Genomic DNA, 57,671 nt, shown 5'->3' with positions numbered 1-57,671 from the left:
TGTTGAAATAAACTATAGAGGGGAGCTGCAATTTTATTGGCTAATAAGCAGATAATTGAAGATGGCTTTTCTGTTGTTATAAATCTTTTTATGCAGCTAGTGATACGATTGACTTATAAACTATGTGAGTGAATATTTCTTGTGCAAGAAAGTAAAATGGGCTCTAAGAGCCCATTATGTGATTAAGCGGTAACTGTTTGATAAGCCCAAGTTAACCAAGGTGTTAATGCTTCAAGGTCACTTTTTTCAACCGTACTGCCACACCAAATGCGTAATCCACTTGGTGCATCTTTATAAGCGCCAATATCAAATGCCACTTGTTTATTTGCTAATAATTTAATGAATTGCTTTAACTGTTCACTATTTAAATCAACTGATAAACAGACACTGGTATTGGAACGGATTGAGGCGTTCTCTGCTAGGAAGTTTATCCAATCATTTTGCGCAACAAAATCTGTTAATACAGAAAGATTTGCTTGTGATTTTTCAATGCTTGCTTTTACGCCGCCAATTGATTTAACCCAATTGAGTGCATCTTGATAATCTGCAACACATAACATTGAAGGTGTGTTAATAGTTGCGCCGCTAAAGATACCTTCAATTAATTTACCACCTGCTGTTAAACGGAAAATTTTTGGAAGAGGCCAGCTTGGAGTGTAACTTTCTAAACGCTCAACAGCTCGAGGGCTTAGGATAATCACTCCGTGACCACCTTCACCACCTAATACTTTTTGCCAACTGAATGTGGTGACATCTAATTTTCCCCAAGGCATGTCCATGGCAAAAACTGCTGATGTTGCATCACAAATAGTCAAACCTTCACGTTGTTCACTAATAAAGTCTGCATTATCAACTTTAACGCCAGACGTTGTTCCATTCCAAGTAAAGATACAATCATTGGCAGGATTCACTTTTGATAAATCAGGTAATTCTCCATAATCTGCTTTAATTTCATTCACATTTTCAAGTTTTAACTGCTTAGTGATATCGGCATACCAACCTTGACCAAATGATTCCCAATAACAGATATCTACATCACGAGGTCCTAACATTGACCACATGATCATTTCCATCGCACCTGTATCAGAAGCTGGAACGATACCCACGCGATAACCTGCTGGTAGATTTAATAATTCAGCGGTATCTGAGATTACTTTTTGTAACGCTTCTTTACCAATATTAGAGCGATGCGAACGTCCTAATGTTGTTAAGTTTAATTGCTGAATATCATAGCCGGGACGTTTTGCACATGGACCAGAAGAGAAGTTAGGGCAGGCTGGTTTGATCAAAGGTAAAGCGGGATTCATTAGGTAGATCCTTCTGAAAAAAGAATAGGTTTGATGATATGGATGAAAATACACCAGACGAGTATTGTTATCAAACAAATATATGCTTTGCATAGGAGAATAATTTACTTCAGCTGTTTATCGATTGGGGATTGTTAAATAATGAGTATTTTTTATTTTTGAATTTTTGTCGGTAATTAGTTGCGCAAGTTGGCATTTTTAAGCAAATAGCTGTTATTTTGGTGTATTTATAATCAATCAAACCATTTTTTAAGAAAAGAGACTTTACATTAAATCTAGCTTAGGTATTATCCGCAACGTCTGCAGGGGTGTAGTTCCAACGGCAGAACGACGGATTCCAAATCCGTATGTTGGGAGTTCGAATCTCTCCACCCCTGCCACATTCAGATGAAGCCCTAACGAGAAATCGTTGGGGCTTTGTTGTTTCTAGGGTATTGATAATATTTTTTTAGCATTGAGTTACATTTCGCTTCGCGAAAATCCGTATGTTGTCTAGGTTTAAAGTCAGCGAATCTCTCCATCCCTGCCACATTTTGATGAAGCCTCGGCTTATGTTGGGTTTTTTTCGTTTTTTTAAGCAATGAAATTTCACTTCTCCAGGGCTGTCACCAAGGCAACTACAAAAGTTAATGATTGATCTCATTTATTTTTAAGCTTACTTATTTTCTCCATTATTCTTGCTTATTCTTTTCTTATAGTTTGTTCATAGTAATCATGTGGTTATAAATACAAGTGAGGTCATTATGAAAAAAATTCTAGCGGGGCTATTTATATTAAGCGCTATATTTGTTGGTTCAGCCAATGCAGAAAAACTGCTTACTGCAACGATTGTAGGTTCTGGCTCTCCTCTTTTTAATGAAAATAGAGCAAGTGCGAGTGTGCTAATTAGTGCTGGTGATACACAAATTTTGGTTGATATGGGGAATGGTACTCAAGCGAATTTAAATAAGTTAGGGGTTAAAGCTCGTCATTTATCTGCTTTATTATTTACCCATCATCATCTTGATCATAATGAAGAGTTTGTTCCTATTTTTATCGGCTCTCTTATGGGGCAAAAGAAATTTACTATTGTTGGTCCACCTAATACGGTTAAGTTAACAGAGGTAAGTTTAGATCTTTATAAAGAAGATATTGAATACCGTTTAAGCAAAACTCAGAGAACATTAGCTGAACGCCAGAAAAATTTTACTGTAAAAGATATTAAAGGCGGTGAAACATTGGAGATTGGTGATATTCATATTTCTACAATCGAAGTGCCACATACTATTCATACTGTTGCTTATCGTTTTGATTACCATGGTCAATCTGTTGTGATCACTGGTGATCTTACTTACTCAGATAAGTTACCAACTCTTGCTCACAATGCTGATTTTATGATCATGGATTCAGGTGGCATGATAATGAAAGATGGTCGCAATCGCAATAATGCTAAAAAAATGTCAGGTAAAGAGCCTAAAAATGGACGTGTTCGTGCTCATCTTGATTTAGCTGATTCTAGTTTGATGGCAAAAAAAGCAAATGTTAAAAATTTAGTTTATACACACTTTAATTCAAGTGTTGTAGATACAGAAGCTAGCTTGCAAGAGATCCAAAAAAATTACACTGGACATGTTATTTTTTCAGAAGATTTAATGGTGCTGAATAAAGCGCATAATAATGCTTCGAATATGTCTAAAAAACTTAATCATAGTTATGAAATTGTAGATACAGGGCAAAAGAAATTTTATAGCAACAATGCAACGATTGCGTTACCAAAAGAAGGTGAAGCTTTCTTTGGTCAAGATGCAACTTATACCATTAACGATCCTTCGTACACTGACAATAATGATGGCACTATTAGTGATAATGTTACAGGTCTCATGTGGCAGAAAAGTTTAGGTGAAAAACTCACTTATGAAAATGCCTTACAAAAAGTAAAAAGCATTAAATTAGCGGGATATAACGATTGGCGTATCGCTAATGTGAAAGAGCTTTATTCTTTAATTCAATTCTCTGGCACAGTAAAAGGTGAAAGCGCATTAACTCCTTTTATTGATACAAAATACTTTGAACAACCTCTAGGTGATACAAGCAAAGGAGAGCGAGAAATTGACGCTCAAGTTTGGGCAAGTACTGAATATGTTGGTAAAACGATGAATAAAGATGACACTGTTTTTGGTGTTAACTTTGTGGATGGGCGCATTAAAGGTTATCCAAAATATAACCCTCGTACGCAAGAGCCTAATAAAATGTATTTTAGGTTAGTAAGAGGTAATACAGACTATGGTCAAAATAAATTTGTGGATAATGGTGATGGCACTATTACCGACACTGCAACAGGTTTGATGTGGCAGAAAGCAGATAATAAAGCAGGTATCACTTGGCAAGATGCATTAACCTATGCTGAAAACCTGACTTTGGGTGGATATGATGATTGGCGACTACCTAATGCAAAAGAGTTACAAAGTATTGTTGATTATACTCGTTCTCCTGAAACATCTGATTCAGCTGCGATTGACCCCATCTTCCAAACATCTTCTATTAAAAATGAAGCGGGTAAAAATGACTACCCGTATTACTGGACTTCAACAACACATCTTGATGGCAAAGTACCAGAAGGAAATGCCATTTATGTTGCTTTTGGTGAAGCATTAGGAAAAATGCGCGGTAACATTATGGATGTACATGGTGCTGGGTCTCAACGCAGTGATCCTAAAACAGGTGAGGCGATGTCGAGAGGACCGCAAGGAGATATGATCAGAGTAAAAAATTATGTTCGTAGTGTGAGAGGGGGAGAGGTTGTAATAGCAACTCGTATTGAAGCTGAGAAAATGAGTCAATATTCAGTATCACCAAGTGTGGGTAATAATGCGAAGAAAGCATCACCTTCATCAGTGAATAATAGATTTATCAATCGCTTGGATAAAAATGGTGATAGTAAGGTTTCAAGTGCTGAATTCAACGGTCCAGTAAACCATTTTAAACAGTTTGATAAAAATAATGATGGGTTTATTACTGCCGATGAAGCACCAACGGGACCACCTAAACCACGCAATTAATTAACGATAATAAAAAGCTTAGTGAGTCATGTTATTTACAAGCACGAATACTAGGCTTTTTTATTTTTATTAAAATAGGGTGGAAGTTGTTTTAGTCGCAATGATAATTAACGCTGCTTATATAAAAACCATCTCAATAAAGTAATACCGCACACAGTAAATAGCGGATCTTTTTTACTGTTTAAAACACCCCATTTCTTTGTTATAAATTTCGTAAAGGGGATACCATTTACGAAATTTACGCCTTGAATTGAATTATTTTTACTGCACAAAATTTAGATCAGGTACTTAATGTAGTGGATATAATTTGTGATGGTTTTTATAAAGGTTATTTATTTTTTAAGATTAATGGTGATGTAACTTATTGCACCTATAGAGTAAACAACTGCAATGATCCATTGCCATAATAAGACTGGGTCGCCAATAACTTTGCTATGAATAATGCTTCCCCATAATGCAAGCATGATAATGAGTGGTACTAAACCTATTCCAGACATAGATTATCCTTTAAATGTGATTGAATTTTGTATTTTAAGAAAATAATTAATGTGTAGATATTACACTGAGAGAGCCTTGATACAACTGAATCAGGTCAAAATTATGATTTGCCGCCCCATAATAGTAATCACAGTAAATAGCTGAGCTATTTTTACGGTTCAAGCAAGTAAAGATGTTGATGGAGCAAATCTAGATCGTAAGTTAGATAAACAAGGTAAATTAGCTACGGTAGGTAATACCGTGGATTTAAAAACGGCTAAATATGAAAATAGTATTGGTGCAACGAGTTTAATGGGCTGTTGGACTGATATACAGTTTAACCCAGAGCAACATGCATTTTATTACCCCTGAGTTCTAGAAATTCCAACACCTAAATGGACAACTTATGATGCGGTGCGTAATAATTTACCTTTATTAAAAGATGTACAAGCAACAATTAAAAAGCGTGCTTGGACTTCTCCTATCTGGTTTAAACCAGATAGTTAAGATATTTTTATTAACTTGAAGGTAATGGTGGCAACACATCATTACCTTTTTTAATTATTAAGGTTTTAATTTGAACGCGCTACGGAAAGTACTGAAAGACCCTTTTAGCCATTTTATTATTATTGGAGCATTGTTATTTGCTTTATATCCATTGGTTTCTTCGGAAGATGAAACACCTGAACAGGAAATAGTTATCAGTGCTACGGATGTTGTGCAAATGATTAACAATTGGAACAAACGCTGGAACTCCGCTCCTTCAGAAGTAGAGCTAACTAACCTTATTGAACAACAAATCAGAGAAGAAATATTCTACCGTGAAGCATTAGCACTTAATTTAGATAAGGGTGATGCGGTTATTCGTCGCCGTTTGGCGGATAAAATGAGTTACTTAGTCAACGATGTTGTTGTACCGCCTGAAGCAACAGAACTGCAATTACAGCAATTCATGGAGCAAAATCCAGATAAATTTATGTCTCCTATCCGTTTCACTTTTGATCACTATTATTTTAATCCTGATCTTTATGATGAACAGCAAATGCAAACAAAAGTAGCTGCAGCACAAGAAGCGATTCTCAAAGGTGTTGCTGTCAATGATGATGATTTTTTAGGAGAAAAACATTTTCAGAGCTTTCCTGCTCATCAAATAGCTCGATTATTTGGTCGTCATTTCCCGAATGAATTAGAGGAGTTAACGCTTAACGAATGGTCAACACCTTTAGTTTCTGGTTATGGAGTGCATTTAGTAAAAGTGACTCAACGTGAACAAGAGGAACTGGCAAAATTAGCTGATATTCGCCCTTATGTATTAAGAGAATGGCAAGCAAGGCAACAGGTTTTATCTAATATCAGTGTCTATGAAAAATTACGTGCAGGTTATGATATTGAAATCATCATGCCAGAAGCTATGACTAGTAATGGTAATTAAGGGAATGCGTTATTTATCTATTTTACTCTTTTTAATATCGACTCATTGTGTTGTGGCAGATGAAATTCGACCGAGATATTTGCAACTTATTGCTGATGACGCTAATACTTTTTCCGTCCTTTGGAAGTTACCAAGTCAATATAGTAGCAGCACTATTACACCTGTATTTCCAATAAGTTGTGAAAGTACACAAGCTGAAAAAATACACCAAAGTAATAATACTCAAGTGATGCAGTGGCAGATATTTTGTCCTAATGGATTGATCTCCGAAACCTTAACCATTGATGGTTTAAAAGAAAGTAACCTCGATGTATTAATGCGAGTGCAGCAAATTAATGGCTCCACTCAAATACAACGATTAACTGCGACGGATTTATATTTCACTGTTGAGCCGGAAGTAAGTAAGTGGCGAGTGGTGAAGGTTTATACCATTTTAGGCATTGAACATATCCTGTTAGGTTTTGATCACCTGTTATTTGTATTTGCTTTGTTATTAATTATTAAAAGTAAACGGCGCTTATTAGGGGCAATCACGGCATTTACTGTGGCACATAGTGTGACATTAGCGTTAGCGTCACTGAATCTCGTATTATTACCCTTACCACCTGTTGAAGCAGTTATTGCCCTCAGTATTGTTTTTCTCTCGGTTGAAATTGTGCATGCGCAAAAAGGCAACCCCGGAATCGCTGAAAACTCACCTTGGCTGGTGGCATTTTCTTTTGGTTTATTGCACGGTTTTGGTTTTGCAGGAGCGTTAGCTGAAATTGGTTTACCAGAAAACGCGATCCCACTTTCATTACTTTTCTTTAACGTTGGGGTGGAGATAGGGCAGCTTGCGTTTATTGCTTTTGTCTTGTTGATTAGTCGCCTTTTTGCTGGTTATGTTAGCCGTCGACAAAAACATGTTTTATTGCTGTCTTGCGCATATATGATTGGTGGTTTAGCAAGTTTTTGGGTTATTGAAAGAACGGTGAGTTTTTTTGTTTAAACAAATTGTTGGCAATCAAATGGTGGCAGTTTAGTTTTATAATTTACTTTCTCTTATTTAATAAATAAGAGAAAGTAATATTTATTAGATAGAGGTTAGGAACTCCACACCAACTCAATGGCTTCTCTACGTGCGAATGCGATGGTTAATAATTGCTTTTTTTTCTTTAAGTTATCTATGCTGCTTGCCTTACATTTTATGTAAAACTGACTTTCGTTATTACACACTTTCAAGCTTGATATTATTGTTATCACATTAGCTATTACATTGATTATAAAAATATTTATGTATAGAGTGTCACATTATTAGCAATATTTTATCTGCTACAAGGATGAGTGAATATGATCGATTATATTGGCGTTTTTATTTTCCTCTTTGCGGTAATAGACCCCATTGGCACAATTCCTGTTTTTATCGCAATGACGAGTCGATTTACTAAAAAAGAAAAAAGAAAAATCGCACTTAAAGCCACATTTTATTCAGCAGTTATCTTGTTATTTTTCTTAACAGCAGGCGAGATCATTCTCAAAGCTGTGGAAGCTCCTTTATCGGCATTCCAAATTGCGGGTGGTATTATCCTGTTTCTTTTTGCGCTTTCGATGATTTTTGGAGAAAGCAAACCTGATACTGAACTTAAAATTGCAGGCAAAGGTAGCGAAGTTGCTATTTTTCCTTTAGCAACCCCTTCAATAGCAAGCCCAGGTGCGATGTTAGCGGTTGTATTGTTAACTGAAAATGCTGACCATACGTTATGGGAACAAACGCAAACCTCACTTGTGGTTTTAGTTGTTCTTTTAATCACGCTTATTTTTATGTTGTTATCAACCCAGATACATAAAGTGATTGGTAATGCTGGAGCAGGCATTATTAGTCGTATAATGGGAATGATTTTAGCTTCTGTTGCGGTTACAAATGTACTAGGTGGAATAACCGAATATTTTCAACTATCAAGTAACGTATAACTGAGAGATATTAGGTCTAATTTATTATACCAACCACAGTAAATAGCAGCTCTCTTTTACTGCTTAAAACAACTATCTTGTTTGTGATAAATTTCGTAAATGGAGCAATCATTTATATCAATTTACGTCTCGAATTGAATTGTTTTTTTGCGTGAAATTTAGGTCTCGTACTTAACGCAATTGGTATTAGACCTAATCTGATGAGTATTGGGTGATTGTTATTGTAAACAGTAAGCTTTTAAATCAGCGATGCTTAATGGTTTAGAGAAGAAATATCCTTGGAATAAATCACACCCTGCAGTCAGTAAAATATCTGCTTGCTTTCTATCTTCAACGCCTTCAGCTAAAACCGTCAAGCCTAGTTTTTTCCCCATACTAATAATGCTTTCTACCATGGCTTTATCGGTTGCATCTGTACAGATATGGTCAACAAAACTTTTGTCTATTTTTAATTCATCAATAGGAATATGACGTAATAAACTTAATGATGAATAACCTGTCCCAAAATCATCTAATGACAAAGTAATATGATGTTGTTTGAGTTGCTGAAATAAAGGTAATAATGAATCTAAATTCTCTATAAATAAGCTTTCAGTTATTTCTATGGTGATAGCGAGACGTTGATCTATTTTAGTTAATTCATTTAATGAATTAAGCACTTTTTCCATAAAGTTAATTTGCACAAACTGACGTACAGAGACGTTTATCGATAAAGTAAAGGTTTGTTCAATCTCTCGTTGTAATTGGGCTATTTCCTGCATTGCTCTATGCATGATATAGGAACCAAGTTTTGGCATTAATCCCACTTCTTCAGCAATAGGTATAAATAGGTCGGGGCCAATAAAACCCATTTTTTGATTATTCCAGCGTACCAATGCTTCTACACCAATTAGGGTATTATCAGCATTAACTTGAGGTTGATAAACGATACTGATTTCTTCTTTATCAATCGCATTATGCAAAGCTTGTTCAATATCAACACGTTGTATTAACTGACGATGCGCTGATTTGGAGAAGAATAAATATTGGTTATTAGTTTGCTTGGCAATAGTCATACTATTGTCTGCATAACTAAGTAAAGATTCGATATCTTTTGCATCTTCCGGATAACAAGCAATACCAATAGAAGACGTTATTTTAAATACATTTTGTTCAACTAAATAAGGTTGGTTGACGTTTTTTTGTATATCTTCAATACAGTGTTGTAATAGTTCTTTATCACTGCTGTTAACTAATAATACAAACTCGTCACCGCTATAACGTATTGCAAGGCCATCATATTTTTTGATTGTATCTTTAATACGTTGTGCAACTTGAATTAAAATTTTATCGCCATAACTATGTCCAAAAGTATCATTGATATTTTTAAATTTATTGAGGTTTAGATACAGTAACGCAAAAGCTCTGTTATTTTTTTCAGCTTTGTTTCCGTAAGCTGTTAAAGCATTGCCATTAGGTAATTGGGTTAGTGCATCATGTTCCGCTTCATAGGTAAGTGCGATAATTTGTGACTCTTCAATACGGATGATCCATTTAATAAAGGCCCATACAATAATAATTAATAACAGATAAAAAGCGCTGTAAAAAAAGGAATGATAAATAACTCGCTCTTTAATTAATGTATATGGGATATCAGTAGAGACCCAAAATTGATAGCGGCTATCGTAGGTAACAGTAAAGATAAATTCAGCATTATTTATTTTAGCTTGATGAGTATAAATTTCAGTAGGGGAATCAAGTCCTTCTAAATAGGTTTTTAAATCAATGCTTTCTGCTGTTTTTGGGCCTGTTAATGGTGAATAATATTGTGCGTAACTGTCTACAGGCAAGTTTGCTCTAAAGATAGGAACTAAGTCATCTCCTAATGTTGCTTGAATATTATTACTGTGAATATCTTCCTTCCATTGCTGGTTAAGTATTTGAATATCTAAAGTACTAATGAAAACGCCTACAACAGAGCCTGCGGAATTTTGGATACTTTTATACAGAGGAATTAACCATTTATTAGATCGTTGATCAAACATCACCTCACCAAGCACTATTGACTGACTATCTAATGCCTTACGGAACCATTTATTAACCGTGTAATAATCTGTTTTTTGATTACTTTTTTCGATTAATTGTCCATCCACTGAAAAAATTGCAATATTGTATAAAAGTGGATTTTGATTAACGACAGAATTTAAAAGGCTTGGGCTAAAGTTAGGTTGTAAATATTGATCTGCAACTAAATTATGGATGATGTCATATTGTGAGAATAGAGAGTGGAGATAGTTGTGTAAAGATTTAGTGACATAGACTTGTTCAGTTTCAACTTCCTCCATTAAATCTGTATATTTAGCGTAAACAGCTGTAAATAATAAAACGCTGCCCAACACGACAATAGTATAAAAAAGTAACCAAATCTTTTTATTCAAATCAAATTCTACCTTGTCGTTTAGATTTAAATAAACATAGAGAACTACTGCTACCTAGTACTCTATGATTACTTTATCGTGATGTTTGGTGCATTTAATTTTTACATGTTATCTTTTAATGTTAATGTTTTTAAGTATTTAATTTATTATTTTTCAATTGTTTGCAGAAGGTCTCTAGTTCTGCTTGTGTTAAAGGGTGTGAAAAGTAATATCCTTGAAACAAATCACATTCCGATTCTTTAAGTATGTTTACATGCTCAACCGTTTCTACCCCTTCAGCGAGTACACGCATGTTTAAGTTTTTCCCCATGCTAATAATACTTTTTACCATCGCTTTATCTGTTTCGTTTGTTGTAATGTGATCAACAAAACTTTTGTCTATTTTTAGTTCATCGATTGGAATTTCTCGTAGCATGCTTAATGAAGAATAACCGGTACCAAAATCATCTAAGGCTAATGAAATATTGTTTTCTTTCATTTTTTTAAATATCGGTTTTAATATATCTAAACTTTCAATGAATAGGCTTTCTGTTATTTCAATGGTGATAGGTAGTTTTTTGTAACCGTGATCATTAATACTTGCCATTAATAGTTCAAAAAAGTTCACTTGAACAAACTGCCTAACGGAAACATTAATGGATAAAGCAAAGTTTATATTGAGTTGTTTTTGTAAGCTTGTTATTTCTGAGATAGCTGTATTCATTATGTATTGCCCAAGCTTAGGCATTAAGCCTGTTTCTTCTGCAATAGGGATAAATACACTCGGTGCAATAAAACCTAATTCATCGCTATTCCAACGTACCAAAGCCTCAACACCATATAAGTTTTGTTGCTGATCTAATTGAGGTTGATAAACAATACTAATTTGATTGTTATCGATAGCGTGGTGCAATGCTTGCTCTATTTTTATTTTATGTAGTAGGTGCTGATGAATTTCTTGTGAAAAGAAAACATACTGATTTTTTATTTTTTTAGCCATTAACATACTATTTTCAGCATAACTTGTTAATGTATCTAAGTTTCTAGCGTCGTCAGGATAACGGCTAATACCGATAGAGCTTGTAATAGAAAATGAGTTGTTTTGAATAGAATAGAATTGAGCGAGTTCACTCAGTAAGGTGGTGGTAAATTTTTGTATAACTTCCGTATCGTTATTTTTTAATAGGAGAATAAATTCATCACCATTGTAACGAATTACATGGCCTGGTAATCGAGTCAAGCTTTGTTGTAAACGCTGACTTACTTCTTTTAATAAAATATCACCATAACGATAACCAAATGATTCGTTGATATTTTTAAAGTCATCAAGGTCAATATACAACAATGAAAAGTGTTTGTTTGTTTTTGCTAAATTAGCCGCTAAACGCGCTAATACACTACGGTTATAACAACCGGTTAAATTATCATGCTCGCTGTAATAGGTTAGTTCGTCTAATTTACTGTTTTCTGTTTTTATGATCCATCTAAATAAGAAGAAGGTAATGACGGCAAATATGAAATATAAGATAGAGTAATACAATGCAGAGTGTATAACTGGGGTCGTAATATCGCTGAATGGGCGACTAGTATGAGTCCAAATACGATACTGTTTATCATAGCTCATACTATGCAGGACCTTTTTTCCTCTAACCGTTATAATTAAATTTACAACATCCCCTGATTTTCTAAGCATATCCCGAGTTAAATTTTGTTTTTTAAGTAGCTTATCAGCATTTTCAATTTGTTTTGTTGGTAGGGGGTTTGTATAAAAATCGGCATATCGTTCTTTTGGCAAGCTAGTATGCAATAACTGATTAAAGTTGTAGTCAAGTGATAGGATGATGGTATTTTCAAAAGTCTGAGAGGCGCTCCATCTTTGTTTTAGTTTATCGAGGTGTATGGCCGATGACATGTAACCGATTGCTTTTTCATTTTTATCTAATAATAATTTTCGGATTGGGATGAGCCACTTTTGAGTTGTTGGAGATAAAATAGGTCTACTGACCATTAGGTAATCTTTTTCTCCACTGTTATCAAATCCACTGTGAAAGTTTTGTTCGGACTCTTTGCTACGAATTCTATCAGGTAAATTATTACTTTTTTCGCGTAATGTGCCATCGAGATTATATATAGCAAAGCCTATTAAAAAATCTGAACGCTCTAAAATATTTTTTAGGAAAGATTGGTTTAGTTGATTCTCTTTATTAAAATCTTCACTAACCAAGTCAATCATGGTTTCAAATTTTAATAACATTCTATTGATATCTGAAGCAACTATTTGTGTCAGGTAGCGTTGTTGGTATTTGTCTTTAGATAAGACTTCTTCATATTTACTACTTATATTTGCAAGTAATAAAAGACCTCCTAGGGCAAGGAGGGCGTAATATATTACCCAAGCATTTCTATTTAAGATTCTCATGTCCGTTTTAAGGCTCTCAATTTTTTATTTTTTTAATAAATATAAGTACTTATCTCAGTGTCGCTGTATATGCTAGTGTAAAATAAACATATTTGTATTACTTTTTATCAGTGCTAATCACATTATCAACAACAAATAAAAAAATCAGCTTATTATTGATTGTTTTTCTACTCATTTCTATAAAAGAATGAGACAAATGATACAAATCAAATCACTGTAAGTCGTTAAAAAGGTAAATTACGGGACATTGTGATCGATGTAGCAAAAGCTTTGGTCTATAATGCGCTCTGAAATAACGTGCAATTAGATAATATTACACACCAGGCAACGTGGATACGGGGTCTGTTATAAGCAGATAAGAATTCTATAGTTTTCAAATTAAATGAGAGGACACAACATGTCAGTAAAAAAAATGGTTGATTTAGATTTAGCCGGCAAACGCGTATTTATCCGTCAAGATCTTAATGTGCCAGTTAAAGATGGCAAAGTTACATCAGATGCTCGTATTCGTGCTTCTATCCCAACAATCAAATTAGCATTAGAAAAAGGTGCTAAATTGATGATCACTTCTCACTTAGGCCGTCCTACAGAAGGTGCATCAGCTGAAGAAAATGCTGCATTCTCTTTACAACCTGTAGTTGATTACTTAAATGAAGCATTAGATGTCCCTGTTCGTTTAGCAACTGATTACCTAAACGGTTTAGAGTTAAATGCTGGTGAAGTTGTTGTACTTGAAAACGTTCGCTTTAATAAAGGCGAAAAGAAAAATGATGAAACATTATCAAAACAACTTGCAGCTCTATGTGATGTTTACGTAATGGATGCATTTGGTACCGCTCATCGTGCTCAATCTTCTACAAATGGTGCTGGTGTATATGCTCCTGTTGCATGTGCTGGTCCTTTATTAGCTGCTGAACTAGAAGCATTAGGTAAAGCAATGGATAACCCTGCTCGCCCATTAGTGGCGATTGTTGGTGGTTCTAAAGTATCAACTAAATTAACAGTTTTAGAGTCTTTATCTAAAGTTGCTGATCAACTAGTGGTTGGTGGTGGTATCGCTAATACATTTATCGCTGCACAAGGCCACAATGTAGGTAAATCATTATACGAAGCTGATTTAGTTGAAACAGCTAAAAAATTAATGGTTAGCTGTGCAATTCCTGTTGCGACTGATGTTGCTTGTGCAAAAGAGTTTGATGAAAATGCTGTTGCAGAAATCAAAAATGTTGCTGATGTACAAGATGACGATATGATTTTTGACTTAGGTCCTGACTCCACCGCTGCATTAGCTGCGATTTTAAAAGAAGCAAAAACAATTCTTTGGAATGGTCCTGTTGGTGTATTTGAGTTTAAAAACTTTGAAGCGGGTACAGCTGGTATTGCTAAAGCAATTGCTGATTCATCTGCATTTTCAGTTGCTGGTGGCGGTGACACATTGGCTGCAATTGATAAATTTGATATTGCTGCAGATGTTTCTTACATCTCAACTGGTGGTGGCGCATTCCTTGAATTCGTTGAAGGAAAAGAACTACCTGCAGTAGCAATGTTAGAAGCTCGTGCTAACGATTAATCTAATATTCAAACATTAAATGTTCAAAGCGAGATTTTTATCTCGCTTTTTTATGCGTAACACATATGTTTTGTGACATAATTATGCTGAAGCCTGATCGAAATTAAACATACTTTAATTTAAATAATAGATAGGATATATCTCATGACTAAGATTTTAGACGTTGTAAAACCTGGTGTTGTCACTGGTGATGATGTACAAAAAATATTTGCCGTTGCAAAAGAACATAAATTTGCACTTCCTGCTGTAAACGTTGTTGGTTCTGATTCAATCAATGCAGTACTTGAAGCAGCAGCTAAAGTAAAAGCGCCTGTTATTATCCAGTTCTCAAATGGTGGCGCTATATTTAATGCAGGTAAAGGTCTTAAACTTGAAGGGCATGAAGCCGGTATTCTTGGTGCTATTTCTGGTGCTAAACATGTTCACGCAATGGCTGCGGCTTACGGTGTTCCTGTTATTTTGCATACAGACCATGCAGCTAAAAAATTGCTACCTTGGATCGATGGACTGCTTGACGCTTCTGAAGCGCACTTTGCAGAAACAGGTAAACCATTATTCTCTTCTCACATGATTGACCTTTCTGAAGAACCTTTAGAAGAAAATATTGAAATCTGTGGTAAGTATTTAGCACGTATGGCTAAAATGGGTATGACCTTAGAGATTGAATTGGGTTGTACTGGCGGAGAAGAAGACGGTGTGGATAATTCAGGAATGGATGATTCATTACTTTATACTCAACCTGCTGATGTTGATTATGCTTATATCGAGCTATCTAAAATCAGTCATCGTTTCACTATCGCTGCTTCATTTGGTAACGTTCACGGTGTTTACAAGCCTGGTAATGTTAAATTAACGCCTACAATCCTACGCGATTCACAAGCCTTTGTTTCTGAAAAACATGGTTTAGCACCAGATGCGTTAAACTTCGTCTTCCACGGTGGTTCAGGTTCTTCTGAGTCTGAAATTCAAGAAGCGATTGGTTATGGTGTAATCAAAATGAATATCGATACCGATACTCAGTGGGCGACTTGGGATGGTGTACGTGCTTACGTGGCTGAGAAACATGATTACTTACAAGGTCAAATTGGTAACCCAACGGGTGAAGATGCACCAAACAAGAAACATTATGATCCGCGCATGTGGTTACGTGCCGGTCAAAGCTCAATGGTTGCTCGTTTAGAGAAAGCATTCTCTGATTTAAATGCGATTGATGTATTATAATCTAGCGATTCCATGAGTTACTAAGCCAGCTTAATTGCTGGCTTTTTTTTATATTGAATAAAGGAGTGAAACTTATCAAATAATCATAGGTCGAATTGTTTTGTCTTTAATTTACTGAAAGGGAACTCAAGAATGAAAATGGTTAAATTGATCTTATTAAGCTGTTTGTTAACAGCAACCTCATGGGTAAGTGCTGATGCATTACCGGATCATCCTTATATAGCCGTTTCTGGCTCTGCAAAAATACAGGTCAAACCTGACACTGCAAAAATCGAGTTTCAATCAACAACCGTTGAAAATGATGCAGAAAGTGCCAAACAAGTTGTTGATAAACAAGTTCAGCAAATTTTAGTGCAATTAGAAAAAAATGGGTTTGCTCAAAAGTTATTAACCCGCGCAGATATTCAATTAACTCCTGAATATGAATATATTGAAAAAAAGCGTACACAAGTTGGTATTAAAGCAATACGTAATTTAAGTTACCAATTAGGCGATGTAACAAAACTGAATGAGCTATTAAAAATATTGGTTGAAGCTGATATAGCTAATATTGGGAGAATTAATTATGCACTTAAAGATCCCGTTAAATGGCAATCAAAGGCGCGTGATTTGGCAGTTAAGGATTCAATTACTAAAGCGAAAGGTTTAGCTGAAAGTTATCAGGCTTCATTAGGTAAAATTTATTCAATTAACTACCAAGACAAACGATCGCAACCGATTTTAATGCGCTCAATAGCGAGTGATCAAAGTGTTCCTAGCTATCAAAATAACCAGATTGTCATTGATCAACAAGTTGATGCAGTGTTTCTATTAAAACCTTAATAAGCTGTGATATTTAATTCTTGTTGATTCACTTGGAAGTGCATCTTTTTAATATGTTCAGGTAAAAAAAGATGCTCTAAATGGTAAACAAACTCAGCACATTGAATCTCTGAAAAGCTTGTTTCGATGCTTAGATAAGTACTTAATTTCTCAGGTGTTAGATGAATGGTTATATAGTCTTCGCCAGAAATTGCATTGAGTGAATATCCCTTCGGGTTAAAACTAAAATGATCAATTGATAACTCATGAAAGTATGTTTCTAACTTTAAGCTCTCTAAAATGACTTCTTTGTTTGGTGAGAGCACCTGCAACTGTTTAGCTAACTCTCCAGATAGGTTGTGTAGCATGTAAATATTTTGAGTTGTAACGCTATTTGACGTTATCTCTCCAAACACAAACAAATCTCCTTGATAACTGTCCCTCCAATGCCATTTCTTGCCATTAAACTGCTTCTCTAACAGCAAAGCATCTTGTTGGAAACTTGAGCTTTGTAATTCCGGTTTAAGCGCTTGGTGGCGTTGGAAAATAAGTGTTTTTATTTGCTGTTTACTTAAATGCTGTTGAATAAATAATGCTGCTTTAACTAATTGTGTGTTTCCACAGGTAATAAGTAATAACTTATCCTGCCAAACAAATAGACTCGATTCAGAAAGTAAATATGCTTTTAACTTTGGGTTACTGATTGTTGATAATATTTCAGCTCCCGAATGCACTACTAACTCTTGCCAAAAAGATTCATCCAGAGAAAATAAATTCAGTGTGTTAGTGCAAATTAACAGGCGTTTTTCAGTCCCTTCATAAAACATCTAATTAAGCCTTACTTTTATTGTTTAATGCAGCGCCAACTAAACTAGAAACAACAATTGCCATATAAAAAACGCCAATAACAGCTTCAATATAAACAAGGAAACGCGCAATAGGAGAGAGTGGTAACACATCTCCAAAGCCTAATGTAGTGAGTGTGACAAAGCTAAAGTAAACTAAGTCGGGGAAGTTATCTGTCCAATTAGTCCCCTTTAAACCTGAGAATGAGTTAGGGATAAATTCTGCAACCATTAGAAATGAAATGGTCCAAATCAAACCAAGTAATAAAAATATACAGATAGATCCAATAATATTATTTTTAGTAATGTTACCCGAAAACAAAGCCTGTTCAGCTGCAATTTTTAAGGTGGTAACAAAAAATACCAACATGAATAATAGATGGAAAAATTCTAATTGAGCGAAATTAAAGAAGTTCACTAATCCAGAGATGATCATAGTCGCCAGCACAAGTCCCAAACTGCCTTTAAAGGCTAACTTGCTTGATTGTATGCTCCAAACGCCAATAGACATTGAAATGATGGTTAATATTAAAACCAGTGTTTGGCCTAGGGTTGTTCTGGCAAAAAACTGTTCTACGCAAGCACTTGAGAATAATAAGAAAATAAGTGCGACTAGCAGATATGAAAAATTATCTTCTTTTGTTACATGTTTGCGTGAAAATCGTTTAACCATTATTAATCCTTAATGCTAATAGTATCTGCGCAGTTTAACGCATTCTTAATACATTGTTATCTTGTTCGAATAAATAAAGTCTATTTTTAAAACGTATAGAAGGAAATGGGATAAATAATATAGCTTTGTATTTCTAGGAGTAATTAACTTAGTCTGCTGGTGTTGAATAAAAAGCTAACCAAGGACACTTTCCGTTCGTATACAAAAAAACCACAACTAAATAAATAGTTGTAGCTTGAATTTTGATGCCTCGTCTCGCTGAATATAATAAAGAGTTAAACCAAGGACACTTTCCGTTCAGATACAAAAAGCCACAACTGAATGAAGAGTTGTAGCTTGAATTTTGATGCCTCGTCTCGCTGAATATAATAAAGAGTTAAACCAAGGGCACTTTTCGTTCGGATACAAAAAAGCCACAACTGAATGAAGAGTTGTAGCTTGAATTTTGATGCCTCGTCTCGCTGAATATAATAAAGAGTTAAACCAAGGGCACTTTTCGTTCGGATACAAAAAAGCCACAACTAAATAAATAGTTGTGGCTTAAATAATGGTGCTTCGTCTCGGAATTGAACCAAGGACACGAGGATTTTCAATCCTCTGCTCTACCGACTGAGCTAACGAAGCAAAACTTTTAACTCTGCCTATATGACTGAGTTTTTATCATCTTATGATGATTTGTAAATGGTGCCGACTACCGGAGTCGAACTGGTGACCTACTGATTACAAGTCAGTTGCTCTACCTACTGAGCTAAGTCGGCACATAAACCGTTTGAGGTATTAACCTCGTTTTACTAATCAGAATTAACTTTCTCAGTAAAACTAAATAATGGTGCTTCGTCTCGGAATTGAACCAAGGACACGAGGATTTTCAATCCTCTGCTCTACCGACTGAGCTAACGAAGCGGAACGAGGCGTATTAAATAGATTTTAGAGTGTATCGTCAACCTATTTTTACGCATTTATTAAGATTTTAATGTGTTTGCTTGTACTTTGAGCGTTATGCGCTTCAAATGTAAGCATTAGGACTTAAATCTATTTTTTATCTTCTGGTGTGTAACCTTCAATCGCGACATCTTTATTTTCAAATAAATAACCGATCATTTGTTCTTGAATAAAAGCACGATCTTCTGGTTTCATTAAATTTAATTTTTTTTCATTAATTAACATGGTTTGCTTTTGTTGCCATTCAGACCAAGCTTCTTGACAAATGTTATCAAAAATACGCTTACCAATTTCACCTGGGATAATTTGAAAGGCTAAACCGGGCGCTTCTTTTTTTAAATAAGTACAAAATACTGTGCGAGACATCATTTATTCCTTGAGGATTATTTTATTAACGCTGTTTAATATTTTTTTTGTCGCAGCCGCTAATCCAATTTTTTGTGGTTGTTGTAAGTTATACCAAAGCTGACCATTTTGTTCCATAACTTGTTCTGTATCTTGTTGTGTGAACTCCACTAAAATAGGTGAAATATCAAAATGGTAATGGCTGAAAGTATGTCGGAAACCTGGTAGTTCAGTTGCTTTATAATCTTTGATACCTAGCATGGTCAAACTATTTAACGCACTTTCATTATCGGTAAATTCAGGGAAGCACCATAATCCACCCCAAATGCCAACAGGTGGGCGTTGTATTAGCTGTATTGCTTGTTGTTTATTTTTAAGTACCAGCATTACTGCTGTTTTTACTGGAATTTTTTTCTTTGCTTTAGGTGTTGGGTAATCAGTCATACAATTATCCGCTAAAGCAAGGCAATCTGTGGAAACAGGGCATTCTCCACACTTAGGTTTACTACGAGTACAAATCATTGCCCCCATATCCATCATCGCTTGATTGAATACATTGGTCTGTTTTTTAGGTGTTAATTTATCTGCTAATGTCCAAAGTTGAGTTTCTACTTTCTTCTCACCTGTCCAGCCTTCAATTTTTTGGTGGCGTGTTAAAACTCGTTTTACATTGCCATCTAATATTGGAAAATGTTTATTCAAGGTTAGTGATAATACCGCCCCTGCTGTGGAACGCCCAATACCGGGTAAAGCAATCACGTCATCAAATTGCTCAGGAAACTTACCATTAAATTGATCTCGAATGATCTGTGCTGCTTTGTGTAGGTTACGAGCACGGGCGTAATAGCCTAATCCTGTCCAATGATGTAAAACTTCATCAATAGGTGCATTTGCGAGATATGAGATAGACGGAAATGAACGCATGAACTTATTAAAATAAGGGATCACAGTCGCTACTTGAGTTTGTTGTAGCATGACTTCACTAACCCAAGTTTTATATAAACTTTTATCTAATTGCCAAGGTAAAGTTTGACGGCCATGTTGTTGGTGCCAATTATTAATTCTTTGGCTAAAATGCAACTCACTCACTAGAAACTCTTCATTAATATAAAAAGCGCAGTCTAGCAGAGTTGCACAATTAATATAACATTGCATAATGCATGGCTAATTAGCCCAAGAACAATTTAAAGGTAAGAAAATGACAGAGCACGATCAGTCTGCTACAGATAATCAAAATGAAGAAGTAGAAAGCCATAAAGAAAAGTATATTCGTAAAATTCGTTCTTTTGTTAAGCGTGAAGGGCGTATGACTAAACGTCAACAAACTGCGATTGATGATTTATGGGCAACAATGGGAGTTGATTACCAAGAAAAAGCATTAGATTTCACTGAGCTTTTTGGTAACAGCAATCCTGTTGTATTAGAAATTGGTTTTGGTATGGGCAAGTCATTAATTGAAATGGCAAAAAATGCACCAGAAAAGAATTTTTTAGGTATTGAAGTACATGGCCCAGGTGTTGGTGCTTGTTTAGCTGATGCTGGCGAAGCGGGTGTGACAAACTTACGTGTAATGAATCATGATGCGGTTGAAGTATTAGAGTTTATGATCCCTGATCAAAGCTTATCTACTTTCCAATTATACTTTCCAGATCCGTGGCATAAAGCGCGTCATCATAAGCGCCGCATTGTACAACCGGCATTTATCGAAAATATGCGTCCTAAACTAGCTATTGGTGGTGTTATTCACATGGCAACAGACTGGGAAAATTACGCAGAGCATATGTTAGAAGTATTACAAGCGGCGACTGATTTTAAAAACATTAGTACAGAAGGTGATTATGCCCCTCGTCCAGATTGGCGTCCGCTCACTAAGTTTGAATCTCGAGGTCATCGTTTAGGCCATGGTGTGTGGGATTTATTATTTGAGCGTGTGAGTTAATAATTAAATAAGACGAAAGTGCATTTTTAAAAGCGAGTATCATGATAAATGGTACTCGCTTTTTTGTTGTTTATTAATAGCAATCACAATAAATAGTTTATCCATTTTATTTGTTAAAACAGCCTACTTTCCCGTTGTAAATTTCATAAAGTGACAGACATTTAGGTCGTTTATACTTTGAATTGGAATATTTTTTCAGCACAAAATTTAGATAAGCTATTTAATGTCATCGCTATAACGAGATAGAAAGTTTGATCTAAATCATCAAACATTATAAAACAACTGTTGTTTATAATTTAAGCTGATATTTGGCTTATTATTCTTATGTAACGTACTAATATTATAAAGGATGCATTAACAATACCAATTACAGCAAATCGTTGAGCTACTTTTTCTACGCTAAATTTAGATCACATCATTAATGTAGTTGGAATAAGGAGAAAACTAATGAGTTATAATAATATTTTAGTTGCTGTTGATTTCGACAACGGCACATTAGATGTTCTTAATAGAGCGGTTGGTTTAGCTAAAGCAACGAATGCTAAAGTTTCATTGGTACATGTTGTTAGCCGAATCAGTGACGGTACGATATTTAGTGGTTTAATTGATACTGAACTTGTGGGAGTTGAGGCAACTCATCCAATGACCATTGAGTTAAATCAGAAGTTAGATGATTTAGTGGAGAAAATTGATTATCCCATTACACATCGATACGTTATCAATGGAAATCTTACTTATGACCTACGAGATCTTGTCAAAGAAATTGATGTAGACCTGATTGTATTTGGTCATCATAATAACTTCTGGAGCCGCCTAACTCCATCTGTTGGAGGGTTAATTAACACTTCACCTGTTGACTTGTTGGTTGTCTCTTTAGAAGATTAATAAACTATATAAAACCATCAATTGCACTGGTAGTTGATGGTTTTTATTGAGTTTCTTTTAATTCAATAATTCCTCTTTGTCAGAATCTTGCACTTACCCAAGTAATGAATAATGCTAAATTTTAATATTCAACTTTGAATATTTTTGCAGGACTCTCTTACTACTAAAGAGCAAGGAACGATAATTTTTTTTATTTCAGAGGGCGTTATTTTATCTGTCAAAATACTCAGTAATAATTTTGCAGATTCCGTTCCTAGGTTGTAAGAATTTTGTTGAATAACAGTGATAGGAACTTTGAACATTTCAACCATCGGAATTTCATCAAATCCAACAATAGAAACATCATTAGGAATATTAAATTGATGCTGATTGAGTTGTTTAAGTAAATCCGTCGTTATGGCTAGATGTTGAGTAAAAAATGCTGTTGGCGCATTCGTTGTTTGTAATAAAGAAATAGGGGATTGGATAAAACTTGAGTCTCGTTTCCAGTATTGAATAAAGCTTTCTTCAAATTCAATATCATGTGCTTTAAGAGCATCCATATAACCTTGATAACGTTCAGTTCTTGATAAGTTACCAGCAAATTCTTGTGTTAAAAAACAAATGCGTTTATGGCCAAGTTTGATCAGATGTTCCGTTGCTTTTTGTGCCGCTTGTCGATAATCCGATAATACGATATTAGTATGGCAATCTTGATATTCAAGTTGAAATTGAACCAGAGGAAAACCACTTTTTACATAGTCATTAATGAGATCATTATTTTTACCTGTAGAAGTAATAATAATCCCATCTACACACATCTGCTTGAGGGTGATAAGTGATCGTCTTTCGATTTCCTCATTAAAATCAGTGTTATAAATCAGAACGTTATAATCATTTTCTTTACAGAAATCATCAATTCCACGCAGTACTCGACTGATATTGAATCCTGCAATATCGCGCACAATCACACCAATTGTTTTGGTTTTATCACTTTTTAAGCTACGCGCAATGGGGTTAGGAACGTAATTAAGTTCTTCAACTGCCAAACGGATTTTTTCTTTTGTGGTTGCCGACATATGACCAAAACGACCATTTAAATATTGGGATACCGTGCTTTTTGACACACTTGCTCGTGTGGCTACATCAATGATTCTTATTTTGGTCATTTTATTTTTATGATCTACTTACGATACTAAGATTGGAGTGTTGACATTCTAATCACATCAACTAATATAATCAAGTAAACCGATTTACTAAATCGATTTTCATGTAATGGAAAATATTTTAATAAAGCTAAAAATAGTTTAAGAAATTAAATTTATTTCTATGAAATAAGCATGTATTCCAAAAATTAAAAGGCATCGTAATGACAGATAAAAAGAAAGTTCTAGTTTATGGTACTGGGTTTGCTGGACAAGGACACGCTCAAGCATTTCGTGACGCTGGTGCACAAGTAGTTGGTATTGTTGGTCGTAATGCGAATGTGGTTAAGGATGTTGCACAACAATTAAGTATTCCCTATTTTGCTACTGATTGGGCATTAGCATTAGAAGAATGTAAGCCTGATATTGTTTCTATTGCAACGCCCGGTGGTGCTCATGTTGAACCCATCACTCAAGCGATTAATGCTGGCTGTCATGTATTTTGTGATAAACCGCTATCAGAAAGTGGTGAATCGGCAAGCAAATTATATAAATTAGCACTTGAAAAGAATGTTAAAACTGCTTTTGCATCAAGCTTTTGTTATATGCCTCACATCATTCAAGCAAAAGAGATGGTTGCTCAAGGCCTGATTGGAGAGCCACTTGAAGTCGAATGCATTTCTCATTTTAATCTAGATAAAAATATTCCTTTTGGTTGGTCACACCGAATAGAAAGTGGTGGTGGACGTTTAAATAATAATTTTACTCACCTTGTTTCTATTGTTACTTCTGTTATTGGTGAAAATATTTTATCTGTACACGGTGAAGTGCGTAACGATATGCCAAAAGCTCCTGTGGTAGATGGCGTACATAACTTTACACAACGTCGTAATTTCATTCCTAAAGATCTTAATGATCCAAGTTTAGAATGGAAAGATTGCAACGTTGAATGGTCTTATACTGTTTTGATGCAATTAGAGAGCAGAGTTCCTGCTAAACAGCCCGTCTCTGTATTATTTAAACATGGTGGTTTAGTGCCTCGCTTTAATGAAGATCACCTTGTTTTTCATGGAAGCAAAGGGTCTATTTATATTAAGGGCCATTATGGCAATGGCCCTCTGTACTTTTGGGATAAAAATACAGATAAAGAATGGCAAGAAGTTCCACTACCAACTGCTATTAGTGAACTTTTACCTGATATTAAAGATGACACGCAAAGAAGTTGGACGCACCTTGCGACTCAACTTGTAAAAGATGTGAATGGCGAAGTGGTTGCGCCTTATCAAACATTTAAAGAAGGCTCTGAATACCAACAAATTATCGATACCATTAGAAAAGGAAGTAAATAATATGAAGATAACTAGCGCAGAAGTATTTATTGGTGGACCTGGCAAAAACTATGTGACTCTTAAAATAATGACAGATCAAGGTATTTATGGTCTTGGAGATGCAACCTTAAATACGCGTGAAACCTTACCTGCTCATTATTTAAAAGAATATTTAATCCCTTGTCTAATTGGTATGGATCCACGTAAGAGTGAAGATATTTGGCAGTTCTTTTATCGTGGAGCTTACTTCCGCCGAGGTCCAATCGCTATGGCTGCCATTGGAGCAATTGATATGGCGCTTTGGGACATCAAAGGCAAAATTGCAGGTTTGCCACTTTACGATCTTTTTGGTGGAAAAAGCCGAGAAGGTGCAATGGTTTACGCACATGCATCAGGTAATGATTTAGAAGATTTGATGGATTCCATTACTCAATACCGCGAAGAAGGTTATCAAGCGGTACGCGTTCAATGTGGTATTCCTGGCATGCCAAAAGGTGGCGGTTATGCGGTAGCGGATAAAGGTAATACTAAAAATTATATTACTAATTTTGTTGGTGATGGCCCTAAAATTGAAACTTGGAATACTGATAAATACATGCGTTATATGCCCGATGCATTAGGTGAAATCAGAGATAAATTTGGTTTTGATATGCGATTATTACACGACGTACATCATCGTTTATTACCAAGAGAAGCTGCGCAATTTGCCAAAGAAGTAGAACAACATCGTTTATATTGGTTAGAAGATCCAACACCAGCGGAAGATCAATCCGCTCTAGAAATTATTAGACAACATTCAACAACACCGATTGCAATAGGGGAAGTTTTTAATTCAATTTACGATTGTAATAAGCTGATCCAAAGTAACTTGATTGATTTTATCAGAATATCAGCAACTTACGGTGGTGGTATTACATCACTGAAACGAATTGTAGATTTAGCGGCTTTACATAATGTGCAAACAGGTTTCCATGGTGCGCCGAGTCACTCACCAATTTCGATGGCAGCGCAAGGGCATTTAAATGCTTGGGCGCCTAACTTTGGAGTACAAGAGTACTTAGTATTAGGCACGCCTGAATGTGATGCACTATTCCCATCAGAGCATAAGATGGAAAAAGGCTTCTTCTACGTCAGTGATGCACCGGGTTTAGGTGTTGATTTTGATGAGAAAGAAGCTGAACGTTATGAATTTAAACGAGGTTATCACCCTGTAACTCGTTTAGAAGATGGCACTGTGTGGAATTATTAATAAACTAAAAATATCACTTATACACTAATGTTTATTTTCCATTAGCGTTGTTATTTACCATCGAGCTGAGCCTTTGATCAAGTCTGATAGCTCGATGGACTTATCTTCAATATACAACTGCCAGTAATTGCCTCTACACTATCAGCAGACAAAACCATTATCTTTTTTATTCCAATACGCGCTTGCGTATAACTTTGATTTATCATATTCACAATATTGATTCAGGTGCTCTTTTAGTTGTCTCACCACACCGGCCTCAGTGGCAATAAAAATAGCAGTAGAACTTAAATCATTGCCTTGTGATTTAAGTCCTTTTAAAAATAAAGGTGTGAATTTATCCCTTGTGACAATCCAATGCACATTGATAGCACTTGGTTTTATTAAATTTTGGATATCTTGTTGATCTGGGACCTGAATATAAGCATCGCCAATTGACGCGTTAGGTAAATTTTCTAACGTAGCAGCAATCGCAGGTAATGCGGTTATGTCACCAAAAAAAAGGTGTTGGGAAGCTGATAGATCAGTATGTTTTACTTCACTGGGACCCGCGATACCTAAAAAATCGCCTACTTGTGCTCTAAGAGCCCAACTACTTGCTAACCCTTCATGGTCGTTCACTGCAAAGTCGATGGTTAGTGTTAAATGCGTTAGATCAAAGGCTCTAATTGTATAAGAGCGCATCCATTTTTTAAAACCTGTGTAGATGCCTAATTTGGGTTTATTATCGTCAGAATTTGGATCTGGGAAAATAGCTTTAACATGAGCACTTTCTTTATTTTCAGGGAAGTCTGAAAGGGACTCTCCAGTTAAAAAAATTCTTCTCATATGTGGAGATAAATCTTCAATAGATAATACCTGTGTCATACGCATTTTAGGTGCAGAAACTGCTGTTTTTACTTCCATCATATTTCCTCGCAAATGATTAAGCCGCTGTATTAAATAGATGTTTTTCAAGTTTTGGTTTTATTAGTAAAGTCATCAATAGAGATAGACTAAGCCCTACCGGCAAGGCATAGAGTAAGCTATTGAAAAACAATGTAGAAAACTGATTAATCGACTCGTAAGAGTGGCCACTTAATACCGTTATAACCGCCATAAAAGATTCCATTATTAACGCCATTAATGCACCTTGTAATAAATTTTTGTGTAATGTCGACCATGATGGAAGGGCTCGATTAATTAACTTGTTGAGCGTAATAAAAATGCCTGCACCAAGAGGTAACAAAATCAAAAATGCAAAGATAAAAGAGTGTATCCAAGCACCGATAAAATGTTGTGAAGCAGAGAGGTTTGCGAAGGTCATGATAGCGGTAATTGAAGCGATCAGGATAAACATGATTGAAAGCATGATCGCTATTTTTTTTAAATTAGATTGCATTATAAAACCTTTTTAAATATAGTTGATAAAGTCTACTATGTTTAATTTGGTTGATGTTGTCAACCAATTTTTGTTTTGGAGTTTTTATGGAATTAAGTGAAGCACTTTTTACCTTGGTTCACGCAGTGCGCAATAATATGAAGTATGAAATAAAACAACTAGCATTAGATTTATCCCCAATGCACTTCAAATCTTTAAAAGCAATTTCTCGAATTGATAACTGTACGGGTCAAAAACTAACTGAACTTATGGGACGAGATAAAGCCCAAATAAACCGATTAATCAAAGAGTTAGTTAGCCAAGAGTTGATTAACAAAATAGAAAATAAAGTAGATAAACGTAGTCAGATATTAGCCTTGTCAGAAAAAGGGCTAGAAGTAATGAATACTTTTAAAAAAGTAGAAAAAAAAGTGTTCAATAAAATGACTCACGATATTCCAGCAGAGCAATTAAAAGCTTTTGTAGAGACGACAGAAAAACTAAAAAATAACCTGTAATTGTAGTTTTATCTGCGCTCTTCGAGGCAATTTGAGTTTTACTCTAATGTGGATCATTGGGGGGCATGATTCATCCTGCCGTCATTGTTTTTCAAGTTAAATGACAAAGACGACTAACTATTTTTAGTCACATTTACTTGATTTATTATGTTTTTAACCACGATTGATAAATAGGGTTTGATTCTTTCATATCCAAATATAACCAAACCATGCGATCCACGAACCATGCTTTGGATACCATTATCCAAAAATTACCAAGTATCAAAATCCAAAGATTTAAACTATAAAGCCCATATATAAAAAACGGTAACCCCATTGCAGATAATAACTGAAGGATGCGGCAAGCTTTGATGTGATGGTTCGGTATAATTTCATTATGACGATTTATGTATATACGCTCTCCAAACGTCCCCATCGAAGCCCAGTTATTTGTATTGCTAGGAGCGCTAAATAAGCGAGGGTTCAACCAAACCCACAAAAATGAAATAGCAATTAATGCAATAGAATAAATATCAATCCATTCTCTTGACCAAAAGGTAAAAGAGATAAGAGGCAAGGTTGTAAATCGAGTATATACACTCCAAGGATTAGAATGCCTATGCCATGTTTCATCATCCATCGACATTATCTTTTCAGCATACTTAACGATATCCACTAAACCTCCCTCGATATGTAAACACCTTATTTCAAGATAATAAAATCACTGGTTTAAATCAATGAGGCAGGACACAAATAGCTGTTTTTTTGTCCTATTGAAATTACTTGTATGTTTTTTATTTGTAGAGGTATTTTATAAAAAAGAGTTTATAGCTACCCGTGACTGAATACTCATATGTATAGACTGTTTTACTATTAAGCCTTAAGATATTCGGGATTAGATCCATAAATATAATAATTATATTCATATTCAACTGAGGAAATGGCAACGAATGATGGAACATCCAACTTGGGAACTCCCAATTAACAATAATGCGGCGCTAATATTAACACCTTGTCCTGGTACAAAAGGGGCTTCACTCATTGAAAGTGTTGCACAACTAAAGAGTCAAGGTGCTACGGTCGTTGTCACGGCTTTAAGCACTGAAGAGATGATTGAAAGTGGCGTGGGCGCTTTGCCTGAAGAAATAGCGAATGCAGGTTTGCAGTGGTTTCATACTCCAATCAAAGATGACTCAATACCTAACATCGCATTCCATTCGCGTTGGCAAGGCATTGCATCATCATTGCGTAAGGCTTTAGATAATGGCGACAAGGTTGCGATACATTGTATGGGCGGTTCAGGTCGTACTGGTTTACTTGCCGCTCATATTTTATTAGAGCAAGGCTGGGAGTTGGAAGATATTATTACTCAAGTTCAGTCCCTAAGACCGGGCGCGTTTACTAAAGATGCGCAAGTTAAATATATTCATGAGTTTGCGAAGAAGTAAGACTATTTAGCTTTGCTTCGTCTGCGTCCATTGATACGGTTTGTTGTTGCTGATACTTGTTTATCGTTCAGGAAAGTTCTGTGGTAGGAGAGTTGTAGCTACAATGTGGATCATTGGGGCGCAGGATTCATCCTGCCAACATTTATACTAATCTCTATGTACGCTTGGTTCGTCTGTGCTCATCGAGGCAGTTTAATTTTTATTGGCAGTGTTTTCACCCTGTCGGCGACATCCTTTCTTTTACCAGAAAAGAAAGGATACAAAGAAACTGGCCACAGAATCGCTTTCTTATCCAATCAATCAATTCATTTTAAACGTACCATTTCGGACGTGCATCCATGCACTAGCCTCAACTAACCTAAACATCCAGTTTGGTTTTACTAAAATGAAAAAATTGCTTGGGAAAGCGCAACGGTGGGAGAGTTGTAGCCGTATTGAGTGTCGGCTATATCGTGGCTTTTGATGAAAATGTATTAAAAGTCAAAAAACAAGACCCCATTGTCACATGACAGTTAATACTGAGTTACAGATAAACAACGGTCTTATAAATAATTAATGAATACTTATTTAGGTGACTTGAAAGCCACATGTACTTCAACATTGCACCAAAAAAACAAAACCGCTGAATTCTTGCACCATTAATGCTCATTAATATAGCGCATCAAGTATTTTATTTGGTTAGCTCTTTTGTTTTTTCATATTTTCCCATCAGACAATAAAATTATTTTAAATATAAAACTTTGAATAAAAATGACTTATTTAACAGGTCCCAGAATGCGGGATTCCTAGTTTTATATATTGGCACAACCTATGCTTTTGTTTAATAAACATATTTAATTTTTTAAGGTTCGTTAGTCATGAATGAAAGCATTTCATCACAAGAAAAAAATTTATTTCTGCTAAAGATATTAGCAGAGTATAACGAACCATTAACGGCAAATGACTTTATGCAAATTTCAGGTTTTTCAAAAAGTACACTTTATCGACAGTTAGGATATTTAAAACGTTGGGGGTTAATGTGCGAAATAGAAGGAAGATATTATGCCGGCGTCACCGCCCTTCAATTAAGCAAAAAAAATAATTATATCCATTTATTAAAATCATGCTCACAAAGTGCTTTGCAATACTTGAATCAAGTAACTGGTGAAACTGTAGCAATTAATATCGTATATGAAGATTTCGTATTCTGCGTACAAATGATCGAAGGTTCTAGTGCTCTTCGATGTTCCATAGAGAAGAATAGCTCAATTAAATTGAATCGAGGCGCCACTGCAAAATGTTTACTCGCACAATTTAATAAAGACAAACAGATAAGTGCGATTAAAAAGTTAGAAAAAAGCCACATTAAGCAAGCTGAATTATTCAAGGAATTGTTACAAATAAATAAGCAAGGCTATGCCACGAGTGAAAGTGAATTAGACAATGGAATATGGGGAGTCAGTGCACCTATTTCATTATTTCCAGATAACGCAATCTATAGCTGTATTTCATTAATGGCGCCTATTTCAAGAGCAGAAGCAAACAAAAATCAATTCATTCAAAAGACACAAATAGCAGCACAAATGGTTACAAAAAAGTAAATTTAATTAATCAATGAGAAAGGAAATCACCATGAAAAAAATAATCACATCAATTATTTCAGCATTATTACTGTCTATATCGCTAGTTGGAATTAGCAATGCAACGTCACTGACTGTCGTGACAGATGCGACCTTCCCTCCGCTTGAATTTAAGCAAGATGGCAAACTAACCGGCTTTGATATCGAACTATTTAATGAAGTGGGTAAACGCCTTGATAAAACGATCAAATGGGTGCAAGTAGACTTTAAAGGTTTGATTCCTAGCCTTGTTTCTGGGCGTGCTGATGTCGCCATTTCTGGCATTTATATTACCGAAGCTCGCGCTAAAGTAGTGGACTTTACAGAAAGCTATTTATCCGGAGGTTTGGTCGTGGTGGCGAAAGAAGGTGATAATTCCATTAAATCGGCACAAGATCTGAAAGGGAAAAAAGTAAGTGTGCAAATAGGTACAAAATCAGTCGCTTACCTTAAGGAACACTTTCCAGAAACTAAACTCATTGAAGTCGAGAAAAACCAGCAAATGTTTAATCTTGTGTCAATTGGCAGAGCCGATGCTTCAGTAACAGGAAAGCCAGCCGCTTATACCTATGCAAACGCGCGTGGCGGTGTAAAAATTCTACCAGAACAACTAACAACAGAGAAATATGGTATTGCCGTTAAAAAAGGTACGGGTAATTTAAAAGATCAAATTAATCAAGTAATTACTGAAATGCAATTAGATGGTTCTTACGAAAAAATTTACCAGAAGTGGTTTCCGGCATCGTAATTATATTTCTATTTAAAACATTTTAAGGAAAAAGTTATGGGTTTAGATCTAGATTTTACCCCTGTCATCGAAAGCTTTCCTGCACTGCTAGATGGCACGATGATAACCATATCAGTAACGATCATATCTCTTATTATTGCATGTGTGATAGGTATGCTCATTGGCGTAGTACGCAGTAATGGAAACTCTGTATTAAGTTGTTTTTTTAACGTTTATGTTTCAGTAATACGAGGTACGCCATTATTAGTTCAATTATTCATTTGGTATTACGGTCTCCCCCGTGTAGGCATAATGCTGCCATCATTTCTTTGCGGTATTTTAGGATTAAGTCTTTATTCCAGCGCATATATTTCTGAAATCGTAAGGGGGGCAATTCAGTCTATTGAAAAGGGTCAAATGGAAGCAGCGCGCTCTCTAGGTATGAGTAAGCGTCAGGGGATGACAAAAATTATCATTCCACAAGCAATTGTTCGTATGTTGCCCCCTCTTGGTAATGAATTTATAGCCTTAATCAAAAATTCAGCATTGATTTCATTGATTACAATCCATGATCTTATGCATGAAGGTACCAATATTATCAGTACATCCTACCGAGACCTGGAGACTTACTTAGTTATTGCAGTCATTTATTTTGTCTTGACTAATATTTCGACCTTCATTTTAAGAAGCTTTGAAAACCGCCAATTAAAATCACAAGCAAACTAGCTTTTAGGAGATAACATGAAATATAAAGCTGTCACTTTAGAAAAGATCAATAAGTTTTATGGTGATAATCAGGTATTAAAGAATGTTGATTTTTCTGTTAATTCAGGTGAAGTTGTAGTGCTAATTGGTCCAAGCGGATCAGGTAAAAGTACCCTGTTGCGCTGCTGCAGCGGTTTAGAAATTGCTCAAGAAGGTGATATCTCAGTATGTGGCCAAAAGCTATTAAATGACGGAGTATTGTTAGGTGATGATGAATTAAATGAATTACGCCAAGATGTAGGAATGGTATTTCAATCATTTAACTTGTTTCCACATTTGAGTGTAATCGAAAACATCAGTGTCGCGCCTGTCACTCTAAAAATAGCAACAAAAGAAAATTCGAAAAAAACAGCAATGGCATTACTTGAAAAAGTAGGTTTAGCGAATAAAGCCAATGCAATGCCCGCAAATTTATCTGGGGGGCAGAAGCAACGCGTTGCTATAGCACGAGCTCTAGCAATGAAACCATCGGTTCTTTTATTCGACGAACCAACATCCGCACTCGATCCTGAACTGGTGGGAGAAGTACTACAAGTAATGAAATTATTAGCAAAGGATGGCATGACCATGGTTGTTGTAACGCATGAAATGAATTTTGCAAGAGAAGTTGCTGACCGCGTAGTAATGATAGATAACGGCATCATCATTGAGCAAGGAAAGCCTGATGATTTTTTTACAGCTCCTAAACATCCACGTACACAAGAATTTTTACATACCGTACTAAATGCCTAATAGAGGAATATTTTATGGGACAACTAGCCGTACAACAACTTCTTCTGTCATCGGGGTGGGCTAAGGACAAATTAATACAATGGGATGATACCGGCATAATTACCAGTATCGGGTTAATACCAGAAGGATACACAGGAGAAAAAGCACATACTATCGTCGCCGGTATGCCTAACATTCATTCGCATGCATTCCAGAGATTGTGCGCAGGGCTCACTGAGTATCGTTCCACTGAACAAGACAGTTTCTGGAGTTGGCGTAAATTAATGTACGCGTTAGCAGATAAAATCACACCAGAACAACTAGAGGCCATAGCAACCCACCTCTATTCAGAAATGTTAGCAGCAGGTTACACCTCCGTCTGTGAGTTTAATTACTTGCATAATGATGTAAACGGACAGCCATACAAAAATAGTAACGCTTTTTTTGACAGTTTAATTAACGCAGCAAATAAAAGTGGCATCGGTTTAACATTATTACCTGTTTATTATAATCGAGCAGGTTTTGATAAAGCCGATTGTGAAAAAAGCCAACAACGTTTTGCTTTATCCCTCGATGCTTACCTAAAACGATGGAATAAACTATTTCAGCAATCACAACGAGCAGGTTTTGCATTAGGCATTGCCCCACACTCGTTACGCGCAGTGAGTGGTGCAGATTTAAAAACCTTGGTAGAAAGAATCAAGCATTTATCGCCTGAAGCACCTGTTCATATTCATATTTCAGAACAAATAAAGGAAGTAGAAGATTGCCTCGCTTTCACAGGAAAAAGGCCTTTTAATTTTTTACAAAGCATATGCGATGTAGATGATAAATGGTGCTTAGTTCACGGCACACATTTTGATAAAGAAGAGTTAAAAGCCATCGCCCAATGTGAGGCAACGGTTGCGTTATGCCCAATAACAGAGGCTAATCTAGGGGATGGCATCTTTGACTATGTGACTTATGGCCAACATATAGGTACATGGGGAATTGGCTCTGATAGCAATATATTGATTGATGCAAGAGAAGAGTTAATGTTATTGGAATATGGACAACGTTTACTACATCGCCAACGCAATATAGCAAGTAGTCCCAATGAACCACACGTTGCAACAAATTTATATCAACAAGCACTTGTAGGAGGAGAAAAAGCGAGTGGTTTGAAAGTCGGTAAAATTGAAGTCGGCTATCGAGCAGATTTTATTGAACTCGCTAATCAACAATTCACTCATGCAAATAAAAGTGGTGACTTTATTCTTAGTCAATATATTTTTGCAGATTCTCATAAAGATAGTATCCGTAGAGTATGGTCGGCAGGAAAACTTCTTATTGATACCACATCACAGCCAAGGTACCCATTACCAGAAGCACTTTGTGCACTTAGAAATAAATATTTGGAATATGAAAATGATTGAGCCTGCATCTATTTTTGAAATACATCGAGGGAACCAGCCATTAATCATCACAATGCCGCATGTGGGAACGAAAATTCCAGATAATATCCGCATACATCTCAATAACACAGGCCTAAGCCTGATCGATACAGACTGGCATTTAGAACGATTATACAATTTTGCCAAAGCATTAGATGTAACGATTATTATCGCCAAGTTTTCTCGCTACGTAGTCGATTTAAACAGACCTCCTGATAATCAAAGCCTATATCCAGGACAAACTACAACCTCACTTTGCCCGCTTGAAACCTTTGATGGAGAGCCTATTTATTATAATGACCATGAATTAACAGAAGATGAAATTTCACGCCGTAGAGAGCTATATTGGCAACCTTGGCATGACTGTGTTCAGCAGGAATTAAAACGCCTAAAAACAATGCATGGACATGTTCAATTATGGGATGCTCATTCTATTCGCTCTGTTTTACCTCTTCACTTCAAAGGGACGCTACCAGATTTTAATTTTGGTACTAACAGTGGCAAAAGCTGTGCACTAGAAAGGCTTGAGTTAGTCGTTAGTGAGCTATCAAACTCCTCTACTTTTACCCATGTAGTAAATGGGCGTTACAAGGGAGGTTATATAACCCGTCATTATGGTCAACCAAACAAAGGAATTCATGCCATTCAGTTGGAACTTGCACAGTCTAGCTACATGACAGAACTAAGCCCACTATATTGGGATGATAAAAAAGCAGATATAGCGCGATCAGTCATAAAATCTGCATTAGAGCATTTTTTATTGCCTAATGTCCCGAACTTATGATTGGTGAGATTAAGTCATAACAAACTACCTCTTAGTACAAAAATACTTTTAAGAGGTAGCTTGATAAAAATAATTCGTCAGTGTTTTTGACTGCCTAGGGCTTCTGTCGTAAGTCGATGTATGGACTCCACAACTCTAGCAAGTAGTCTAGAGTTGCTGTAACTACTTAGGAGACCATATTATGTTGAAATCTACTATCTTTGGAATTGATTTAGCTAAAAATATCATTCAGGTTTGCCAAATTAGCAAACATGCGAGTTAGTAAGTAATAAAGCTGTTAGCCGTCAAAAACTTAAAGAATTACTAGCAAAAGCAAAACCAACTGTTGTTGCGATAGAAGGCTGTGGCAGTAACCATTATTGGGGGCGATACGCTGAGCAATTTGGTCATGATGTACGTGTTATTAGCTCTAAAAAAGTAAAAGGCTTTTTACAAGGCCATAAAAACAGATGCTAATGATGCCTTAGCAATTGCCAATGCATCATTACAGATAGGGTTGAAAACAAGTAAACCTAAAAGCGAAGAACAGCAAACGATACAAACATTAGATACAAGCCGACTGTTTTTGTCTCGTAGTATTACCGCTTTGACCCCCCCTGTATGTTGTTATACGAATATGGCATTGTCAGTAAAGTTGGCGTTAAAGGCTTAACGAAAGCGGTACTGGAAACGCTTGATGAAGCGAACTTATTACCAAAGTGTTTACAGTCAGTCGTCAACCAACTTTGGGTGACATATTTGAACTTAAAAACAGAGTTAGCTCTGTTAATTAAAACCAAAAACGCTTTGGTTCGTCAATTACAGCCCTGTAAAGCATTAATGGATTTAGAAGGTGTTGCTGAAGTTTATGCAGGTATGTTGTATTCCTCAATTGGTGATGGAAAACAGTTCAAAAATGGCCGTGAAGCATCAGCATTTATTGGATTAACCCTAAACAGCATAGTTCCGGCGGTAAAGTGTTTATGACTGGAATTGATCGTGCAGGTGGAATTAAAGAACTGAGGTCAGCTTTGTATCAAGGGCGCTGTCTTATATCTGTCGGTTGCCAGAGGTGCCCAAAACAGCCAAGCAAGCATGGCTTATAAAGTTAGTTGAACGTGCTGGCATTAAACTAAGTTGTATCGCATTGGCAAATAAAATGGTTAGAGCCGCCTGGGCAATGCTACGTTATGAGAATAAATATGAACAGCAAATTTTAGTAATATAGTAAGTATAAGAAAAACAACAATCACCAAATTTTTTACAATAATGATGAAGCATAAACGGTAAGACCAACCTGTTAAAAACCTGTCCATTGCGAAAGTCATTAAGACTGTTAGATAGCAGGTGCGCAAACATCATAGGCTAGAAAGTAGCTCTTTCACTAAAAGCCGTATATACGACCGCATCTTAATGTTTATGAAAAATCATATTGTAAAATACGTGGAGTCCATATACGTATATGTGACAGTTTTAGACCTACCTTCGGAATAGAGTTTTATTTCATCCCGCTGAGGCAGGTCATATGGCTCTGATGAAATATAACCACAACCAATTACACCTTTTGGTTCAACACCAAGTTTCATTAAAAAAACATATCACCAATAGAGAGGCGTTTTGTGTTACCGCAGCTCCAATACATATCATATGTTTCATTATTTTGACGCGATAAATAGCCTCTTGTAAATCACTCCAATGCCATTTATTTGGATTCCATGTATAAAAATATGTACTCATAGTCTATTTACATCACAGTATAATTAAGCAGAATCATCCCGTATATCCAGTGGAAATGCAGGATAGTTTAATTTATTAAAATTACAGTAATAATACTCTGTGCATATCACGAATCAATGGATTAAAGGCAAAAGTTATACCGTTATCATGTGGGGCGATAGTATTGCTTCGTATTAACAACGGAAATGCAGAATAGAGTTAGTTAAAAATATTTTAATATTTTTCAAAGTAGTATTAAAAAACAATGGCAGGATGAATCCTGCCCCCCAACGATATTCAGTGCGGCTACGTCAATCTAACCGTTGAGCTTTCTCAAGTAATAAAGCTTTACTCAATGTGGCTACATCCATTCCCCCGTTGAGTTTTTCTGAATCAATCACTGCCTTTAGCAAGTGGAGGCAAGGATGCCGTAGCTAGCTCAGCTCGCAACACGGACGTGGCGTATGAGCGGTGCGTTAAGAAGGCTGTTATTTATTCAGATTAAAAAACGATTGGGGCGATTTTCTTTTGGTTCGTTTTTTTTGTTCGTATAAAGAAAATGAACACGCCGACAGGGCGGAATACCAAGCAAAAAATTATTAATGTAGTGTTAATGAGCGCAGACGAATCTTACTGTTGAAATCACCAACGTTCTAAAATATGCATTCCCACGGAGGACCATGGGAACGAGGCATAAACAATATGTATTCCCACGAAGATCATGGGAACGAGAAAAAGGATCACTCAGTCATCCTTTACTGCTGAATAAACTTCTACCCCTCTAAAATTCTTAATGCAATCGCTGCCGCCGATGTTCTATTATCAACCCCTAGCTTCCTATAAATTTGCTCTAGGTGCTTGTTTACTGTTCGTGGGCTCATTTCTAAAATCTGAGAAATTTCCCAGCTAGTTTTACCGTAAGAAACCCAATATAAAACTTCAGATTCGCGCTTGGTAATAGGTAATTTATCTTTTAAATCGCTAGGTGATTTTTCAACTTTAACTTGTACGATACGTAACAAATGCATTTGCTGTTGTTGTCGTTCGTAAGCAATGCTCATTGTTTCTGAAAAACAATGCAGATGAAGATCTTTGCTGGTATCGGTTAATAACCATTTTTCAATGAGTGGTGCTAAGGTTGCCCAAGGACTGTAATTACCTTCAGATATTTCTTCGATTAATTCATGTACGTGTGGTGTTGCCCAAGAGAGTCGTCCTAATTCACTCACACAAAATACATTTTTACCTGCGTGGTCTAAGGCATCTTGTGCACTTAACGCAAGTTTTGCAGTTGCAACATGACGTTTAATACGCACAATCACTTCATCGGGAGAAATAGGTTTAGTGACATAATCAACACCGCCTGCTTCAATACCTTTTACGATATCTTCTACGTCGGTTAAGCCGGTCATAAAAATAATGGGCGTATTAGGTAGAATTTCTTTTAAACGTCGACAAGTTTCAAAACCATCCATCTCTGGCATCATGGCGTCTAATAACACTACATCGGGCGGTACTTTTTCGGCAATGGCCAATGCCTGCTGACCACTTAATGCCACTAATGCCGTATAACCTTGACTATTTAGGGCGACATTGAGCATGCCTAATGATTCGGGTGAGTCATCAACTACTAGTACCACGTCACTGCTTTTATTATCCATTGTTTAACTCATTTAAATATTCAATAATTTTGGGGAAGTTACACACTTCAACGTACTCAAGTATTTGTGATGCACTATCTTCAGGATAACGATATTCAGATTCTATTTCTGTAAATTTTTCTTTAAAACCAGATAGGTAACCAATTTCAGCTAATGCTATTAATGCTTGGTATTGTTCACTTGTAGCAAGTGGTTTATTAGGTTCAGATATTGTTTTTTGTGTGTTATCAGTACTTTTATATTGCCATTGTAAATTTAATAATTGTGCTATTTTGCCTAATAAAGCATCTAAATTAACCGGCTTTGCAATATAACCATTGTGGTAGCCTTCAGCTTGTAAATTGTATTCTGCATCACGAGCATTAGCAGAAACCATCAATACAGGCATTTGGTAATGTTGTTCTCGTAAGCTTTTTACCATTTCCCAACCATTTACTGTTGGCATTCTGACATCCATTAAAATAAGGTGGATATCGTTTTCTTGTAGTTTGATAAACCCTTGTTGTGCATCTTCTGCGAGTAATACATTAAAGCCGATTGGTGCTAATAAATTAAATATTAACTCTCGTTGATTCATATTGTCGTCAACGACTAAAATAGTTTGCTGATCACCGTTATAACCTATGGCTTCTGATTTATTTAACTCTGGTTCTTTAGGATCTTTGTGTAATTTAAATAACATGAGGCGGAAGTTGAAAGTAGAGCCTTGGCCTACTTTGCTGGTTAAATTTATTTCGCCACCCATTAACTCTGCTAGAGAGCGTGAAATCGTTAATCCCAAACCTGTTCCACCAATAGATTGAGTATGAGCATTACGAATTTGTTCAAAAGGTTTAAAGATTAGATCTTGATTTGTTTTTGCAATACCGACCCCTGTATCAATAATGCTAAAGTTAGCAACTTCACTGCGATAGGTAATTTTAAAGGTAACTGAGCCTTGTTCAGTATATTTAATGGCATTGGAAATAAGGTTAATTAGGATTTGTCTAAAACGCTGTTTATCTGTTGCAACATATTCAGGTAAGTTAGAGCTCGCTTCATAATAAAATTTAATGCCTTTTTTACTAGCTTGCATCTGAAACATATCCACTAATTGTTGCAGAATCGCTTTTAAATTAAATTCATCACGTTGTAACGTTACCTTGCCTGCTTCAATCTTTGATACTTCTAATAAACTTTCAATAAGATCCGCTAAGTGCTCACCATTACGTCTAATAATTGCAATGGTTTCACGTTGTTTCGGAGGTAAAACTTGATCGCGCATTAAGAGTTGCGCATAACCTAATAAAACGTTTAATGGGGTACGTAATTCATGGCTTAATGCTGCTAGATAACGGCTTTTAGCTTCATTGGCGGATTCTGCTATATTCTTGGCACTTTGTAAGGCTACAGAGGTTTGTTTGTGAGCATCAATCTCTTTCGCCAGTGCTTTAGTTTGTGAACGTAATTCTTTTAAAGCGGTTTGATTACCATTGCGAGCGAGAATAAATAACCAGCTGACAACCCCTATAATGATCATCAATAAGAAAAATATCTTTATCAGGGTACTGGCAAAAACTTGCTTTACTTCTGCATTTTCTAATGGAACCTGTAAATGTACTAAAAATAAAATACCGGCACCGATAAGACTTAACCCTAATGTAAGCGCGATAAATTGCATTAAGGGAGTGGTAAACATTTTAAAGACTTCATCTTTAATAAAGCGAGTGAAAAAGTTATGAGATTGCTGAGATAAGGTTGCATCGGGTCGACATTGGTCGGCACAACGAACATCTAAACTACAGCATAATGAACAGATTGCTTTGCCGTAAGCAGGGCAGAAGGTCATGTCTTGATGATCAAAGCTATTTTCACAAATATGGCATTGGGTGAAGGTTTTAATTTGTTCTTGTTGTGTATCAACTAGATAATATTTTCCCTTTGTTAAGCAACCAATAAAGGGGACTGTGATAAAAGGTAAGAAACAAGCTATAAATGAAGCGAGCGCTTCGCCTGTTTCACCAAATACTCCCATGTGACCTGCAAATCCAGCTACTGATGCAATCAACATTGAGCCAACACCAACAGGGTTAATATCGTAGAGATGAGAGCGTTTAAATTCGATATGTTTTGGGCTGATGCCTAACGGTTTATTGATCACAAGATCGGCAACAACGGAACTTAACCAAGCGAGTACTAACACTGAATAAACAGAGAGCATGCTTGCAATCGTTTGGTAAATGCCTAATTCCATTAATAATAATGCAATAGCTACATTAAAAACCATCCAGACAACACGCCCAGGGTGATTATGGGTAATACGAGAGAAAAAGTTAGACCAAGCAAGTGAACCTGCATAAGCATTTGCCACATTAATCTTTAATTGAGAAATAATGACAAAAGTACAAGTAACAAAAATGACCAAGCGCGGATCATTAAAAACATAACCATAAGCAAGTTGATACATATGTGAAGGGTCACTTGCTAAATGCGGTGCAATTCCTTGGGTTAATGCGAAGTAAGCGAGAAATGAACCAAGCAATAATTTTAATGCGCCAAAGATGATCCAACCAGGGCCGCCTGCAATTAAAGCCAACCACCAACGCCATGCTTTTGTTTTGGGTTTTTCTGGTAAGAAACGTAAAAAGTCTACCTGTTCACCAATTTGAGCAACTAATGCTAATAAAACAGCGGATGCGCCACCAAATAATAATAAGTTAAAGGTGGCTCCTGCCTCACCCGCCTCCCCATTAAAATCAACCCATCCGTCAAGCTGTAAAGGGGTATCTATATGAGTGAATACAAAAAATAGCGGTAATAATTGCAGTACGACCCAAATTGGAGATGTCCAAGCTTGAAAGCGACTGATGTAGGTGATGCCATGTGTTACTAATGGGATCACCAGTAAAGTACTGACGATATAGCCTATGGGTAAGGGCATACCTAAAAGCATTTGTAGCGCCATGGCCATGACAGCAGCTTCAAGCGCAAAAAAGATAAATGTAAAGGATGCATATACAAGAGAGGCGATGCTAGAGCCAATGTAACCAAACCCTGCGCCTCGGCTTAGCAAGTCAATATCCACACCATATTTGGCGGCATAATAGCTGATGGGTAATCCAGTAAAAAAAACAATGAGCGTGACCGCTAAAATAGCCCAAGCTGCATTCTCAAAACCATAATGTATGGTGATCGCACCTCCGATTGCTTCTAATACCAGAAACGAAACAATACCTAATGCGGTCATAGCAATGCGGCTTAATGACCATTTCCTTGCCCGCTTTGCGGTAAAACGTAATGCAAAATCTTCCATCATCTCGTTAGCAACGAGTTTGTTATAGGTGCGACGAGTTTTAATTATTTTCTGATTTGACTGCATGTGTATTCGTTTATTTGGTTAGAGGCTCAACCTTGAGCTTGTAGCTCAGCAAGTTTACTGCAAAGTGATTGAGCATGATATGCGCATTTATGCGTAGGTCGTTGCGTGCTTTTGCGCATTTAATGCTTGCTGTAATTCCTAGATACTAACCCTACTCGAAATAGGCCGTTGCTAGGGTCTTCATATTATAAATTTTCTAATACATAGATGATAAATAAAAGGAATTACAGATGAAATTAAAAAAACTGATTGTTGCAAGCTCGATCGTTGCAACGAGCTTAATGACTAATTTTGCTTACGCTGCTGATAATATTAAAGTCGGTGTTTTACATTCTTTATCAGGCACTATGGCGATTAGTGAAACAACACTAAAAGATACAGTGTTAATGATGATAGAAGATCAAAATGCTAAAGGTGGTGTATTAGGTAGAAAGCTAGAAGCTGTTGTGGTTGACCCAGCATCAAACTGGCCTTTATTTGCAGAAAAAGGCCGTGAATTATTAGCAAAAGATAAAGTAGATGTTATTTTTGGTGGTTGGACATCAGTTTCTCGTAAATCGGTTTTACCTGTTTTAGAAGAGTTGAACGGTTTAATGTTTTACCCTGTTCAATATGAAGGTGAAGAATCATCTAGAAACGTATTCTACACAGGGGCTGCGCCAAACCAACAAGCTATCCCAGCAGTTGATTATTTGATGGATGATATCGGTGCGGAACGTTTTGTTTTATTAGGTACCGATTATGTTTACCCACGTACAACGAACAAAATTTTAGAAGCTTATTTGATGTCTAAAGGTGTTAAAAAAGAAGACATCATGATTAATTACACGCCATTTGGTCACTCAGATTGGCAGAACATTGTTGCTGAAGTAAAACGCTTTGGTTCTGAAGGTAAACAAACAGCTGTAATTTCAACAGTAAATGGTGATGCAAATATTCCATTCTATAAAGAATTAGGTAACCAAGGTATTTCTGCTGAAGATATTCCTGTTATTGCATTCTCTGTAGGTGAAGAAGAATTATCTGGTTTTGATGCTAAACCACTTGTTGGCCATTTAGCTGCGTGGAACTACTTCCAAAGTGTTGATACAAAAGAAAACAAAGCCTTTATTGCACAATGGAAAAAATACATTGGTAACGACAAACGTGTAACAAATGACCCAATGGAAGCAACTTACCTTGGTTTTAAAATGTGGGTAAAAGCTGTTGAGAAAGCGGGGACTACAGATGTTGATGCGGTTGAACAAGCAATGATCGGTATTGCTGTGCCTAACTTAACTGGTGGCATTGCAGTGATGAACTCAAACCACCATCTATCTAAGCCAGTATTAATTGGTGAAATTCAAGAAGATGGTCAATTTGAAGTGGTATGGGAAACACCTGATACAGTTATCGGTGATGCATGGTCTGACTTCCTACCTAGTTCGAAAAACCTAGTATCAGATTGGACTGCCCCAATTAGCTGTGGCAACTTCGATGTAACAACTGCGAAATGTTCTGGTCAAAAATTCTAATCATAAAATCTAAATAAACACCTAATGGGAGGGGATAGTTACCTCCCATTTTATGAATTTGAATAAATTAAAACTAAGGAACAGCCCATGTTGCGTCTACTTCCCCTATTGTTTCTCTATGTAATGTCATTCAACGCCTCAGCAGCTGTTAGTGAAATACAAGATAAATCTGCACTTCCTGCACTTATCGAACAACTACCAACCACTAAATTAAATAGAATGGCGCCACTAATCGATAAGATTGTCGCGACATCTGCACCTCAAACACGTGCCATTTTAGATCCTCTTTTGACTGGCGATTTATATTACTTAAAGTCAAATAAACAAGTTGTTTCTGCTTATCGAAATAAGCAAGACCAATATGAATTAACTGATGTATTTACTGCGGAAACTCTGCCAGCAGTGGATAAATCGGCTATTAAAAAAGTAAGAACAAATAACCGTTTACGTGGAAAAATTCGCGATATATTGGCGAACTTAGATCTGCGTAGTGACGATGCGAGTATTCGTATTACAGCATTAAATCAATTATTAAATAATCCTAATGAAATAGGTATTGCCTCTGTTAACAAACTGATTAAAGAAGAGAAAGACGAAGACGCACGTGAATTAATGTCAGTTATCCTATTGGTTGACCAATTAGAAACGGGCAATAAAGCTGAAAAATTAACAGCCGCTCAACAATTGTCTGGCCGTTTAGAACCAACAGTTAAAAACGCATTAGTAAAACAACTTTCTTCATTATCAGAACAACCTGAAACAGCGGAATTAAGAAAGGTATTAACTAAAGCAATTGATGATATAGAACAGACGGCCAGTGTTTATGGCATGGTTGAGAACTTATTCTTTGGTTTAAGCCTAGGATCTGTTTTATTACTGGCTGCAATTGGTTTAACTATTACCTTTGGTGTAATGGGCGTTATTAATATGGCGCATGGTGAAATGATGATGTTAGGTGCTTATACCACTTACGTTATCCAACAAACCTTCCCTAATTTAATTGAATACTCATTATTAATGGCAGTACCTGCAGCTTTCCTTGTTTCTGGTTTTGTCGGTGTATTAATTGAACGTGGTGTTATCCGCTTCTTAAAAGGTCGCCCTCTGGAAACGCTATTAGCAACCTTTGGTATCAGCTTAATTCTACAACAACTTGTAAGAACGGTTTTCTCTCCATTAAATCGTCAAGTTGAAGCGCCACAATGGATGAGTGGTTCATTAGAAATCAATCCAATGTTGTCACTTACTTATAACCGTTTATACATCATCTTATTTGCATTGGGTGTGTTCTTTACCTTGTTAATGATCCTTAAAAAATCATCGTTAGGTTTACATGTTCGTGCTGTTTCACAAAACCGTGATATGGCAAGAGCACTGAGTATTAAAAGTTCATGGGTAGATGCGATCACCTTTGGTCTAGGTTCTGGTATTGCGGGTGTTGCTGGTGTTGCATTAAGTCAGTTAACTAACGTAGGGCCTAACTTAGGACAAGCTTATATCATCGACTCATTCCTTGTTGTGGTCTTTGGTGGTGTAGGTAATTTATGGGGAACCTTAGTTGCTGCAATGACTATGGGGACGTTCAACAAATTATTAGAACCGTCAATGGGGCCTGTATTAGCCAATATTATTGTATTAGTAAGTTTAGTGTTGTTTATCCAAAAACGACCTAAGGGATTATTTCCGCAAAAAGGGAGATCAGCAGAATAATGAAAAATTTACTTAATTCACCTCTTGTGAAAAAAATGAGTAGTTTGCATTGTGTTATTGCAATTCTATTTATATCAACGCTTTACGTTACTGTTTGTAACTTAGCTTTTGCTGAAGGATCAATGTTATATGTTAGTGATTATACGGTTAGCTTATTAGGTAAATACCTTTGCTATGCATTACTTGCTTTAGCGGTTGATCTAGTTTGGGGATACTGCGGTATTTTGAGCTTAGGTCATGGTGCATTCTTTGCACTTGGTGGTTACGCAATGGGCATGTATTTGATGCGCCAAATTGGGGACCGAGGTGTTTATGGTAATGCTGAATTACCTGATTTTATGGTGTTCTTAAACTGGACTGATTTACCTTGGTATTGGGCGGGTTCTGATAATGCATTAGTGATGATTTTATTAGTGTTTGCAGGTCCTGGTTTATTAGCTTACCTCTTTGGTACGTTAGCGTTCCGTTCTCGTGTGAGTGGTGTTTATTTATCAATCATGACGCAAGCAATGACTTACGCTCTGTTATTAGCATTCTTCCGTAATGAAATGGGCTTTGGTGGTAATAATGGTTTAACGGACTTTAAAGAGATCTTTGGATTCTCATTACAGTCACCAGATACTAAGTTAGCTTTATTTGTTGCAACCTCAATAATGTTGGCGATTGGTTATGCAATTAGTCACTTTATTATGAACTCTAAAATGGGACGTGTTGTTACGGCCATTCGTGATGCTGAAAACCGAGTGCGATTTGTAGGCTATAAACCACAACATTATAAAGTATGGATCTTCGTAGTATCAGCCATGTTAGCGGGTGTAGCTGGGGCATTATATGTACCACAAGTGGGTATTATTAATCCAGGTGAGTTCTCTCCATTAAACTCAATTGAAATTGTAATTTGGGTCGCTATTGGTGGTCGTGGCACATTATACGGCGCATTAATTGGTGCGATTGTGGTGAGTTACGCTAAAACACGTTTTACAGCCATTATGCCTGAAGCTTGGTTATTTGGATTAGGTGGATTATTTGTTCTTGTTACCTTGCTATTACCTAAAGGACTAGCTGGTTTGGTATCTAACTTAATGGATAAAGTTGATCCACCATCTACAGCTAAAAAAGATCAAGTTAATGAAGATCAAGCTGCGATAGCAACAACTGCGGAGAATAAATAATGATTGTAGATAAAAATGGTTCACCGCTTTCATCGGCTGAAAATCTAAAGCCTGACACTAGGCACGGCATGATTTTATACGTAGAAGATGTCAGTGTGAGTTTCGATGGTTTCAAAGCATTGAATGACCTTAACTTATATATCGGTGATGGTGAATTACGCTGTTTAATCGGTGCAAATGGTGCCGGTAAAACCACATTAATGGATGTGATCACAGGTAAAACCAGACCTGATACTGGTAAAGTCAGCTTTGGTCAGCAAATTGATTTATTAGAACTCGATGAATCTGAAATTGCACGAGCAGGTATTGGGCGTAAATTCCAAAAACCAACCGTTTTTGAAGCATTAACCGTATTTGAAAATATTGAGCTAAGCCTATCGGGTGACAAAGGTATTTGGACTTCGTTATTTCATAAACTAAGTGGCGAGCAAAAAGACAAAATTGATGAAGTATTAACAACTATCGGTTTAACTGCTGAACAACATTATCCTGCTGGACGTTTATCTCACGGTCAAAAACAGTGGTTAGAAATTGGTATGTTATTAGCCGCTGAGCCGCGTTTATTGTTAGTTGATGAACCGGTAACTGGCATGACAACACAAGAAACAGAGCGTACTGCTGAATTGTTAACCTCATTAGCAGGTAAGCATTCAGTGGTTGTGGTTGAACATGACATGGCCTTTGTTCGCTCGATTGCGCGTAAGGTGACGGTATTACATCAAGGTACAGTATTAGCAGAAGGTTCGATGGATGAAGTGCAAGCCAATAAAGATGTACGTGAAGTTTATTTAGGTGAGGAGCACTAATCATGATTGAGTTAAAGCAAGTAAATCAAAAGTATGGCGGCACTCAAATTCTTTGGGATCTTGACCTAAAAATAGAAAAGGGCTCACGTACCTGTATTATGGGCCGCAATGGTGTCGGTAAAACGACACTATTAAAAACTATTATGGGTCTATTGCCGATCAGTTCAGGTAGTCTAACCATTAACGATGTCGACATGAGTAAAAGTAGTGTTGAAAAACGTCCTGAAATTGGGGTGGGATATGTTCCTCAAGGGCGTCACATTTTCCCGCAATTGACAGTTGAAGAAAATTTAAAAATCAGTCTGAATTGTTCAAGACAAAAAAGTAAAACTATCCCTCATCATATTTATAAACTTTTTCCTGTGTTGAAAGAGATGCTACATCGTCGTGGTGGTGATTTATCGGGTGGGCAGCAGCAGCAATTAGCCATCGCTCGTGCTTTGGTTTTGAACCCTGATATTTTGATTCTAGATGAACCCAATGAAGGTATTCAACCTAATATCGTGCAGTTGATTCGAGATGTATTATTAAAACTAAACAAAGAAGAGGGCATGACTATTATTCTGGTTGAGCAAAAATTACCCTTTGCACGTGCCGTTGGTGAGAATTTTCATATTATGGAAAAAGGCCAAGTGATTGCGTCTGGTCCAATGGGTGATCTTGATGATGAATTGGTTAGTAAGTATTTAGCTGTTTAATCCTGTTGTGCTATGGTCTTCGCCATCTACATCTATTTCTCGATAATAAACGAAGAGTAAATGATTCAGTCCATAGCATTAAGGTTCGATAATATTTAATATAAAACATTAAGAGATGCTAAATAGATACTTAACATTAGGGTAAGAATGACAGTCCCAGAAAGCACATCCAGAACAACTTCAATATTTAACAAGCCACTTAAAAACCAGTGGCTTGCACATTTGTTTCTAGAATTCAGTAATACTCCCGTAGGCACCCAACTCACTCGCACACAACGCAAAGGTCCACTTTCCGTTCAAAAAACATTTTATCCAGAAGGGCGAGATTGCGCGCATATTTATCTTTTGCACCCTCCTGCAGGTATTGTTTCGGGCGATGAGCTTCGTGTCAGTGTTGCGGTAAAAGAAGATGCTCATTTATTATTTACCACTCCCGGTGCAGGACGATTTTATCGTGCTCGAACCAATTTAGATATTGGTGAATCTAAGCAAGCGCAAATCACTAAATTAGTACTTGAAGGCAACGCTAAGTGTGAAAATTTTCCACAAGAAACCATTGTTTATGAAGGAGCTGATGGTTTTAATACTGTCGATATCGAATTAACTAGCAGCGCTGTTTATCTCGGATGGGACATCACTTGTTTAGGTTTACCTGATTCAGACGAGCCTTTTATTGAAGGAAAATTTTGTCAATTAAATCGCCTCTTTTGTGATGGTAAATTAATTTATCATGACCGTATTGCGTTATCGCCTGCAAACAGTTTATTAACCCACCCCGCTGGACTCGCGAATAATAGTGTCTTTGCTACTTTTTTAGCCCTCGTGCCAGAAAAACTCATAAGCAGCAGTCAACGAGCTGAATTAGTTTCTACATTACGTGAAAAAATAATAGAGCAGGGCGCACAGAAAAATATCAGTATTACTGATATTGATGGGTTATTAGTGACCCGCTATCTAGGGGCACATGCACAAGAGTGCAAACAACTATTTATTAGTTTATGGGAAATATTGAGGCCGATATTAATAGACAAAGTCGCAGTGCAACCAAGAGTTTGGCATACATAAAGAATAAAATATTATTGGGGTTTATTAGCTGATTTATTACTGACTAATGCCTTTGAATTTTTCATACATAGAAGAGAATGTTATGGACTTATTACCAAGAGAAAAAGATAAATTACTGATTTTTACTGCCGCGTTATTAGCTGAACGTCGTTTAAAGCGTGGTGTAAAACTAAATTATCCTGAAGCGATGGCTTATATATCAATGGAAATTATGGAAGGCGCTCGCGATGGTAAAACTGTTGCTGAAATGATGGATTATGGTCGTACCTTATTAACACGAGACCAAGTAATGGACGGCATTGCGGAATTAATTCCAGAAGTACAAGTTGAAGCTACTTTCCCCGATGGCACTAAATTAGTGACTGTTCATAACCCAATTATTTAATGGAGTAACTGATGATCCCTGGTGAAATAAAAACGGATAGCGGTGACCGAAAATTAAATGTTGGTCGTGAACAATTAAAAGTCACTGTTGCAAATTCAGGTGATAGACCAATTCAAATTGGCTCTCATTATCATTTTTATGAAGTAAATAGTGCGTTGATTTTTGATCGTGAAATAACCAAAGGTTATCGTTTAGATATTACCTCAAGTACAGCGGTTCGTTTTGAACCAGGACAAAAGCGAGAAGTGACACTTATCCCTTACCGTGGACATCGCCGTGTATTTGGCTTTCGTGGTGATATTCAAGGTGACCTTCAAAACGAGACGACAAGTAGCTTAGAGGGAGATAAATAATCATGGCAACGATTGATAAACATTCTTACGCACATATGTTTGGTCCAACCGTTGGTGACCGTGTTCGTTTAGGCGATACGGATCTATGGATTGAAGTTGAAAAAGATGCAACTGAATACGGTGAAGAAGTTACTTTTGGTGGCGGTAAAGTTATTCGAGATGGCATGGGGCAAAGCCAAGCTTCTTGTTTAGAAACCGTTGATCTGGTTATCACTAACGCTTTAATTCTAGATCATTGGGGTATTGTTAAAGCAGATGTCGGTATTAAAGATGGACGTATTGCGATTATCGGTAAAGCTGGTAATCCTGATATCCAAGACAATATCGATATTGAAATCGGTGCTGGTACCGAAGTCATTGCAGGTGAAGGGCAAATATTGACTGCTGGTGGTATAGACGCACATATTCATTTTATTTGTCCACAGCAAATTGAAGAAGCACAAATGTCAGGTGTTACTACCATGATCGGTGGTGGTACTGGCCCTGCAACCGGAACGAAAGCAACTACTTGTACACCTGGGCCTTGGAATATCCATAAAATGTTACAAGCAACCAATGACTTTGCCATGAATTTTGGTTTTTTAGGTAAAGGCAATGTGAGCTTACCAAAAGCTATTGAAGAGCAAATTGAAGCGGGTGTTTGTGGTTTAAAACTACATGAAGACTGGGGGACAACGCCAGCCGCTATCGATAACTGTTTATCGGTTGCTGATCGATATGATGTACAAGTGGCAATCCATACAGATACGTTAAATGAATCTGGATTTTTAGAAGATACATTAGGCGCATTTAAAGGTCGTACAATCCATACTTACCATACGGAAGGTGCTGGAGGCGGCCATTCGCCTGATATTATCCGCGCTTGTGGTGAGCCAAATGTATTACCGTCATCAACTAATCCAACACGTCCGTATACGGTGAATACCATTGATGAGCATTTAGATATGTTAATGGTTTGCCATCATTTAAATCCATCTATTCCAGAAGATATTGCTTTTGCTGATTCGCGTATTCGTAAAGAAAGTATTGCTGCAGAAGATATCATGCATGACTTAGGGGCGATCAGTATGATCTCATCGGATTCTCAAGCGATGGGACGTGTTGGTGAAATGATCACTCGTACTTGGCAAACGGCTCATAAAATGAAACAACAACGTGGCCCGTTAGCACCAGATACTGAGCGTAACGATAACTTCCGAGCGAAGCGTTATATTGCTAAATACACAATTAATCCTGCGATTAGTCATGGTATCAGCCATGAAGTAGGGTCAATTGAAGTTGGAAAATTAGCAGATTTAGTATTATGGAAACCGGCTTTCTTTGGTATTAAACCATCAATGATTTTAAAGTCTGGTTTTATTGCTGCTGCGCCAATGGGGGATGCTAATGCCTCAATCCCAACGCCACAGCCTGTTTATTATCGTCCTATGTTTGGTTCTCACGGCTCTGCGGCTGCTCAAACGTCAATGACCTTCTTATCGCAAGCAGCGGTAGATAAAAATGTACCAGAAGTGGCAGGCATGACGCGCTTAGTTGGTGTGTGTAAAAACACTCGTAATGTAGGCAAAAAAGACATGATCCATAATGATTGGATGCCTAATATCGAAGTGGATCCGCAAACTTATGAAGTGCGAGCTAATGGTGAGTTATTAACTTGTGAACCTGCAACAGAGCTTCCGTTAGCTCAACGCTATTGTCTCTTTTAGGTTAGGAAAAAATAATGTTACAAGTATTTGAAAGGTTGGATCACACACATGATGAGATTAATGATTCGATCACATTAGATCACGATACGCGTAAAAAATCACGTATCAAAGGCGTGACGGATAAAGGTGCTGATATCGGTATTTTTGTTGAACGTGGACATCCGCTATTAGTGGGTGAAATCTTAAAAACAGAATGTGGTTTATTGGTTGAAGTGAAAGGACTAGCTGAAGATGTTTCAACTGCAGTTGGTACAGATTGGTTGGCTTTTAGTAAGGTTTGTTATCATTTAGGAAACCGCCATACTACATTACAAGTGGGTGAATTATGGGTGCGTTTTAAACCCGATCATGTATTAGAAGAATTAGCTGAAAAATACGGTTTAAGTATCAATAAAACACCTGCAATATTTGAACCTGAAAATGGGGCTTATGCAAAAGGCTCTGGTCATTCACATGGGCACTCGCATAGTCATGAACATTAATATTGCTGATCCACTTAAGCTTAATCGCTTATTGCAACTCTGTAGTGCAAACCTCCCTGTAGGAGGATTTTCATTTTCACAGGGGCTGGAGTATGCAACGGAAATGGGTTGGGTAAGCTGTCAAAAAAGCACTTTTGATTGGGTTGAAATGAATCTTAATGAATCTATTGCTCATACTGACTTAGCACTATTAAAACATTTGTATGAAGCATTAGAGGTCAATGATTTTGCTCGCTTTAAACTTTATAACCAACAACTCATCGCCTGCCGAGAAAGTAGTGAATTACGTCTTGCTGATGTTGCAATGGGGAAAGCGTTAATTCGTTTATTAAAGAAACTCGATGGGGTAGATAGCGAACCTTATAACGACTTATTTAATGAATCAGATAGTAGCTTTGTGAGTATTTTTGCGATTGCAGCTTACCTTTGTAAGTTAGATTTAATTTCTGCACAAAGTGGTTATTGTTGGACCTATTTAGATAACCAAGTAGCGGCAGCAACTAAGCTAGTTCCCTTAGGACAAACACAATCACAAAACTTATTGTTTGAATTAGGTGAGAAAGTCGCTGAGGCAATTAATACAGCAAATAGTATTGCACTGGATGATATTGGAGCGAGTCTACCTCGACTTGCAATGGCGAGTGCTTGGCATGAAACGCAGTACACACGTTTATTCCGATCATAAACTGATTAAGCGCATACTAATTATTTTAGAAATATAAGAGAAACAGAATGAGAAAAAAACAACTTTTACGTATCGGTGTCGGTGGTCCAGTTGGATCAGGTAAAACGGCTTTATTAAGCCAATTATGTTTAGCACTACGCAATAAGTATTCTATGGCAGTGGTCACAAATGATATTTATACCTATGAAGATGCACAGTTTTTAACGCGTAATGATGCGCTTAGTGGTGATCGTATTATGGGGGTTGAAACTGGAGGATGTCCGCATACGGCTATTCGTGAAGATGCTTCAATGAATTTAGCGGCGATTGATGAATTACATGAACGCCATCCAGACTTAGATTTTGTATTAGTAGAAAGTGGGGGGGATAATCTTAGTGCGACATTTAGCCCTGAGCTATCTGATTTGACATTATATGTAATTGATGTCTCTGCGGGTGATAAAATCCCTCGTAAAGGTGGTCCGGGTATTACTAAGTCAGATCTGTTAATCATTAATAAAATAGATGTCGCGGATTTAGTTGGAGCGTCATTAGACGTGATGGATAGAGATACAAAAAAAATGCGTGGTGTTAAACCTTTTGTTTTCAGTAACATGAAAACTCAACAAGGTTTAGCTGACATTATAGAATTCATTGAAACACAAGGTATGCTTAAGTAAATATTATTGAACTTTAAAAGGAATTATCATGAAATTTTTTACTCTAATTTTTGCGCTGTTATTATCATCGCAAGCATTTGCTCATCCCGGACACGGAATGGAAGATGGTCTCTCTCATCTGTTTTTCCATGCTGTTTTTTGGGTGTTATTTACTGCAGTTATAGTAAAAGCAGTAGTTTATTTTAAGCATAAAAAAAGCAAAAAATCTTAACTGTAAAATACGTAATCAGGTCTTATTATTTGCTAAATAAGACCTGTTCATATTTTTTTAATAACAGCTTTAGGTTTGAACGCATCACTTGCAGAATCAATCGATATTAGTTATTTAAAAAATGATTAATGTTTTGATAAACCCTTTCACACTCATCTTTAACTAAATCTTCCATATTCATAAACGTATGAATCATATCGGGAAAGTGTACATGTTTTGTTATAACACCTGCTTGTTTTACTTTTTCAACATACAACAAACCTTCATCACGTAGAGGACAAAATTCAGCTGTAAATAATAAGGTTTCAGGTAACCCTTTTGTAAAATCACCATGTACGGGGGAAACTGATTTTCTATTTTCATCATGCTGGAAGTAGTTATCAAAATACCAAGCTATTTGTTTGCTTTGTAATAGGTAACCTGTTGCATTTTCTTGGATAGACCCTGAGCCCATTGTGTAATCTAAGCTCGGGTAAATCATTGCTTGTTTGCTAATGTTAACGGAGTGATCAAATTGAGCTTTGTTACTGACAGTGGCAACTAATGCTCCTCCACCAGAATCACCCACTAAAGATAACTTCTTTTGATAATTTAGATGGCGAGAATCTAATGTTGCCCAAATATTTTTAACTACATTATAAGCATCATTGACAGCTGCAGGGTAAGGGCATTCTGGTGCTAGTCGATAATCAACAGAAACAACAACATGTTGACTAGTATTCGCTAGCTTACGACAAATAGGATCATAAACCGTAACGCTACCTGATGTGTGCCCTCCACCATGGATATAGATAATGACAGGTAAGGATTGCTCAGGTGCAGGGTGATAGATTCGAACAGGTACGTTGTAATCAGAGTGTAAGACTAAATCATCTTGAACCCATTTAATATCTGGTATATCAGTCACTAAACTTTTAGTTAAATTAGCTAAACCTTCACGTGCATTTGTTGCAGTAGGTTTAAAGCCATTGTTAAGCATCATAATGGACTGTTTATTGAAAGTTTCTAACCATGGCTTAAGTTTTGGGCTAACTTGGCGCATAAGCTTTTCCTTAAATTTTTTCTAACTTAATGAATACTATTTCAGTTGCAAAGGGCAAATATAACTCTATTATTTTTTCTACTTAACTAATAAAACTTATTGATAACAAAGCTAAAAATGCTGGTATCCCCTGAACTATCCATATTGATTTTTTTACCGTAAAGCCACCATATATTGCTGCAATGATGATGCACAATAAAAAGTATATTTGTATTTGTAGCCCGAATGATTCATTTGGGTGTAATAACCCCAAAAACAAACCAGTTGCTAAAAATCCATTATAAAGACCTTGATTAGCAGCCATTGTTTTTAGTCATTTTCCATCTTTTTTAGGGATGCCAAAAATCTTAAGGGTTTTGTCTCTATGCCAAAGAAACATTTCTAATATAAGAATATACATATGTTCTATAGCAACAAATAAGACCAGTATAAAAGGGATATAGTGCATGTTTATCTCTACGTTAGAATGTTAAAGGTTATTTATCATAATACTGTAAAGCTTATGGAATGCTATTAATACCAACCACACTCATTTAGCAGATCTATTTTTAAGCGTAAAATTTAATGTAATCACTATAAACGACAAAAGGATCAGTTCTGTTCTTTGCTACTTAAAGCAAAAAACAAAACTGATCCTTAATAGTGTGGGGTAAAGCGTTTTTTAATTTTTACTTTCTAATGGTTCGATTTTTGGAATTAAAATCCAAACTGCTGCCATCGCAGTAATTGCTAAAGATGCACCAATAATAAATGCTGGAGCATAGTTACCATCAGCAGTTAAAATAGGTACTAAAGCCGTTAAACCTAATGCACCTAACTTCGCAGCCATTCCTGATAAACCTGAAAGTGTGCCAACCGCTTTTTTACCATATAAGTCACTTGGTAATGTTTGAACGTTACCAATAGCCGTTTGGAAACCAAACAAAATAATCGCCATAATAATAACTGCACCTGTTGGACCGCCTGGGTTTGCCATTGCCAATAAAGCAGGTAGCATGATCATACAGCCTAGAGAAATAGTTAATTTACGCGCTTTATTAATATTCCAGCCAGCTTTTAAACGGTTTTGTGCAAGTAAACCACCGAACCAAGCTCCAAGCATTGCACCTACGTAAGGTACCCAACCGTAAATACCAATGGATTTAACATCCATATGATAAACTTCATTAAGATAAATTGGGATCCAAAATACAAATAACCACCAGATAGGATCGATCGCTGCAGAAGCGATAATGACACCCCAACTTTCTTTACGTGTTAATAATTCTTTTGTGGTCGGGTTATATTGATCTTCTTCGTTTGTTTCAACATCAGAAGTACGTTGACCAGTTAAGATGTATTCACGCTCTTCATCAGTGAGCCAAGGATGTGTTTTAGCTGGCGCTTTTACAAGAATTAGCCAAGGAATTAACCATAAAAATCCAGCTGCACCAATGGCTACAAAAACCATTCTCCAGCTAAAGAAAGTAGTGAGTAATGCAACTAATGGAATAGCGATAATACCACCAATGGCGGCACCTGAATTGAAGACACCTTGTGCTAATGCGCGTTCTTTAGTTGGAAACCAATCAGCATTACTTTTTGCAGCACCAGGCCAATTTCCCGCTTCAGCAAAACCAATAATAGAACGGAAAATACTAAAGCTAAGTACGCCTTGTGCGAAAGCATGGGCCGCGGTTCCTAGCGCCCAGAATCCCATTGACAATACAAAACCTAAACGGCTGCCAACCCAGTCAAATATTTTTCCAAACATAGCCTGGCCAAAGGCATACGAGAAGATAAATACAATTGAGATATTTGCATAAATTTGTTTTCTTTCAAATGCTGTTTCGTTAGGGAAAAGATCTTTTGCTATATCAGGCCATAATACGCTAAGTGCAGAACGATCAATGTAGTTAATAACAGTAGCCAATGCGATTAAAGCAACAATCCACCATCTTAAGTTTTTAATTTTCATTATTGTACCTTTGTAAACGGTTGTGTTTCAGTGCAATTACACTGCGACATATATCTAAATTCCATTACAAATAAAATGTTTCCTAAAAAACATTATGCACTTCTAAATCCTTAATGAAGTGTTAATTTAACCAATGTAAACATTTGAAAAATCCAAAACGCCATAGCCAGTAAAGGGTATTCATTTTACCTTTAGTTGACATGAACAAGGCGGGCGATAATAGCATTAATTTCAATTTGTAATACATGTATTTTTAGTGCTAATTAAAAAAAAAATGTTTAAGCGGCTAGATATGTTGATATGAGTTTATTTTTGATACTTATTTGTAATGAACATGTTAATGGGGTGAATGTAAAATAAGTAGTAAGTAGCGGATGTTGCTAGATTTTAACGTTAATATTTTAGTATAAAGATTACTAAATGAAGCTAAAGATAAGTAAATAACCCTATTTTTACAACGTTTTAAGTAAGTAATGAAAAGTGTAAAAAGAGAAAACTTACTTCTTTCTTAAATGCTAGAAGGCAATACTCAGATAGATTATTGTTTGATGTGGGAAGTTTTAATGCCATTTTATATGGTGATTGTTTTACTTTTATTTGTAGTATTATATCAGCAGGTAAAAGTGGCTAGAAGAGCCAGATTTATCTTTTACTATTTCAAGTAAGAACAAAATCTGACTCTTAATTATGTTGTGCTAGAGCAGTGTTTAACGTTTGCTTTCTAGTCGTTCAACTTTTGGAATTAAAATCCAAACAGCCGCTACTGCAATGATTGCTAAAGATGCACCAATAATGAATGCAGGGGCATAATTACCATCAGCAGTTAAAATAGGGACTAAAGCCGTTAAACCTAACGCGCCTAGCTTAGCTGCCATACCAGACAAACCTGAAAGTGTACCAACCGCTTTTTTACCATATAAGTCACTTGGTAATGTTTGAACGTTACCAATCGCTGTTTGGAAACCAAATAAAATAACAGCCATAATGATCACCGCACTTGTTGGGCCACCTGGGTTAGCCATTGCTAATAAAGCTGGTAACATGATCCCGCAACCTAAAGTAATAGTTAATTTACGAGTTTTATTTGTATTCCAGCCTGCTTTTAAGCGATTTTGTGCAAGTAAGCCACCGAACCAAGCTCCAAGCATTGCACCTACGTAAGGTACCCAGCCATAAATACCAATAGTTTTAACATTCATCGCATAAACTTCATTAAGGTAGATTGGGATCCAAAATACAAATAACCACCAG

Annotated in this window: 49 protein-coding genes, 4 tRNA genes and 3 pseudogenes (1 of these 56 cut by a window edge); 35 read left to right on the top strand and 21 right to left on the bottom strand. The window is 36.4% G+C overall.

The annotated features are described in order from the left end of the window. Positions 1 to 182: 182 nt before the first annotated feature. The gene (locus tag E2R68_RS02135; protein ID WP_134275847.1) at positions 183 to 1,307 is read right to left on the bottom strand and encodes a phosphoserine transaminase; all 1,125 of its coding nucleotides are present in this window, start codon (positions 1,305 to 1,307) and stop codon (positions 183 to 185) included. Between the two features lie 304 nt (positions 1,308 to 1,611). On the opposite strand from E2R68_RS02135, the gene E2R68_RS02130 reads away from it, so the two are divergent. Together E2R68_RS02130 and E2R68_RS13965 are read left to right on the top strand one after the other, a co-directional pair. Beyond that, a tRNA-Trp gene (locus E2R68_RS02130) sits at positions 1,612 to 1,687 on the top strand. Positions 1,688 to 2,050: 363 nt separating this feature from the next. Then, positions 2,051 to 4,345 carry an Lcl domain-containing protein gene (locus E2R68_RS13965; RefSeq protein WP_208380090.1) on the top strand — a complete coding sequence of 765 codons (2,295 nt, stop codon included), beginning with the start codon at positions 2,051 to 2,053 and terminating at the stop codon, positions 4,343 to 4,345. Between the two features lie 332 nt (positions 4,346 to 4,677). On the opposite strand, the gene E2R68_RS13855 is transcribed toward E2R68_RS13965, so the two are convergent. After that, complete coding sequence (locus E2R68_RS13855) at positions 4,678 to 4,842, bottom strand: hypothetical protein (RefSeq protein WP_166738779.1); 165 nt, start codon at positions 4,840 to 4,842, stop codon at positions 4,678 to 4,680. A gap of 148 nt (positions 4,843 to 4,990) precedes the next feature. Between E2R68_RS13855 and E2R68_RS14050 the strand changes: the two are divergent. From E2R68_RS14050 to E2R68_RS02100, 4 genes and pseudogenes are all read left to right on the top strand, one after another. Continuing rightward, a pseudogene (locus tag E2R68_RS14050) lies at positions 4,991 to 5,329 on the top strand (DUF3604 domain-containing protein). A 70-nt stretch (positions 5,330 to 5,399) separates the two neighbouring features. Next, a complete protein-coding gene (locus tag E2R68_RS02110) occupies positions 5,400 to 6,254 on the top strand; it encodes a peptidylprolyl isomerase (RefSeq protein WP_134275844.1) in 855 nt (284 codons plus the stop codon). Between the two features lie 4 nt (positions 6,255 to 6,258). Continuing rightward, the gene (locus E2R68_RS02105) at positions 6,259 to 7,242 is read left to right on the top strand and encodes a HupE/UreJ family protein (protein ID WP_166738777.1); all 984 of its coding nucleotides are present in this window, start codon (positions 6,259 to 6,261) and stop codon (positions 7,240 to 7,242) included. A 341-nt stretch (positions 7,243 to 7,583) separates the two neighbouring features. Then, the gene (locus tag E2R68_RS02100) at positions 7,584 to 8,204 is read left to right on the top strand and encodes a MarC family protein (RefSeq protein ID WP_134275842.1); all 621 of its coding nucleotides are present in this window, start codon (positions 7,584 to 7,586) and stop codon (positions 8,202 to 8,204) included. Between the two features lie 218 nt (positions 8,205 to 8,422). On the opposite strand, the gene E2R68_RS02095 is transcribed toward E2R68_RS02100, so the two are convergent. Then, entirely contained in the window at positions 8,423 to 10,621 is a 2,199-nt protein-coding gene (locus E2R68_RS02095; RefSeq protein WP_134275841.1) for a bifunctional diguanylate cyclase/phosphodiesterase, read from the bottom strand. A gap of 130 nt (positions 10,622 to 10,751) precedes the next feature. After that, positions 10,752 to 13,019 (bottom strand): bifunctional diguanylate cyclase/phosphodiesterase, encoded by a 2,268-nt coding sequence (locus tag E2R68_RS02090; RefSeq protein ID WP_134275840.1) that lies wholly within the window; start codon positions 13,017 to 13,019, stop codon positions 10,752 to 10,754. Positions 13,020 to 13,416: 397 nt separating this feature from the next. On the opposite strand from E2R68_RS02090, the gene E2R68_RS02085 reads away from it, so the two are divergent. From E2R68_RS02085 to E2R68_RS02075, 3 genes are all read left to right on the top strand, one after another. Further along, positions 13,417 to 14,589, top strand: a complete 1,173-nt coding sequence (locus tag E2R68_RS02085) for a phosphoglycerate kinase (protein WP_134275839.1) — start codon at positions 13,417 to 13,419, stop codon at positions 14,587 to 14,589. Positions 14,590 to 14,733: 144 nt separating this feature from the next. Next, complete coding sequence (gene fbaA, locus E2R68_RS02080) at positions 14,734 to 15,810, top strand: class II fructose-bisphosphate aldolase (protein WP_134275838.1); 1,077 nt, start codon at positions 14,734 to 14,736, stop codon at positions 15,808 to 15,810. A gap of 132 nt (positions 15,811 to 15,942) precedes the next feature. Continuing rightward, the gene (locus E2R68_RS02075; RefSeq protein ID WP_134275837.1) at positions 15,943 to 16,632 is read left to right on the top strand and encodes an SIMPL domain-containing protein; all 690 of its coding nucleotides are present in this window, start codon (positions 15,943 to 15,945) and stop codon (positions 16,630 to 16,632) included. Here the strand turns inward: E2R68_RS02075 and E2R68_RS02070 are convergent. The 7 genes from E2R68_RS02070 to mutY form a co-directional block, all read right to left on the bottom strand. After that, the gene (locus E2R68_RS02070; RefSeq protein ID WP_134275836.1) at positions 16,629 to 17,438 is read right to left on the bottom strand and encodes an S-adenosylmethionine decarboxylase; all 810 of its coding nucleotides are present in this window, start codon (positions 17,436 to 17,438) and stop codon (positions 16,629 to 16,631) included. The genes E2R68_RS02075 and E2R68_RS02070 overlap by 4 nt on opposite strands. Positions 17,439 to 17,442: 4 nt before the next feature. Next, the gene (locus E2R68_RS02065; RefSeq protein WP_134275835.1) at positions 17,443 to 18,129 is read right to left on the bottom strand and encodes a potassium channel family protein; all 687 of its coding nucleotides are present in this window, start codon (positions 18,127 to 18,129) and stop codon (positions 17,443 to 17,445) included. A gap of 548 nt (positions 18,130 to 18,677) precedes the next feature. Then, a tRNA-Phe gene (locus tag E2R68_RS02060) sits at positions 18,678 to 18,753 on the bottom strand. 58 nt (positions 18,754 to 18,811) lie between these two features. Beyond that, positions 18,812 to 18,887, bottom strand: a tRNA-Thr gene (locus E2R68_RS02055). Between the two features lie 69 nt (positions 18,888 to 18,956). Beyond that, a tRNA-Phe gene (locus E2R68_RS02050) sits at positions 18,957 to 19,032 on the bottom strand. Between the two features lie 129 nt (positions 19,033 to 19,161). After that, positions 19,162 to 19,437 carry an oxidative damage protection protein gene (locus E2R68_RS02045; RefSeq protein WP_134275834.1) on the bottom strand — a complete coding sequence of 92 codons (276 nt, stop codon included), beginning with the start codon at positions 19,435 to 19,437 and terminating at the stop codon, positions 19,162 to 19,164. A gap of 3 nt (positions 19,438 to 19,440) precedes the next feature. After that, on the bottom strand, positions 19,441 to 20,505 hold the full coding sequence (gene mutY, locus E2R68_RS02040) for an A/G-specific adenine glycosylase (protein WP_243834574.1): 1,065 nt from the start codon (positions 20,503 to 20,505) through the stop codon (positions 19,441 to 19,443). A 109-nt stretch (positions 20,506 to 20,614) separates the two neighbouring features. Between mutY and trmB the strand changes: the two genes are divergently transcribed. Both trmB and E2R68_RS02030 read left to right on the top strand, forming a co-directional pair. Then, positions 20,615 to 21,355 (top strand): tRNA (guanosine(46)-N7)-methyltransferase TrmB, encoded by a 741-nt coding sequence (gene trmB, locus E2R68_RS02035; RefSeq protein WP_134275832.1) that lies wholly within the window; start codon positions 20,615 to 20,617, stop codon positions 21,353 to 21,355. A 447-nt stretch (positions 21,356 to 21,802) separates the two neighbouring features. Then, entirely contained in the window at positions 21,803 to 22,240 is a 438-nt protein-coding gene (locus E2R68_RS02030; RefSeq protein ID WP_134275831.1) for a universal stress protein, read from the top strand. Positions 22,241 to 22,368: 128 nt separating this feature from the next. Here E2R68_RS02030 and E2R68_RS02025 read toward each other — a convergent pair whose 3' ends face one another. Further along, entirely contained in the window at positions 22,369 to 23,388 is a 1,020-nt protein-coding gene (locus E2R68_RS02025; protein ID WP_134275830.1) for a LacI family DNA-binding transcriptional regulator, read from the bottom strand. A gap of 200 nt (positions 23,389 to 23,588) precedes the next feature. Here E2R68_RS02025 and E2R68_RS02020 point away from each other — a divergent pair, with 200 nt between their 5' ends. Together E2R68_RS02020 and manD are read left to right on the top strand one after the other, a co-directional pair. Next, positions 23,589 to 24,713 (top strand): Gfo/Idh/MocA family protein, encoded by a 1,125-nt coding sequence (locus E2R68_RS02020; RefSeq protein ID WP_134275829.1) that lies wholly within the window; start codon positions 23,589 to 23,591, stop codon positions 24,711 to 24,713. A 1-nt stretch (position 24,714) separates the two neighbouring features. Further along, positions 24,715 to 25,941, top strand: a complete 1,227-nt coding sequence (gene manD, locus E2R68_RS02015) for a D-mannonate dehydratase ManD (RefSeq protein WP_134275828.1) — start codon at positions 24,715 to 24,717, stop codon at positions 25,939 to 25,941. A gap of 141 nt (positions 25,942 to 26,082) precedes the next feature. Here the strand turns inward: manD and E2R68_RS02010 are convergent, their stop codons facing one another. Next, a complete protein-coding gene (locus E2R68_RS02010) occupies positions 26,083 to 26,844 on the bottom strand; it encodes a siderophore-interacting protein (RefSeq protein ID WP_166738776.1) in 762 nt (253 codons plus the stop codon). A 19-nt stretch (positions 26,845 to 26,863) separates the two neighbouring features. After that, on the bottom strand, positions 26,864 to 27,319 hold the full coding sequence (locus tag E2R68_RS02005) for a DUF2798 domain-containing protein (RefSeq protein ID WP_134275826.1): 456 nt from the start codon (positions 27,317 to 27,319) through the stop codon (positions 26,864 to 26,866). An 86-nt stretch (positions 27,320 to 27,405) separates the two neighbouring features. Between E2R68_RS02005 and E2R68_RS02000 the strand changes: the two genes are divergently transcribed. Continuing rightward, positions 27,406 to 27,816 carry a MarR family winged helix-turn-helix transcriptional regulator gene (locus E2R68_RS02000; RefSeq protein ID WP_166738775.1) on the top strand — a complete coding sequence of 137 codons (411 nt, stop codon included), beginning with the start codon at positions 27,406 to 27,408 and terminating at the stop codon, positions 27,814 to 27,816. 145 nt (positions 27,817 to 27,961) lie between these two features. Here the strand turns inward: E2R68_RS02000 and E2R68_RS01995 are convergent, their stop codons facing one another. Then, the gene (locus tag E2R68_RS01995) at positions 27,962 to 28,471 is read right to left on the bottom strand and encodes a DUF6653 family protein (RefSeq protein ID WP_134275824.1); all 510 of its coding nucleotides are present in this window, start codon (positions 28,469 to 28,471) and stop codon (positions 27,962 to 27,964) included. A gap of 274 nt (positions 28,472 to 28,745) precedes the next feature. Between E2R68_RS01995 and E2R68_RS01990 the strand changes: the two genes are divergently transcribed. The 8 genes and pseudogenes from E2R68_RS01990 (at position 28,746) to E2R68_RS14240 (ending at position 36,468) form a co-directional block, all read left to right on the top strand. Continuing rightward, entirely contained in the window at positions 28,746 to 29,243 is a 498-nt protein-coding gene (locus E2R68_RS01990) for a cyclin-dependent kinase inhibitor 3 family protein (protein ID WP_208380088.1), read from the top strand. An 857-nt stretch (positions 29,244 to 30,100) separates the two neighbouring features. Beyond that, entirely contained in the window at positions 30,101 to 30,823 is a 723-nt protein-coding gene (locus E2R68_RS01985; protein ID WP_134275823.1) for an IclR family transcriptional regulator, read from the top strand. A 31-nt stretch (positions 30,824 to 30,854) separates the two neighbouring features. Next, positions 30,855 to 31,589: a transporter substrate-binding domain-containing protein gene (locus E2R68_RS01980; RefSeq protein WP_134275822.1), complete on the top strand. Its 735-nt coding sequence runs from the start codon at positions 30,855 to 30,857 to the stop codon at positions 31,587 to 31,589. Positions 31,590 to 31,625: 36 nt separating this feature from the next. Continuing rightward, complete coding sequence (locus E2R68_RS01975; RefSeq protein WP_134275821.1) at positions 31,626 to 32,294, top strand: amino acid ABC transporter permease; 669 nt, start codon at positions 31,626 to 31,628, stop codon at positions 32,292 to 32,294. A 15-nt stretch (positions 32,295 to 32,309) separates the two neighbouring features. Next, positions 32,310 to 33,065, top strand: a complete 756-nt coding sequence (locus E2R68_RS01970; RefSeq protein ID WP_134275820.1) for an amino acid ABC transporter ATP-binding protein — start codon at positions 32,310 to 32,312, stop codon at positions 33,063 to 33,065. A gap of 14 nt (positions 33,066 to 33,079) precedes the next feature. Next, on the top strand, positions 33,080 to 34,459 hold the full coding sequence (locus tag E2R68_RS01965) for a formimidoylglutamate deiminase (protein WP_134275819.1): 1,380 nt from the start codon (positions 33,080 to 33,082) through the stop codon (positions 34,457 to 34,459). Next, the gene (hutG, locus tag E2R68_RS01960) at positions 34,452 to 35,261 is read left to right on the top strand and encodes an N-formylglutamate deformylase (RefSeq protein WP_134275818.1); all 810 of its coding nucleotides are present in this window, start codon (positions 34,452 to 34,454) and stop codon (positions 35,259 to 35,261) included. The genes E2R68_RS01965 and hutG overlap by 8 nt, the downstream gene beginning before the upstream one ends. A gap of 181 nt (positions 35,262 to 35,442) precedes the next feature. Continuing rightward, positions 35,443 to 36,468 (top strand): annotated as a pseudogene (locus tag E2R68_RS14240) (IS110 family RNA-guided transposase). Positions 36,469 to 37,729: 1,261 nt separating this feature from the next. On the opposite strand, the gene E2R68_RS01950 reads toward E2R68_RS14240, so the two are convergent. Further along, positions 37,730 to 38,617 carry a response regulator transcription factor gene (locus tag E2R68_RS01950; protein WP_134275817.1) on the bottom strand — a complete coding sequence of 296 codons (888 nt, stop codon included), beginning with the start codon at positions 38,615 to 38,617 and terminating at the stop codon, positions 37,730 to 37,732. Further along, positions 38,610 to 41,975, bottom strand: coding sequence for an ATP-binding protein (locus E2R68_RS01945; protein ID WP_134275816.1), 3,366 nt, complete (start codon positions 41,973 to 41,975; stop codon positions 38,610 to 38,612). Before E2R68_RS01945 ends, E2R68_RS01950 begins: the two co-directional genes overlap by 8 nt. A 230-nt stretch (positions 41,976 to 42,205) precedes the next feature. On the opposite strand from E2R68_RS01945, the gene urtA reads away from it, so the two are divergent. The 13 genes from urtA to E2R68_RS01880 all read left to right on the top strand — a co-directional run bounded on the left by urtA (position 42,206) and on the right by E2R68_RS01880 (position 53,421). Next, positions 42,206 to 43,489, top strand: coding sequence for an urea ABC transporter substrate-binding protein (gene urtA, locus E2R68_RS01940; protein WP_134275815.1), 1,284 nt, complete (start codon positions 42,206 to 42,208; stop codon positions 43,487 to 43,489). A gap of 87 nt (positions 43,490 to 43,576) precedes the next feature. After that, a complete protein-coding gene (gene urtB, locus E2R68_RS01935) occupies positions 43,577 to 45,199 on the top strand; it encodes an urea ABC transporter permease subunit UrtB (RefSeq protein WP_134275814.1) in 1,623 nt (540 codons plus the stop codon). Then, positions 45,199 to 46,371, top strand: coding sequence for an urea ABC transporter permease subunit UrtC (urtC, locus tag E2R68_RS01930; RefSeq protein ID WP_134275813.1), 1,173 nt, complete (start codon positions 45,199 to 45,201; stop codon positions 46,369 to 46,371). The genes urtB and urtC overlap by 1 nt, the downstream gene beginning before the upstream one ends. Beyond that, positions 46,371 to 47,177, top strand: a complete 807-nt coding sequence (gene urtD, locus E2R68_RS01925) for an urea ABC transporter ATP-binding protein UrtD (RefSeq protein ID WP_134275812.1) — start codon at positions 46,371 to 46,373, stop codon at positions 47,175 to 47,177. The genes urtC and urtD overlap by 1 nt, the downstream gene beginning before the upstream one ends. Positions 47,178 to 47,179: 2 nt before the next feature. Beyond that, entirely contained in the window at positions 47,180 to 47,875 is a 696-nt protein-coding gene (gene urtE, locus E2R68_RS01920; RefSeq protein ID WP_134275811.1) for an urea ABC transporter ATP-binding subunit UrtE, read from the top strand. A 147-nt stretch (positions 47,876 to 48,022) separates the two neighbouring features. After that, on the top strand, positions 48,023 to 48,940 hold the full coding sequence (locus E2R68_RS01915) for an urease accessory protein UreD (protein WP_134275810.1): 918 nt from the start codon (positions 48,023 to 48,025) through the stop codon (positions 48,938 to 48,940). An 82-nt stretch (positions 48,941 to 49,022) separates the two neighbouring features. Continuing rightward, complete coding sequence (gene ureA / locus E2R68_RS01910) at positions 49,023 to 49,325, top strand: urease subunit gamma (RefSeq protein ID WP_134275809.1); 303 nt, start codon at positions 49,023 to 49,025, stop codon at positions 49,323 to 49,325. Between the two features lie 11 nt (positions 49,326 to 49,336). Then, positions 49,337 to 49,678 carry an urease subunit beta gene (locus E2R68_RS01905; RefSeq protein WP_134275808.1) on the top strand — a complete coding sequence of 114 codons (342 nt, stop codon included), beginning with the start codon at positions 49,337 to 49,339 and terminating at the stop codon, positions 49,676 to 49,678. A 2-nt stretch (positions 49,679 to 49,680) separates the two neighbouring features. After that, positions 49,681 to 51,384 (top strand): urease subunit alpha, encoded by a 1,704-nt coding sequence (gene ureC / locus E2R68_RS01900; protein WP_134275807.1) that lies wholly within the window; start codon positions 49,681 to 49,683, stop codon positions 51,382 to 51,384. Positions 51,385 to 51,398: 14 nt separating this feature from the next. After that, on the top strand, positions 51,399 to 51,866 hold the full coding sequence (ureE, locus tag E2R68_RS01895) for an urease accessory protein UreE (protein ID WP_134275806.1): 468 nt from the start codon (positions 51,399 to 51,401) through the stop codon (positions 51,864 to 51,866). Then, on the top strand, positions 51,856 to 52,551 hold the full coding sequence (locus tag E2R68_RS01890; protein WP_134275805.1) for an urease accessory protein UreF: 696 nt from the start codon (positions 51,856 to 51,858) through the stop codon (positions 52,549 to 52,551). The genes ureE and E2R68_RS01890 overlap by 11 nt, the downstream gene beginning before the upstream one ends. A 47-nt stretch (positions 52,552 to 52,598) precedes the next feature. Then, positions 52,599 to 53,210: an urease accessory protein UreG gene (gene ureG, locus E2R68_RS01885; protein ID WP_134275804.1), complete on the top strand. Its 612-nt coding sequence runs from the start codon at positions 52,599 to 52,601 to the stop codon at positions 53,208 to 53,210. A 28-nt stretch (positions 53,211 to 53,238) separates the two neighbouring features. Continuing rightward, positions 53,239 to 53,421, top strand: coding sequence for a hypothetical protein (locus E2R68_RS01880; protein WP_134275803.1), 183 nt, complete (start codon positions 53,239 to 53,241; stop codon positions 53,419 to 53,421). A 106-nt stretch (positions 53,422 to 53,527) separates the two neighbouring features. Here E2R68_RS01880 and E2R68_RS01875 read toward each other — a convergent pair whose 3' ends face one another. The 4 genes and pseudogenes from E2R68_RS01875 to E2R68_RS01860 form a co-directional block, all read right to left on the bottom strand. Next, on the bottom strand, positions 53,528 to 54,463 hold the full coding sequence (locus E2R68_RS01875) for an alpha/beta hydrolase (RefSeq protein ID WP_134275802.1): 936 nt from the start codon (positions 54,461 to 54,463) through the stop codon (positions 53,528 to 53,530). Between the two features lie 82 nt (positions 54,464 to 54,545). Then, a pseudogene (locus E2R68_RS13960) lies at positions 54,546 to 54,911 on the bottom strand (DUF1304 domain-containing protein). Between the two features lie 213 nt (positions 54,912 to 55,124). After that, the gene (locus E2R68_RS01865) at positions 55,125 to 56,420 is read right to left on the bottom strand and encodes an MFS transporter (protein ID WP_134275801.1); all 1,296 of its coding nucleotides are present in this window, start codon (positions 56,418 to 56,420) and stop codon (positions 55,125 to 55,127) included. A 707-nt stretch (positions 56,421 to 57,127) separates the two neighbouring features. Then, a protein-coding gene (locus E2R68_RS01860; RefSeq protein ID WP_134275800.1) for an MFS transporter crosses the window boundary here: on the bottom strand, positions 57,128 to 57,671 show its end. The gene runs 752 nt beyond the window's last position; only the last 544 of its 1,296 coding nucleotides appear in the window; the start codon falls outside the window, past its right edge; the stop codon is at positions 57,128 to 57,130.

This window comes from Psychromonas algarum (assembly GCF_004376845.1).
Taxonomy (GTDB): domain Bacteria; phylum Pseudomonadota; class Gammaproteobacteria; order Enterobacterales; family Psychromonadaceae; genus Psychromonas.
This window is presented reverse-complemented; position numbering and strand designations above follow the sequence as displayed.

What these genes read in the sequence shown, in the direction of transcription:
- E2R68_RS02135 (WP_134275847.1), bottom strand. Translation starts at nt 1,307, where the DNA reads ATGAATCCCGCTTTACCTTTGATCAAACCAGCCTGCCCTAACTTCTCT.
- E2R68_RS13965 (WP_208380090.1), top strand. Translation starts at nt 2,051, where the DNA reads ATGAAAAAAATTCTAGCGGGGCTATTTATATTAAGCGCTATATTTGTT.
- E2R68_RS13855 (WP_166738779.1), bottom strand. Translation starts at nt 4,842, where the DNA reads ATGTCTGGAATAGGTTTAGTACCACTCATTATCATGCTTGCATTATGG.
- E2R68_RS02105 (WP_166738777.1), top strand. Translation starts at nt 6,259, where the DNA reads ATGCGTTATTTATCTATTTTACTCTTTTTAATATCGACTCATTGTGTT.
- E2R68_RS02100 (WP_134275842.1), top strand. Translation starts at nt 7,584, where the DNA reads ATGATCGATTATATTGGCGTTTTTATTTTCCTCTTTGCGGTAATAGAC.
- E2R68_RS02090 (WP_134275840.1), bottom strand. Translation starts at nt 13,019, where the DNA reads ATGAGAATCTTAAATAGAAATGCTTGGGTAATATATTACGCCCTCCTT.
- E2R68_RS02085 (WP_134275839.1), top strand. Translation starts at nt 13,417, where the DNA reads ATGTCAGTAAAAAAAATGGTTGATTTAGATTTAGCCGGCAAACGCGTA.
- fbaA (WP_134275838.1), top strand. Translation starts at nt 14,734, where the DNA reads ATGACTAAGATTTTAGACGTTGTAAAACCTGGTGTTGTCACTGGTGAT.
- E2R68_RS02075 (WP_134275837.1), top strand. Translation starts at nt 15,943, where the DNA reads ATGAAAATGGTTAAATTGATCTTATTAAGCTGTTTGTTAACAGCAACC.
- E2R68_RS02070 (WP_134275836.1), bottom strand. Translation starts at nt 17,438, where the DNA reads ATGTTTTATGAAGGGACTGAAAAACGCCTGTTAATTTGCACTAACACA.
- E2R68_RS02065 (WP_134275835.1), bottom strand. Translation starts at nt 18,129, where the DNA reads ATGGTTAAACGATTTTCACGCAAACATGTAACAAAAGAAGATAATTTT.
- E2R68_RS02045 (WP_134275834.1), bottom strand. Translation starts at nt 19,437, where the DNA reads ATGTCTCGCACAGTATTTTGTACTTATTTAAAAAAAGAAGCGCCCGGT.
- trmB (WP_134275832.1), top strand. Translation starts at nt 20,615, where the DNA reads ATGACAGAGCACGATCAGTCTGCTACAGATAATCAAAATGAAGAAGTA.
- E2R68_RS02030 (WP_134275831.1), top strand. Translation starts at nt 21,803, where the DNA reads ATGAGTTATAATAATATTTTAGTTGCTGTTGATTTCGACAACGGCACA.
- E2R68_RS02025 (WP_134275830.1), bottom strand. Translation starts at nt 23,388, where the DNA reads ATGACCAAAATAAGAATCATTGATGTAGCCACACGAGCAAGTGTGTCA.
- E2R68_RS02020 (WP_134275829.1), top strand. Translation starts at nt 23,589, where the DNA reads ATGACAGATAAAAAGAAAGTTCTAGTTTATGGTACTGGGTTTGCTGGA.
- manD (WP_134275828.1), top strand. Translation starts at nt 24,715, where the DNA reads ATGAAGATAACTAGCGCAGAAGTATTTATTGGTGGACCTGGCAAAAAC.
- E2R68_RS02010 (WP_166738776.1), bottom strand. Translation starts at nt 26,844, where the DNA reads ATGGAAGTAAAAACAGCAGTTTCTGCACCTAAAATGCGTATGACACAG.
- E2R68_RS02005 (WP_134275826.1), bottom strand. Translation starts at nt 27,319, where the DNA reads ATGCAATCTAATTTAAAAAAAATAGCGATCATGCTTTCAATCATGTTT.
- E2R68_RS02000 (WP_166738775.1), top strand. Translation starts at nt 27,406, where the DNA reads ATGGAATTAAGTGAAGCACTTTTTACCTTGGTTCACGCAGTGCGCAAT.
- E2R68_RS01990 (WP_208380088.1), top strand. Translation starts at nt 28,746, where the DNA reads ATGATGGAACATCCAACTTGGGAACTCCCAATTAACAATAATGCGGCG.
- E2R68_RS01985 (WP_134275823.1), top strand. Translation starts at nt 30,101, where the DNA reads ATGAATGAAAGCATTTCATCACAAGAAAAAAATTTATTTCTGCTAAAG.
- E2R68_RS01980 (WP_134275822.1), top strand. Translation starts at nt 30,855, where the DNA reads ATGAAAAAAATAATCACATCAATTATTTCAGCATTATTACTGTCTATA.
- E2R68_RS01975 (WP_134275821.1), top strand. Translation starts at nt 31,626, where the DNA reads ATGGGTTTAGATCTAGATTTTACCCCTGTCATCGAAAGCTTTCCTGCA.
- E2R68_RS01970 (WP_134275820.1), top strand. Translation starts at nt 32,310, where the DNA reads ATGAAATATAAAGCTGTCACTTTAGAAAAGATCAATAAGTTTTATGGT.
- E2R68_RS01965 (WP_134275819.1), top strand. Translation starts at nt 33,080, where the DNA reads ATGGGACAACTAGCCGTACAACAACTTCTTCTGTCATCGGGGTGGGCT.
- hutG (WP_134275818.1), top strand. Translation starts at nt 34,452, where the DNA reads ATGATTGAGCCTGCATCTATTTTTGAAATACATCGAGGGAACCAGCCA.
- E2R68_RS01950 (WP_134275817.1), bottom strand. Translation starts at nt 38,617, where the DNA reads ATGGATAATAAAAGCAGTGACGTGGTACTAGTAGTTGATGACTCACCC.
- E2R68_RS01945 (WP_134275816.1), bottom strand. Translation starts at nt 41,975, where the DNA reads ATGCAGTCAAATCAGAAAATAATTAAAACTCGTCGCACCTATAACAAA.
- urtA (WP_134275815.1), top strand. Translation starts at nt 42,206, where the DNA reads ATGAAATTAAAAAAACTGATTGTTGCAAGCTCGATCGTTGCAACGAGC.
- urtB (WP_134275814.1), top strand. Translation starts at nt 43,577, where the DNA reads ATGTTGCGTCTACTTCCCCTATTGTTTCTCTATGTAATGTCATTCAAC.
- urtC (WP_134275813.1), top strand. Translation starts at nt 45,199, where the DNA reads ATGAAAAATTTACTTAATTCACCTCTTGTGAAAAAAATGAGTAGTTTG.
- urtD (WP_134275812.1), top strand. Translation starts at nt 46,371, where the DNA reads ATGATTGTAGATAAAAATGGTTCACCGCTTTCATCGGCTGAAAATCTA.
- urtE (WP_134275811.1), top strand. Translation starts at nt 47,180, where the DNA reads ATGATTGAGTTAAAGCAAGTAAATCAAAAGTATGGCGGCACTCAAATT.
- E2R68_RS01915 (WP_134275810.1), top strand. Translation starts at nt 48,023, where the DNA reads ATGACAGTCCCAGAAAGCACATCCAGAACAACTTCAATATTTAACAAG.
- ureA (WP_134275809.1), top strand. Translation starts at nt 49,023, where the DNA reads ATGGACTTATTACCAAGAGAAAAAGATAAATTACTGATTTTTACTGCC.
- E2R68_RS01905 (WP_134275808.1), top strand. Translation starts at nt 49,337, where the DNA reads ATGATCCCTGGTGAAATAAAAACGGATAGCGGTGACCGAAAATTAAAT.
- ureC (WP_134275807.1), top strand. Translation starts at nt 49,681, where the DNA reads ATGGCAACGATTGATAAACATTCTTACGCACATATGTTTGGTCCAACC.
- ureE (WP_134275806.1), top strand. Translation starts at nt 51,399, where the DNA reads ATGTTACAAGTATTTGAAAGGTTGGATCACACACATGATGAGATTAAT.
- E2R68_RS01890 (WP_134275805.1), top strand. Translation starts at nt 51,856, where the DNA reads ATGAACATTAATATTGCTGATCCACTTAAGCTTAATCGCTTATTGCAA.
- ureG (WP_134275804.1), top strand. Translation starts at nt 52,599, where the DNA reads ATGAGAAAAAAACAACTTTTACGTATCGGTGTCGGTGGTCCAGTTGGA.
- E2R68_RS01880 (WP_134275803.1), top strand. Translation starts at nt 53,239, where the DNA reads ATGAAATTTTTTACTCTAATTTTTGCGCTGTTATTATCATCGCAAGCA.
- E2R68_RS01875 (WP_134275802.1), bottom strand. Translation starts at nt 54,463, where the DNA reads ATGCGCCAAGTTAGCCCAAAACTTAAGCCATGGTTAGAAACTTTCAAT.
- E2R68_RS01865 (WP_134275801.1), bottom strand. Translation starts at nt 56,420, where the DNA reads ATGAAAATTAAAAACTTAAGATGGTGGATTGTTGCTTTAATCGCATTG.